The organism is Ochrobactrum sp. CGA5 (assembly GCF_006345815.1).
Classification (GTDB): domain Bacteria; phylum Pseudomonadota; class Alphaproteobacteria; order Rhizobiales; family Rhizobiaceae; genus Brucella.
The window spans coordinates 112,746-169,130 of the sequence record NZ_VCIG01000043.1 but is presented as its reverse complement, the minus strand read 5'-3'; the positions used below and the strand labels follow the sequence as shown (position 1 = coordinate 169,130).

The window sequence follows — 56,385 nt, the reverse complement described above, 5'->3', positions numbered from 1 at the left end:
AGGCAGATCGCCGGGTCTATGTGTTCGGCACCGGCCACTCGCATATAATGGCGGAAGAATTGCACTACCGCGCAGGCGGACTGGCGATTACCGTGCCAATCCTTTGCGGAGCAATCATGCTGCAGGATGGCGCGGTGGCAAGCTCGCATTTTGAGCGCATCGAAGGGGCCGTTCTGCCGATACTCGAGCGGTATGGCATTCGTGAAGGCGATGTACTGATTGTTGTTTCAAATTCCGGCGTCAATGCGGCTCCCATTGAAGCGGCACGCTTTGCGCGGGAGAAGGGGGCTGCCGTTATCGCTGTCACCTCCGTCACCTATTCCAACGCAATCGCCAAAGGCCGTACGCAACTGCTTTCCCTGGCTGATGTCGTGCTGGATAATGATGCGCCTGCGGGTGATGCGGTGCTGGAAGTGGAAGGTAGTACGTTGAAGGTCGGACCGGTTTCGACTGCGCTTGGTGTCACGATTCTCAATGCTATTTTTGCCGATGTGGCTGCAAGGTTGGTGGGCGAAGGCGATGCGCCGATCTATCTCAGTGCCAACATGCCGGGCTCCGGCGATGTGAACCGTTCACTGGTTGACCGCTACCGTAGCCGCAACCCACATCTTTAAACTGAGCCGCACCTCGGAGCAGGGGGGGCGTTCAGAACAGAATTGGACAATCTTTCTTCTAAAGTTGCTTGATAGCGCAATCCCGTCAGTGCATTACGCATTCTGGCATGGCTGCGACCGCTTCGTGGATTAGGTTCGCGATGTGGTCGCCTGGCTTGCGCCTTCAAAAATTTGAGGAAGTCCGATGCATAATTTTGTCCTGACCGTCACCTGCAAGTCCACACGCGGTATCGTTGCCGCGATTTCGGGTTATCTTGCCAGCAAGGGTTGCAACATCATCGACAGCGCCCAGTTTGACGATCTGGACACGGGGCGCTTCTTCATGCGCGTCAGCTTTATTTCCGAAGAAGGCGTCGCCCTCGATGTTTTGCGGGAAGGTTTTGTGTCTGTTGCGGCGCCCTTTGATATGAATTTCGATTTTCACGATAATGCGCATCGCACCAAGACGCTGCTTATGGTGTCGCGTTTTGGCCATTGCCTCAATGATCTTCTCTATCGCTGGAAGATCGGCGCGCTGCCCATCGATATCGTTGGTGTGGTGTCAAACCATTTCGATTATCAGAAGGTTGTCGTCAATCACGACATTCCCTTCCATCATATCGCTGTCACTAAGGCCAACAAGCCGGAAGCAGAAACGCGCCTTATGGGTATCGTTGAGGATACAGGCGCTGAGCTGGTGGTTCTTGCGCGTTACATGCAGGTTCTGTCCGATCAGCTTTGCCAGAAGATGTCGGGCAAGATCATCAACATTCACCATTCCTTCCTGCCGTCGTTTAAGGGCGCGAACCCATATAAGCAGGCTTATGAGCGCGGTGTGAAGCTGATTGGTGCGACCGCGCATTACGTGACTGCTGATCTTGATGAAGGTCCGATCATTGAACAGGATGTGGCGCGTGTGACCCATGCGCAAAGTGCTGCGGATTATGTGTCTATCGGGCGTGATGTCGAAGCGCAGGTTCTGGCGCGCGCCGTTCACGCGCATATCCATCACCGCTCATTCCTCAACGGCAATCGCACCGTCGTATTCCCTGCGTCTCCAGGTTCATTCGCTTCTGAACGCATGGGCTGATCGACCGCCGATATTTACGCATTGACGGTCTGCAAATGGCGCTTTTCTGCGCTTCCGGTGCTCATGTATCTCAAAGTACACTCCGCTCCGGTTCTCGAGAAAGCACCATTTTCGCCGCGTCACTGCAAAAATCTCAACCGGTCGATGCGTTGCGGCTCATTGGAGCGCCGATCTGATTGGATCAGATCGGCGCTCTAACTATTTTTTTAACGCGTACCCTTCCCGAAAACCGTTTCACAGTTTTCGGGATGCGCTCTAAAAAAAACCCGCTACAAGCGGGTTTTTCTTTTGATCTCAGATGAGACCGATTAGTCGATGTCGAAGGAAACGCCCTGTGCGAGCGGCAGAGCCTTCGAGTAGTTGATGGTGTTGGTTGCGCGGCGCATGTAGCCCTTCCACGCATCCGAACCCGATTCACGACCGCCACCGGTTTCCTTTTCACCGCCGAATGCGCCGCCGATTTCGGCACCCGAAGTGCCGATATTGACGTTTGCAATGCCGCAATCCGAGCCTTCAACCGAAAGGAAGCGTTCTGCCTCCTGAAGGTTGAGTGTGAAGATCGACGAGGACAGACCTGCGCCAACTGCATTGTGCTGGGCCAGAACGTCGTCGAAGTCAGAATACTTCATGACGTAAAGGATCGGCGCGAAGGTTTCTTCGAGAACCGGACCTTCCTGCTTTGGCATTTCGACAATGGCCGGACGCACATAGTAAGCGTTTTCATGACCAGTATCGACGCGGTCGCCGCCCTGTACCTTGCCACCGTGAGCGGCTGCATCTTTCAGCGCTTTCTGCATGTTGTCGAAAGCAACCTTGTCGATCAACGGGCCGACCAGAGCGCTGGTTTCGAGCGGTGAACCAACGGTGACGCTGGCATAGGCCTTCTGCAGGCGCGGTACGAGCGCATCGTAAACGCTTTCATGCACGAAGAGGCGACGCAGCGTGGTGCAGCGCTGACCAGCGGTGCCCATTGCGCCGAATGCGATGGCGCGCAGTGCCATGTCGAGATCGGCCGATGGGCAGACGATACCGGCATTGTTGCCGCCGAGTTCGAGAATTGCGCGCGCAAAACGCTTTGCAAGGCGCGGACCAACTTCGCGGCCCATGCGGGTCGAGCCGGTTGCCGAAACAACTGGAACCTTCGGGCTGTCAACGAGAACTTCACCGACTTCACGATCGCCGAGCAGAAGCAGCGCAATGCCTTCCGGTGCTTCGCCGAAACGCTTGAGCGCGCGCTGGAAGATTGCGTCGCAGGCAAGAGCGGTGAGCAGGGTCTTTTCCGAAGGCTTCCAGACAACCGAGTTGCCGCAAACGATTGCAAGAGCAGCATTCCACGACCAGACAGCTACGGGGAAGTTGAAAGCGGAGATAACGCCGACAACGCCGAGCGGATGCCAGGTTTCCATCATGCGATGGCCAGCGCGTTCCGTTGCGATGGTGAGGCCGTAAAGCTGACGTGACAGACCGACTGCGAAATCGCAGATGTCGATCATTTCCTGAACTTCACCGAGGCCTTCCGAAGGAATCTTGCCTGCTTCGAGCGAAACGAGACGGCCGAGATCTTCTTTGGAAGCACGCAGTTCTTCACCAAGCAGACGGATCAGTTCGCCACGCTTAGGGGCTGGAACCGTACGCCAGGCGCGGAAAGCTTCGTCAGCCTTGTCGATGATCTTGACTGCGTCTTCCTTGCTGTGGGTCTTGACTGAAGCAATCTGCTCGCCGGAAACCGGGCTGAAGCCAGCGAGGTCGCCCGATGTGTAAAGGGATGAGTCAACGCCAAGCTTGGAAAGCAGCTCTGCGGCTTCCTTTTTCACGTCGAGTTTTTTTACAGCGGTATTCATGTTTTTCCTCTTAGCCTGTCAAATTATTATTCTGCTGCTTCAAGACCGCTCAAGCGGGCTTGTACAGCTTCGATGGATTCGCGTTCAATGCGGGCATAATGCTCGAATTCATTGAGAACCTTGGCACCAAGGTCTTGCTCGAAACGCTTCTGGTTGGGGCTTTCCACAAAATCCTGCGCGTCGTCGTCGCCCAGATTGGACTGGAAGATACCAGCGGCACTGACCGGCAGGAAGTCTTCATAGGTGATTGGGTCGAACTGGATTGCGCCGCCTTCGATCAGGGTCTCGATATCGGTATTTGCAGGGAAGGCTGCAAGACGTGCAGCATCCTTGACCGAATAGGCGAAATAGCCAAGACCTTCTTCGCGAATGCCTGCCCATGTGTCCGGGAAGGCCGCGAAAGTGTCGTTCAGCGCCTTAACATATTCAGCCGCATTCGAGCCATCGGGCGCAGGGCGGGCAATTGCGCGTGTGTCGTTGAGCAGCTTGTCGTAAAGCGCGCGCCCCTTTGGTGTGAGGGCTATGCCGCGCTGTTCGATTTCGCCGAAACGGGCAGTGTGGGAGCCTGGGGTCCATGTGCCATCGCTGCTGACGAATGAAACTTCTTCTTCCAGCGCCTTGAACGAGGTCTGGCGCAGAAGGATCGGGCATTTGCGGGTTGGTGGGCCTTCGACAACTGCCTTCGGGTTGATACCGCGATCGGGCATCTGAATCTGCACAGCGTCGATGTCGAGCGTGCGCGGCGTCAGGTGATTGATGTGTGGCCCCTTGAAGGAAACGACGTCGGCAATCAGCCGGTGTGCATCGTGGAGGCGATGATAAAGCTCGGCGCTGACATTGGCATGATCATGCCAGCGGAATGTTTCGAGCACTTCTGCAACGAATGTTTTCGCATCTGCTGCATCAAGGCCGCCATTGGCTTCCGCCTTCTCGACAAGCGAAATGGCGCCAGGCGTGAAGATATTGCGCTTGGAGAGAACCTCTTCTGATTCTTTGCGCAGCTTTTCATCGGCAATCAGATCGAGGCGCAGCAACGAGGTGAAAACACGGAACGGATTGTGCTTGAGGGCGCTATCGTCGATTGGGCGGAAGGCGGTGGAGTGCACTGGTACACCGGCAGCACTCAGGTCGTAATAACCAACGGGGAACATGCCCATGACTGCGAAAACGCGGCGCATCATGGAAAGCTCGGCTGCGGTGCCCAAGCGGATTGCACCATGACGCTCTTCGGAAATGCGTTCGAGAGAGTCTGTTTCCGTCAATCGCTCATGCAGATGGGTATCGTCTGCCAGAACCTTGGCGTTCACGTCCGCGACAAGCTCCATCAATGTGCCATAAGCAGGTACTTCCTGCTTATACATGGCAGACATTGCTGCCGAGAAAGCGGAGCGAATAGCGTCTGGCGAAATGATTTTATGCTCGTTCATTGCGAAAGCTTCCGTAGAACTTGGGTCATCTTGGGGGCGGACATGTTTTTTGCGGTAGGAACATGCCTGGATTATGATGAAAATGTATCATATCAGTGGTTTTGCCGTTATGATCGCGACGAACGCAACTATGTTAATGCGAGATTGGAATGAAGCTTAGCAGGAGACTGATCCCCGATATTGCCACGCTGCAGGCATTTGAATGTGCGGCCCGGCATGGCAGTTTCACGCAAGCTGCCAATGAGCTCAACCTGACGCAGAGCGCTGTCAGTCGCCAGATCAAGGACCTCGAAAGCCAGCTTGGTGTGTTGCTGTTTGAGCGTATCCGCCAGCGTATTCTGCTTTCTGATGCGGGACGCAAGTTCCTGCCGGAAGTGCGTCGGCTGCTCAATCAAACTGAGGATACGATGTTGCGCGCCATGGCATCGGCGCAATCCACATCCTCATTCAGTGTGGCAACTTTGCCAACTTTTGGCACGCGCTGGTTGATGCCACGTATTCCGGATTTTGTTCAGAAACATCCGGGTATAGCACTGAACGTAGCGTCACGTTCGGGTGTTTTCGACTTTGAAGAACAGCCTTTCGATCTCGCTATTCATTATGGCCAGCCGGTCTGGGCACATGCCACCTGTACTTTCCTGTGCTCGGAAGTCATTGTGCCGGTCGCCAGCCCCAGCCTCTTGAAAGCGCGTCATCCCGCGGCACCGGAAGAACTTGAAACTGAACCGCTTCTGCATCTGGCAACACGCCCCAAGATGTGGGCACAATGGTTTGAAAGCTGCGGTATTGAGGGTCAGTCTGCTTATCGTGGGCACAGGTTTGATCAATTTTCCATGGTGATCGGCGCAGCACTTGCCGGGTTGGGGTTTGCATTGCTGCCGCTTTATCTGATCGAACAGGAACTGCGGAATGGCGAATTGATCAAGCTTTTCGAGCAACAGATGCGGACCGAGAATGACTATTATCTCGTTGTCCCGGAAGGCAAACTTGAAAATCCGCTGACGCAGGTTTTCTGTCAGTGGATTGCGGGGCAGGTGGGAAATACTGATTATTCGATGCTCGTTCATTCCAAACCGGAATGAATTGTTGCACAAATAACGCTGTCCAACCGGCTTCCGCGGCGTGAAATAGAAACAGTCGGGCAGGGTGCCCGCATTCCACTATTTGAAATGGTTGCTCTCTATGTTGAACGATCCGCGCTCCCATGGTCTTTGGGAAAAGACCGCCCCTGCCGCTCCCAAGACAACTGTGCTGCAAGGTGATCTGACAGCGGATGTGGTGATCGTAGGCGGCGGCTTCACCGGTCTGTCGACGGCTCTGCATCTGGCTGAGAAAGGCACGCGAGCGATCGTTCTCGAAGGTGTCGAGATCGGCTATGGCGGTTCGGGTCGTAATGTCGGTCTGGTAAATGCCGGCATGTGGGTTATGCCGGATGACTTGCCCGGCGTGCTGGGCCAGAAATATGGCGACCGTTTGCTGGAAGTGCTTGGCAATGCGCCCAAGCTGGTTTTTGAAATCATCGAAAAGCATAAGATTGCCTGCGAAGTCGAAAAGCAGGGCACGCTCCATTGTGCTGTTGGCAAGAAGGGGCTCAGGGAACTTGAGGACCGCTACGAACAGTGGGCACGCCGTGGCGCTAATGTGAAGCTGCTGGACGCCAAGGAAACCGAAGCCAAGGTTGGAACCAAGGCTTATGCCGGTTCGCTGCTTGATCTGCGCGCCGGTACGATCCAGCCGCTCGCTTATGTGCGCGGACTTGCCCATGCTGCGGTTGCAGCGGGCGCGACTGTGTTCACAGGAAGTCCGGTGATCGGCGCTGAGGAAAAAAACGGTAAATGGGTAGTCAGGACCGCCAAGGGCTCAGTGACGGCGAACTGGGTGGTTGTGGCAACAAACGCCTATACCAATGCACCATGGCCAGCCGTGCGTGCCGAATTGGTGCACCTGCCTTATTTCAATATGGCCACGAAGCCGCTTTCCGACAATTTGAAGAAAAGCATCCTGCCTGAACGCCAAGGCGTATGGGATACGAAGGAGGTTCTTTCATCCTTCCGTTTCGACCAACAGGGTCGCCTTGTTTTCGGAAGCGTCGGTGCGTTGCGTAATACGGGCGCTGCGGTGCACAAGGCATGGGCAAAGAAGTCATTAAAGCGTCTTTTCCCGCAGATCGGCGAGGTAGAGTTTGAGGCTGAGTGGTATGGCAAGATCGGCATGACCGATGACAGCCTGCCGAAGTTCCACCGTCTTGGCCGTAACGTGGTGGGCTTCTCCGGCTACAATGGCCGTGGTATCGCACCGGGCACGGTATTCGGCAAACTGATTTCGCAACTTGTATCAGGTGAGATTTCGGAGGCGGACCTGCCACTGCCTGTCAGCGATCCGAAAGAACAGAATTTCCGCGGTCTGCGTGAGGCCTATTACGAGGTCGGCGCACAGGTTGCGCATGTAGCCGAAATGGTTATTTAAGTTTTCACAACCTGTCATAAAACTGCAGCGCGTTTCCTCTATTGCCATCCGCGTCTTCCCTTGTTTGGGGAAGTGCGGGCGGCGTGAGGCACAGGCAATCGATGTGACAAAAGCTCTCCGCAGAGGAAAATTCTGCCGGAGAGCTTTTTGCTTGTACGGCACCCAGATGCAGGATGTTTGACAGGTGCACCATGAACGGAAATGATCGTGCCTATCGCCATGGCCGTATCTGCACGCTATCACTTCGCACGCGTCAGGATTGTACCGGCATTGCCGGTCCTGCTGGCGAACACTATACAGAAATTCGAGGAGCGAATCCCATGAACAAGATGCTGAAGCGGGCTGCTGTCGTACCAGCGCTTCTTGCTCTTTCCATCGCCGTGGCACAGGCCGACACGCTGACGCTTTACACATCACAGCCCGAAGCGGATGCGACCAAGACAGTTGAAGCTTTTCGCAAGGCCAACCCGGATACGGATGTGCAGATTTTCCGTTCCGGTACGAGCGAACTCCTCACCAAGCTGGCCGCCGAGTTTTCGGCCGGCGCACCGCAGCCGGATGTTTTGCTCATCGCTGATGCTGTGACGATGGAAAGCCTCAAGAAGGACAAGCGGCTGTTGGCTTATCCGGAAGCCAAGGTTGATGGTTTTGCTGCCGATGCCTATGACGCCGACAAGACCTATTTCGGTTCGAAGCTGATCACCACCGGCATTGCCTATAATACCGCTGTGGCCCAGAAGCCGGAACATTGGGCTGACCTGACCAAGGCGGATTACAAGGGGCAGGTGGTCATGCCGAGTCCGCTTTATTCGGGCGCTGCCGCCTATCTATTGAGTGGTTTTGCGCTCAATAAGGAGCTCGGCTGGGACTATTTCAAGAACCTGAAGGCCAACGATCTGGCAAGCGTTAAAGGCAATGGCGCTGTGCTGAAGTCGGTTGCGAGCGGCGAAAAGCCATACGGTATTCTCGTTGACTTCATGGCGCTCAACGCCAAGGCCAAGGGTTCGCCGGTCGAGTTCGTCTTCCCGTCGGAAGGCGTGCCTGCCGTGACCGAACCGGTTGCGATCATGGCAACCGCCAAGAACGTTGACGGTGCCAAGAAGTTTGTTGATTTCATCCTGTCGGATGATGGTCAGAAGCTGGCACTTGAACAGGGTTATCTGCCTGCCAAGGAAGGTGTTGGCCGCCCTGCTTGGCTACCGGAAGGCACCAAGATCAACATCATGTCTATCGACACCCAGAAGGTTCTCGATCAGACTGATGCCGACAAGAAGCAGTTCTCCGAATTGTTTGGCGGATAAGGCATTTCGATGCGGATCATGAAAGACCTTCAGGGCCGTGATGCGGCCCTGATTATTGGCGTAACCCTCATTGTCGCGGTTCTTTCGCTTCTGCCGATGGTGCGCCTGTTCGTTGAGCTTGTTGCGCCGCAAGGACAGTTTTCGACATCTGTCCTTTCTGAAACACTCAGCAGTCGCTCTACATGGATTGCCACATGTCATTCCCTGCAAATCGGTGTTGGCGGCACGCTGCTGGCGCTGGTCTTTGGCATTGTGGCGGCGTTGCTCGTCGGTCTCACGGATATGCGTGGGCGCAATGTCTTTGTGCTTTTCTATGTGACTCCGTTGCTGATAGCGCCGCAGGTGACGGCACTGGCCTGGCTACAGCTTTTCGGGCCTTCGAGCCAATTCCTCAAGATCATCGGTATGGCGCCGCCGTTGGGAAGCCGCAATCCACTCTATTCCGTCTGGGGCATTGTTTTGCTGCTTGGCGTACAATATGGACCGCTGGTCTTTTTGATCGTACGGGCTGGGCTTCGCAAGCTTCCACGTGAGCTTGTTGAAGCAGGCTTAAGTGCCGGGGCCAGCAAATGGACTGTTCTACGTACCATCATCCTGCCGCTGATGACGCCATCGATTATCGGTGCCGCGGCTCTGGCCTTTGTTTCCTGCGTCGGCAATTTTGGCATTCCGGCGTTTTTGGGAATTCCATCAAATTATCTCGTTCTGCCGACACTGATTTATCAGCGTCTTGCCGGTGGTGGGCCAGCCGTGCTGTCCAGCGTTGCCGTGCTTTCGGTGCTGATCGGTGTGATCGCCATGGCGGGCATTGCTGCACAGGATTATGCCTCGCGTCGCCGCGATTTCCGTATTGTTTCGACTTCGCTGCCAGCCGCACCTTTTGCGCTTGGTGCATGGCGTGTGTGGGCGGAGTTGGCTGCATGGTTGTTAATTGTGATCGTGCTGTTTCTGCCGCTGCTTGGTCTCACGCTTTCAGCACTGGTTCCGGCCTATGGCGTGCCGCTGACATTTGCGACGGCAACGCTGGAAAATTTCCGCTTTGTCATGCTTGAACACAGCGGTTCAGCCCGCGCCTTTGGCAACAGTATTCTGTTGTCGGTGGTGACGGCGATCTTTGCGGTGCTGATTGCGGTTCCGCTCGCCTATATGTTGGCATGGCGCAAACGGCGCTGGACGCCGATCCTCAGTTTTGCAGCCGAGATGCCCTATGCTCTGCCGGGCGTTGTTCTGGCAATCGCTTGCCTGTTGATGTTCTTAAAGCCACTGCCGGTGATCGGCGTCAGCCTTTATAATACGCTCTGGATCATCCTCTTTGCGTATTTGGCACGCTTCTTCGTGCTGGCGCTGCGGCCAACAGTTGCGGGGCTGCACCAGATCGACCGCGCGATGGAAGAAGCAGCGCGCGTTGCAGGCGCAGGGCTTTTCTATCGCCTGCGTACGATTATATTTCCTCTTGTCGCCCCGGCGACGCTTGCAGGCGGTGTGCTCATTTTCATGACTGCATTCTGTGAGCTGACGGTTTCGGCGCTTCTTTGGGCGTCGGGATCTGAAACGCTGGGCGTGGTGATGTTTTCTTTCGAACAGGCGGGTGATTCCGCCTATGCGGCAGCCATATCCATGCTGGCTGTTGCGGTGACATTCATGCTGATGCTTGCAACAAATCTGTTTGCGCGGCGTCTTCCAAACGGAGTGCTGCCATGGCGCGACTGAAAATCGGCTCTGTTTCCAAGACCTTCAATGAGTTTCAGGCTCTCTCTGAAGTGTCTCTCGATGTGAAGGATGGTGAATTCGTTGCCATTCTCGGACCTTCCGGCTGCGGCAAGACCACGCTTTTGCGGATGATTGCAGGTTTTGAGGATGTTGATGGCGGTGAAATCCACATTGGTGACAGTCGCGTTTCGTATGTTGGAGGTAGTGTGCCACCTGAAAAGCGCCAGGTGGGTATTGTCTTCCAGAATTATGCGCTTTGGCCACATATGAGCGTGGCTGAGAATGTTGGCTATAGTCTGCGGGTGGCAAAAGTTGCCAAAGCCGAGCGCGAACGCCGCGTGAAGGAAGCTTTGGCGCTGGTTGATCTTGACGGTTTTGGTGATCGCCGTCCGGCTAATCTTTCGGGCGGACAGCGGCAGCGTGTGGCATTGGCCCGTTGTCTGGTGGCGGCTCCTTCGCTGGTGCTGTTTGACGAACCGCTTGCCAATCTCGACGTACACTTACGTGCTTCCATGGAAGATGAGTTTGCTGCTTTTCACAAGCGCACCGGCACCACGATCATTTACATCACGCATGACCAGGCGGAAGCTATGGCGCTTGCTGACCGTATTGCGGTGCTCGATCACGGCAAGCTCCAGCAATTCGATACGCCGCGCAAGCTCTATGAGGAACCGGCCAGTGAAATGGTTGCGTCCTTCATCGCGCATGGCATGGTTCTGCCGGCGGAGGTTGTGTCGTTTGCGCAAGGGGGGCATTGCGAAGCGCTGGTACTGGGAAGTCGAGCGCAGGTGCGTTGTTCGGGCATTGAAATGCCGCGCGCCAATGCGCAGCTCTGCGTTCGTGCAGAAGACCTGGCTTTGACCGAAACTGGCGGCATCGCTGTTCGGGTCAAGCGCTCGGTCTATCGGGGTGGCGGTTCCCGCATTGAGGCATCACCGTTTTCAAAGCCGGATGTTCATCTGCATTTTGAAGTGCGCGATCCGGTGCGGTTGGAAGAAGGCGATGAGGTTCGCGTCGCCATTCGCAATGGCTGGATCATTCCCACTGATGACATGCCGGTGAGAAAAGTCTCAACTGGCTTTCCGATCGGCAACAAGATCTGAATGTGAAAAGGGCGGCTTGTGAGGCCGCCCTTTTGCTTATTTCTTCTTCATCGCTTCCAGCAATGCAGCGCCGAAACCGCCGGTTGACGGCTGCTCCTGTTTGCGCGGAGCAAAGTTCTGCTTGGTTGCGGGGCCCGTATTGCGTTGGGTATCGCGTTGTGCATTGTTGCGTGGGGCAGGGGCTTCGCCACCGTCTTTCCTCATCGTGAGGCCGATGCGTTTGCGTGGTACATCCACTTCCGTGACACGCACCTTCACCACATCACCGGCCTTGACCACTTCATGCGGGTCTTTGACGAAACGGTCGGCAAGCTGGGAAACGTGGACGAGGCCGTCCTGATGCACGCCAATATCCACAAATGCGCCGAACGCAGCGACATTCGTGACAGTGCCTTCCAGCATCATGCCGGGTTTCAGATCCTTGATATCATCAATGCCGTCGGCAAAGGTCGCGGTCTTGAATTCAGGACGCGGATCGCGGCCCGGTTTGTCGAGTTCAGCGATGATGTCACGCACGGTCGGCAGACCAAAACGTTCATCGACGAAGACGCGCGGGTCGAGAGCCTTGAGCGCCGCACTGTCGCCCATGAGGCTGCGTACGTCGCGACCGCAAGCGGCGACGATCTTCTTGGCAACGCCGTAGGCTTCCGGGTGAACGGCAGATGCATCGAGCGGTTCAGTGCCATTGGGAATGCGCAGAAAGCCCGCACATTGTTCAAAGGTGCGGTTGCCGAGGCGAGCAACTTTCAGCAGTTCCTTGCGGCTTTTGAAAGCGCCTGTTGCGTCGCGATGTGCAACGATTGCCTCTGCCAGTGACGTTCCAAGGCCAGATACGCGCGCAAGTAAGGAGGCGGAAGCCGTGTTGAGATCGACGCCGACAGCGTTCACAGCGTCTTCGACCACGGCATCGAGCGAACGAGCCAGACGGGATTGGTCCACATCATGCTGATATTGGCCGACGCCGATGGATTTCGGTTCGATCTTGACCAGTTCCGCCAGTGGATCTTGCAGGCGGCGGGCGATGGAAACGGCACCGCGCAGCGATACGTCGAGCTGCGGAAATTCGGCTGCTGCGGCTTCCGAAGCGGAATAGACCGATGCGCCTGCTTCTGACACAATAACTTTGAGCGGCTTCGGCGCGGGCATATCCGAAAGCATGTCCACGACGAGCCTTTCGGTCTCACGGCTTCCCGTGCCGTTGCCGATAGCAATCAGCTCGATCTTATGTTTGCGAACAAGGCTGGCCAACTCGGCCTGTGTACCGCGCACATCGTTTTTGGGCGGAAACGGATAAACCGTCGTTGTATCGAGCAATTTGCCGGTTCCATCGACGATTGCGACCTTCACGCCGGTGCGGATACCCGGATCAAGACCCATGGTGGCGCGCGAGCCGGCAGGTGCTGCCAGCAGCAAATCTTTCAGATTGCGGGCAAAGACGTTGATGGCTTCTTCTTCGGCGCGCTCACGCAGGTCGCGCATCAGGTCAAGCGAGAGTGAAAGCGAGAGTTTCACGCGCCAGGCCCAGCCTGCAACTTCCATCAGCCAGCGGTCGCCGGGAAGCGTTGCGCCGATGTTATATGCGGCTGCGATCTTGCGTTCGACCGGCTTTACAGGCGATGTGTCGTCAGCGTCGATTTCAATGTCCAGCGATAGGAAATCTTCGTTGCGTCCGCGCAGCATGGCTAATGCACGGTGTCCGGCAACTGTGGCCCAGCGTTCGGAATGATCGAAATAATCCGAGAATTTCGCGCCTGCGTCCTGTTTGCCATCGACAACGCGCGAGCGTAAAATGGCACGGTCCTTCATATAGTTGCGCAGATTACCGATCAGTTCGGCATTTTCCGAAAAGCCTTCTGCGATGATGTCACGCGCACCATCAAGGGCCGCCTTCACATCAGCGACATCACCAGTGACATATTGCGCAGCAATGTCTGTGGGGACCAGCCTGCGGTCGGTCAGAATGGCTTCGGCCAGTGGGCCAAGACCGCGTTCGCGGGCAATTTCCGCTTTGGTGCGGCGCTTCGGCTTATAGGGAAGATAAAGATCTTCAAGCTCGGCCTTCGTCTGAACGCCTGCGATTTTCAGTTCAAGTTCTGGTGTGAGTTTTTCCTGACCGCGGATTGATTCCAAAATAGAAGAGCGGCGTGCTTCGAGTTCACGCAGATAGGCTAGGCGCTCTGAAAGCTGACGCAATTGCGTGTCATCAAGCCCGCCGGTGACTTCCTTGCGGTAGCGTGCGACGAAAGGCACGGTCGAGCCTTCGTCCAGCAGGCCAATGGCGGCGATTGCCTGCTCAGGCCTTGCATTGATTTCCGCCGCTATAATCCCGGCAATGCGCTTGGTAATGTCCGCCATGTAGTTTCCAATTCTAGAGCAACTTTCGATTCGATGGGGTCAAATCGGAGCTCTAATGTCTTTTTTAACGCGCATCTTGTCCGAAAGCCGTTTCCCACTTTTCAGTATGCGCTCCAATTCCCACGACCATAGTCGGATACCGGTTCGGCGCAATCAAGGCAGTAACAATGTTCCACAGGAAAGGCACCGCCTTTTCCTTTCACGGCGATGTGAACCGGTTCCCTCTTTATAAATCGGATTTAATCAATACTTATATCGTGAAATAACGATATTCATCAGGAGATCAGCGAGGTGACTGCGATGTTGGATGTTCAGCCTTTGCCTCTGGACGAGATACTCAAGGCGCTCGCCAATCCGGTGCGTCTCGATATTTTGAGCTGGCTCAAGGAACCGGAGAGCCATTTCTCCGGTCAGCACATGCCTTTGGAGATGGGCGTGTGCGCGGGCCAGTTCGAACGGTGCGGTCTCTCCCAGTCGTCCGTCTCTGCCCATTTGTCCGTGCTGACGAAAGCGGGTTTGATTACGCCCCAACGCGTTGGCCAATGGACTTTCTACAAGCGCGACGAAGAGGCGATATCCGCCTTGCTCAAAGCCCTGTCCAATCTTTAATTCATCCTGAAACGATCTTTCCAACTTGAAGGAAATGTATCCATGGCCACATTGTTTGATCCCGTCACAATAGGCGATCTCAAGCTTGCCAATCGTATTGTTATGGCACCGTTGACGCGCAATCGCTCGCCTCGTGCTGTGCCAAACGACCTCAATGTTACCTATTATGAACAGCGTGCGACTGCGGGATTGATCATTACGGAGGCAACGCCGATCAGCCATCAGGGGCAGGGCTACGCCGATGTGCCGGGGCTTTATTCAGACGAGCAGCTTGCCGGCTGGAAGCGCGTGACGGACGCAGTGCACAGCGCAGGCGGCAAGATCGTCGTGCAGATGTGGCATGTGGGCCGTATTTCGCACAACAGTTTGCAGCCTGATGGCGGCAAGCCGGTTGCGCCTTCCGCGATCACGGCAAAGTCGAAGACTTATCTGGTGCATGAAGATGGTACGGGCGAATTTGTGCCGACCTCTGAACCGCGTGCGCTGGACAAGAGCGAGTTGCCGGCAATTGTCGCCGCCTATGGAAAAGCCGCTAAGGATGCGGTTGATGTGGCGGGTTTTGATGGCGTGGAAATCCACGCGGCAAACGGGTATCTAATCGACCAGTTCCTGCGCTCTGGCAGCAATCACCGCACCGATGAATATGGTGGCTCGATTGAAAATCGCGCCCGCTTCCTGTTCGAAGTCGTGGACGCCGTGACAAAGGCTGTCAGTGCCGGAAAGGTCGGTATTCGCCTTTCGCCTGTGACCCCCGCCAATGACGCATCGGATTCCGATCCGCAGCCGTTGTTCGACTATGTGGTCGAAAAGCTTGGCTCTTACGGTCTTGCTTATGTCCATATCATAGAAGGTGCGACGGGCGGTCCGCGTGACTTCCAGCAGGGGCCGCAGCCATTCGATTATGCCCGTCTCAAGCAGGTCTATCGTGATGCGGGTGGCAAGGCTGCCTGGATGGTCAACAATGGTTATGATCGTACGCTTGCCGAAGAGGAAGTCGAAAGCGGCCGCGCTGATGTGGTTGCCTTTGGCAAGCCGTTCATCGCCAACCCGGACCTTGTTCGCCGCTTGAAGGACAACTTACCGATGAATGAGCTGGATCAGCAGCATATGTATGGCGGCGGTGCCAAGGGATACACGGATTACCCGGTCCTTGCCTGATTGGATAGAACGAAAGAGCCGGGATTCGATCCCGGCTTTTTTACAGACGCGCATTTCGTTGAATGCCATGTCATAGGCGAGCCCGCGTCGAGCGCGGTGTCGCCAGCAGAAGATTGGTTTCACTGGCTTTGATGCCGGGCACCAGCCGGATGCGCCGCAGGACCGCATCAAAATCAGTGAGCGTGGCAGCGCCCAGTTCCACCACAAGGTCGAAACGGCCATTGGTGGTGTGGACGGCGGAAACTTCCGAGAAGCCGCCAAGCGCCTTGACCACACGGTCGGCAACATGCCCTTCGATTTCAATCATCATGATGCCGCGCACCGGCAGATCAACGGCATCTGAACGCAGGATCACAGTGTAGCCAAGGATATCGCCGGATCGTTCAAGGCGCTCCATCCGCGCGCGCACAGTGGCCCGTGAAACACCAAGATCGATTGCAATATCCGAAATGCTGCGTCGTCCATTGTGGCGCAAAAGCGTAATCAGCTTTTCATCCAAATCGTCCATGCTTTCTCCATTTTGAAAAGCCAATCCGACATTCTGATAAACCAAACCGTTAAAATTGCCAATCCGGCTGCTTCACATCGCCAAGCGTAAATGGTCAATCTAAAGCATGTCGCAGCCAAATGGATTCATTTAGCATTCGTGAACATGCGACAATGAAAAAAATCTAGAGCGAGCGCTATGGTAGGATTAAGCGCAACACGCTCTAGGACAATAATTTCTCTGGAGTAGCGCTTTATGCATTGCAAGATATTGGGATTGCCTGTTCAGGAAGGTACAGGGCGTCTGGGCTGCAATATGGGTCCAGACGGTTATCGTGCCGCTGGCATTGCGGAAGCTATTCGTGAACTTGGTCACGAGTTTACCGATCTTGGCAATCTGGCCCCGGCTCAATTGCGTCCGGTGTTTCATCCCAATCCAGTGATCAAGGCTTTGCCACAAGCTGTGGCCTGGATCGAAGCAATCAGCGAAGCCGCTTATCGTGAGAGTGAAGAAGGGTTTCCGATTTTCCTCGGTGGCGATCATCTGCTCGCTGCGGGCACCGTTCCGGGCATCGCGCGCCGTGCCGCTGAAAAGGGGCGCAAGCAATTTGTGCTTTGGCTCGATGCACATACGGACTTCCATACTCTGGAAACGACGGGCAGTGGTAATCTGCATGGCACGCCTGTTGCCTATTACACGGGACAGAAGGGCTTTGAGGGCTATTTTCCGGCCTTGGCGGCGCCAATTGATCCCGCCAATGTTTGTATGATGGGTATTCGCAGTGTTGATCCGGCAGAACGCACTGCGATCAAGCAGACCGAAGTTGCCGTCTATGACATGCGCCTTATCGATGAGCACGGTGTGGCGGCCTTATTGCGCCGCTTTCTCCAGCGGGTGAAGGATGAAAACGGTCTTCTGCATGTTAGTCTCGATGTTGATTTCCTTGAACCGTCTATTGCGCCCGCTGTCGGCACCACGGTTCCGGGCGGTGCAACCTTCCGCGAAGCGCATCTCATTATGGAAATGCTGCATGACAGTGAACTGGTGACAAGCCTCGATCTCGTTGAACTTAATCCGTTTCTCGATGAACGCGGGCGTACCGCAACCGTGATGGTCGATCTGATGGCGAGCCTGCTGGGCCGCAGTGTCATGGACCGTCCAACCATCAATTACTGAGTTCAGGAGGCCGCATTCGTGACGCGCCGGATGGGTTCATTCGGTGGTGGAATGCTCAAGCTAATTGTATTACGCGCATCTTGTTCCGAAAATCGCTTCGCACTTTTCGGGATGCGCTCAAGGAGCAATAATGACCCAACCAAACCTCAATATCGTCCCCTTCGTCAGCGTTGATCATATGATGAAGCTGGTGCTTTCCGTCGGCGTAGAAACCTTCCTTAAAGAACTCGCCGACTATGTGGAAGAGGATTTCCGCCGCTGGGAAAGCTTTGACAAGACGCCGCGCGTGGCCTCACATTCCGATGAGGGCGTGATTGAACTGATGCCGACGAGCGACGGTACGCTGTACGGTTTCAAATATGTGAATGGACATCCCAAGAATACGCGTGACGGTCTCCAGACAGTCACGGCATTTGGTGTGCTTTCGGATGTAGGCAACGGCTATCCAATGCTGTTGACCGAAATGACGATCCTGACCGCATTGCGCACCGCTGCAACATCGGCGGTCGCAGCGAAGCATCTTGCCCCGAAAAATGCCCGCACGATGGCGATTATCGGGAATGGCGCGCAGAGCGAATTTCAGGCGCTGGCTTTTAAGGCGATCGTTGGTATAGACAAGCTGCGTCTTTACGATATCGACCGTACAGCTTCGGAAAAATGCGCGCGCAATCTTCAGGGCACTGGTATTGAGGTTGTGATCTGCAAAAATGTTGAGGAGGTTGTTGAGGGGGCGGAAATCATCACAACCGTTACCGCCGATAAATTGAATGCAACGATTTTGACCGACAATATGGTTGGTGCTGGCGTTCACATCAATGCGGTTGGCGGCGATTGCCCCGGCAAGACGGAACTGCACGGTGATATTCTGCGTCGCTCGGATATCTTCGTCGAATATCCGCCGCAGACCCGCATTGAAGGCGAAATCCAGCAACTGCCGGACGATTATCCGGTCAATGAGCTTTGGGAAGTTATTACTGGCAAAACGGTGGGCCGCAAGGACGCACGTCAGATTACTTTGTTTGACTCGGTAGGCTTTGCAACGGAAGATTTCTCTGCGCTGCGTTATGTACGTGACAAGCTGAAAGATACGGGCTTCTACGAGCAGCTTGATTTGCTGGCTGATCCAGATGAGCCGCGCGACCTCTACGGTATGCTTCTGCGTCATGAAAAACTGCTGGAAGGCGAAAAGACTAAGCCAGCGGCTTAATTCCTATCTCCTGAGCTGCTTTGCTTTATGGAAGATTCGCTCTCTACCTGTTGCAACCCTGCTGCGCTTGATGCCCGGCGGGGGCAAGCTTTCGCAATCAATGCGATAAATCCTTGGTGCCGTGCTTGATTTCCATTATTGCAAGATGTGGTTTCTGTGATGGGATGTATCAGGCATGGGCGACAGGATGGAGAACGAGACATCAACATCCTTCAGGCAATCGGGAAATGCTGTGCGGTCTGCCGCCAGCCCTGTCGTCTTTTGCGACACGCTGGGCCTTTATCAAGCGCCTGTCGGCCAATCTCTTGATACTGTTGTCGTGTTTGCAAGCCCTTGGGGGCTGGAAGAGCTTTGTACGACACGCAAATTCTGGCGCATCATCGCCGACCGGCTTTCGGTGCGGGGAATAGGTTCCTTCCGTTTCGATTGGCCCGGTACGGGAGATGGGCGCGACGACATCGATTTTTCCAAAGGACTTGAACTCTGGCGCAATGCACTTTGTGAAGCTGCCCGTAAGGCGCGTGAGCTGTCGGGGGCAAGCCGCGTCATCGTCATTGGACAGAGCCTTGGCGCAGCGGTTGCTGCCGAAACGGCATCACGGATCCAAGACATCGTGGCCCTGGCACTTTTGGCACCGGTCATTTCCGGACGCTTCTATACCCGCGAACTGGCTGTCTGGTCGAGCATGGTCGATGCTGATCTAGGACTGACGCAGGAGCAAAGGATCAAGAACAGCGTTTCCATCGCGTCGCTGACAATGCAGCCGGAAGTGGCCGCCGATGTGAAGAAGATCAATCTTCTGTCGCTGGCAACGAAGCCTGCACCCCAATGCCTTTTGCTGGCGCGGACGGATCGCCCGAACGATGCCGAACTGGCAACGCATCTGGAAGCGCTCGGCGCGGATGTAACGGTCGAGGCATTTGCCGATTACGACAAGCTGATTTCGAACCCGGTCATTTCGCGTCTGCCTGTGGAACTTGCAGGTCGGCTTGTCGACTGGGTGGCAGGTCTGGCGGGGTCGCAGATCGTGGGGAACAAGCCGGATGAAAGTGCTCTCGGCGGCACTTTGACTGGTGACGGTTTTGTCGAAACGGCGATATCTTTCGGCCTAGGCAATCGCCTTTCAGGCGTTCTCTGCGCACCTGAGGGAGAACGGCGCGGCAGGACGGTTCTATTTCTCTCCGCCGCTTACGATCGACGTGTCGGATGGGGGCGCACGACCGTCAGCATGGCACGCAAGCTTGCGCGAGAAGGGATAGCGTCACTGCGCTTTGATATTGCGAATGCGGGCGACAGCCCGCCTAATCCGGGGATGCCGGATCAGGTGCTTTATACCAACGGACCAGAGGCGGACGTTGCCGAAGCTCTCGACCATCTCGACGCTATTGGCTGGGGCCGCCCCATTGTGGCTGGGCGGTGCAGCGGCGCACTTCTGGGGTTCAGTAGCGCGGTCAAGGACGAGCGTATTTCAGGTGCGGTTCTCGTCAATCCGGTGGCTTTCTACTGGTCACCCGGACGCTCGGTGGAAGATGCCGTCCGCGAAGGTAATCGTACGCTGGAAGACTATGGCAGTCGCGCGCTGCGTGCCGAAACATTCCAGCGCCTGTTTCGCGGGGAACTGGATTTCCGTGCGATTTTGCGCAATCTCACGCGCGGGGTTGCAGGGCGTGTCCGCAGGCTGGCGCGTAAGCTACTGCGTAGCCGTACAGTGGAGGGGCGGACGGTCTATTCGGCTTTTGACGAATTGAAGCAACGTAGGGTTCCGCTGGCGCTCGTCTACGCTGAGAAGGACGTCGGTCGCGAGCATTTTAATTTCTATTTCGATCAGGCGGGCACTGGCGTTCAAGGATTTGACAATGTTTCGGTTGCCATCATTCCGAATGCCGATCATAACTTGACACCTGATCACTCACGCGAAATCTATATCGACCAGATACGCTCTCTGGCTCTGAAGTAATCAGAACCAGACGATCCGCGACGATCCGGCGATGCGAATTTCTCCAGACGGTTTTCCCGGCGCTGCATGACGCGGAATAAGGGCGATGCGTTTCGTCACGTTGGGAGCAAGATGAAACCAGTTCTCCGCCGCCCGCCAGTTACCTGCATCAATGCTGACCGACTGGGCCAGAACCGGTGTTTTGAGCTCGAGGAACCAGTTCCCGTTTTCTTCGACAGGTATGACTTCGATAGCGGCGTCGTGAAAGGCCGTCTTTCGTCCGAGTGGGAAATGAAATGCCTCGGCAATCGTCGTATCATTACGCTTCAGTCGCGCAATGGTCACGTCATGCGCGGGAGGACCGAAACGATAGGCGTAAGTGACATCGAAGAAGGCACCAAACAGATCCGTTGCAGCAATCGTAATTGCCGAGCGGCCAGCCATAAAAAGGTCGCGACGACCGGAAACCACCGGCTGCGAACCGGCGCGCAAGCATGCCAGTTCAAGTGAAAGATCGATGGGTTCGTCGCATTCGTTCAAAACATGGATCGCAAGGCCGTTGACGCCCTCATCGGTCAAGGCGACCTGTTGTGGACGGAAGGCACGCTTGAGGCCGTGCCATGAGGGCTTGGGCTCGCCGGTGGCATCGATCACGCCCCAACCGGCGCCGGGCAACAGGTCCTGAAACATCCAGAGAAGTCCGCCGAAACAGGTGCTTCCCGGGCGTCTCCATTCGGCGAACGTCGTTTCCATTACTTCCGCCGTAACAGCGCGGGAAAGGTGGAGATATTGTTCCACATCTTCACGTCGCAGCCGCGTTGGATCATAGCCGTACAGCATCTCCAGATAGGCGTCCCGCACATCCTCGAAATCCCAGGACACACCACGGTCGCGGGGTACGCGCGCTTTCCAACGCGGATCATGAACCGGTGGCACATCGAGTTGGGCTTTCAGCGTGCGCGCTTCGGGCACGTTAGAGAAGGCCAGACATTCGGTTGCAAAGCGGACTTCTGCGCGCCGCGCATCTTCTAGCGGACGGCAATAAGCGCTGACGCCGTAATAATGACTGACGCCTTTGTTGCTGATGAAGGGGAGGGCGCCATCGCAGGGCGAGTTTGGCACATAGGGAATCTCCGGGCATAGCTTGCCTGCAATTCCTGGCAGGATTTCTTCGGTAAGCGGGCCTTTCCAAGTTGCCTCCGGCAGGCCCATCATTGCACCCTGCTGGTAGATTTCACTGCCGCCGCAGAGGATAGTCAGCGACGGTGCATATCCGACAGCGGCCAGAAGCTGAGATGCCTCAGCCTGCACTTTTGCGACAAATGCTTCGTCCTTCACCGGATAATCGAAATTGGCGAACATAAAGTCCTGCCACACCATGATACCCAGCTCGTCGCAAATCGCATAGAAATCGGAGGTTTCATAGGCAGTGATACCACTCAGCCGCAGCATGTTCATGCCGGCTTCCTGCGCGAGCTTCAGCCATGGTTCGTAGTCGGCGCGTGCGCCGGGAAGCCTAACGATATCCGCAGAACTCCAAACCGCACCACGGCTGAAGACTTTCTCGCCATTGATCCTTAGTGCAAAGCTTTTCCCATCTGGTCCGCGATCAACTGCGATGTTGCGAAAGCCGGTGCGCCCGAGCAGGCGTCGTTCACCGTCGATTGAAAGCTCGACATTGTATAGCGTGGGATTGCCATGCGTATGCGGCCACCACGGTTCGACATTGGTAAGCGTCAGCTTTGTTATCCACTGATCGCCGGTATGACGCATGCAGGCAGCTTTCTGTCCCGCGCAAAGCAGTGAGAGCGTTTCGGCTTTGCCGTTATAGATAAAACTCACCTGAAGTTCGCCATTGCCGGCTTCGGTCAGTCTCGCCTGAATGGCCACGTCGGATATGGTTTCGGCATCCGGGCGGCTGATGGTAATCGGACGCCATGGACCGACGGCGTGCACTTCAGGGCACCAACCCGGCATATAGCCAAGGGCGGTCGTGCGGATAAGACGTAGACCCTGCGTATTCATCAGTTGTGTGCGCCAGCGAGCACGAGGGCCTTTTTGGCTGAGGCGGGGTGCAAGCGCACGAAAACAGAGCGCAAGCTCGTCCCTGCCGGTCAGAATGACGGGCAGGTCATGGCCAAGAAACATGTTCTCGGTTTGCAGCAGCAATTCGCCATTGAAAAAGACGTCGCATATCGTGGCAAGCCCGCCAAAATGGAGCGTGGCGGGGCCGGGCATCTCCTCAAGATCGAGAAAATACCAGGCGTCCTGATTGTCGAGCTGTACGGGATTGTTGCGGTGGAAGCGTCCCGAGTTTTCCAAGGCTTCCGCCACTGTTCCGGGCACGGGAGCATCATCGATGCTGTCAGCGGACCTGGCGTCATGCGGTGTTTGCGCCGCATCCGCACCGGTGATGATAAGCTGCCAACCAGTCGAGAGCGGGCGGCGGGTCGGATTCAGCTCAAGCTGCATCGCGACCCATTTCCGTTGCAAGCGCCACCATCAGCCGATCCCATGCATCCGCTGCCGGTTGAAGCGTCCCGGCCAATGCATCGAACCGCTTGCGCATCACGGCCCGGGCAAGCTGGAACTGAACAGCCTTTGCCGTCTCCGCGATCTGCAAGGCATCTGCCGAGGCTGTTGCAAAGCGCGTGCCTTGCCCGAGCCAGTCGAGATGACTTGCCGCAAGTTCGAAATTTGCGCCGAGCTGGCGCAGCGTGTTGAATGCATATTTATGGAAGAAGCCGAACGGGCGTTCCGCAATTGCTTCGACCTGAGCAGGAAAGACGCTGGCAAAGGCGCGGATCGGGTTTTCCTTCGGCCTGCGGGCAAAATGGCGTGGCAGAAGAATTTCGGCGACACGCCGCTGATGCGCTTCATCCGGCACAATCTTCGGAAATTTGGCGAACTCCGTATAGGGCAGGAAGGGCAGGTCGGCTTCCGTCAGATGACGCTGGAAGACGCCGTCGAAATCTTCACCTTCGAGATGATAGAAACCGCCATTGTGAAAATAATCCAGCGAGCGGTTTTCAATATCCATGCGATTGATGGCAATGGTGGTCTTGCCGTGCTCGGTGCGGTAGCTGACGCCATGCGTATCCGGCATGAAGTAACTGTCCATTTCGATCATGCAGAGACGTCCACGCGCGATCTGCGCGGCGACATGGCTTTCCACATGATCGAAAATCGCAAGCTCCGTCGCCCGCACGCCGTAAAGGGCTTCGAGGTCTTCCAGCGGAACCTTGAAGAAGGTGAACTGGTCGCCCTCGAAATCCTGTGTGAGCGTGAAGCCGAGCATGGCTTCGGGGGCGACGCCCAACGTTGCCAACACTTCGATCCAAAGATCGACGTAGCAGTTGGTTTCCGGCCAGACGCGTGTCTGGGCATGCAAGGCGTGCGGCGTGTAACGGTCGGGCGCGATGTTCGGAAAAACAGCCTGCATAGCCGCGATCAGCCCCACAATTCCTTGCGTACATTTTCAGGCCAGATTTCAACATCCAGACCGTGATGATGGAAAAGCGCCAGCGCGATGCGCTCCAGCCCAAAGCCGACGCAAGCCGTGTGTGCCACGGCACCGTCATCAAGTGTGAGGCCCCATTTCACGCCGAACTGGTCCTGATGATAGTTGAAGCTCATGCAGGCGGTCGGCTTTTCGACGCTGGTGATCGGGATCAGAAGTTCGAATTTCAGGTTCTGATCGCGCTGGTTGTTGACCAGCAACTTGCCAGCACGCCCGAAGAAAGGATCGTTGGCAACATCGATTTCCACCGGCAGCCCGACCTTCTTCATCATTTCAGTGCCGCGGTCGATCCAGAGCTGGCGGAATGACATGACATCCGATTCCGTACCCATGCGCACATATTCACGCATGCGGAAGAGCTGCTGGCGGGCAGGGTCAACTGACGGTTCATGACGGAAGCAATAGGATTGCAGATCGTAAAGCCCACCGCCTTGTGGCAACGGTCCGCGTTTCGCAATCGTCGGATATAGCGGATAACAGGCCGCAGGCGTCAGCACGATGTCTGTCGCCTTCTGCTCCAGCGTCCAGTCCTTGCCTTCATCCATGCACTTGATGAGGTTGACGTGGTCAAGCTCGCAACCGCAGAAACTGTGCACGGTGCCGGCCAACTGCGGGAAACTTTTCATATAGCCGCTTTTCTCAAAAAAAGCGCGGTTCATACCGGGCGGGAAACGAATGGCTTCGGCGCCATCATTGCCTCCGGTGCGATCGATCAGGCGTTCAAATGCCTGAATGACATCTTCAAACTGGCCGGAGCGCCCGTAAAGACCTTCTACGCCGGTGTCGATCAGGAGACCGGAATCAAAAAGCCGGTCTAGAAATGATCTCTGAGCATCCATGGCAACTATCCCAAAAGACTGGTGTTCTGTTTGTGAATGAGCAGCATGGTGGCAGTGTTGCCAAGGATGCGCTCGTTTGAAATCATCAGCTGTGCGGAATGCGCGTCACGCAAATGGCGTCCGAGGCTGAAAGGCGTGCCGTTTTTATAGCCCATGATGCCGCAAACAAGCATGGCGTGATTGATGATCTGAAGGATCGACTGTGACGCGGCAATCTTGAGATTGTTCATTGCAATCGCAAAGCCCATCGAGGCGAGCTTGTCCCGATCGTGCTTTGCTTCGCGATACGTCTTGAGGCAGGCGACGATTTCGGACTTCAGCATCTGAAGCATGTTGGACGCTTCGGCTACGCGCAAGGCACCAGGCTGTGGTGCTCCTGGATTGCGCTTCGCGGCGGCGCGCACGAATGCCTGTGCCCGGTTGACCGCATCGACCGCGATGCCATACCAGAGCGAGCTCCACAGTGTATGCGACTGGGCCAGCATGGATTGTGCTGCGATTTCGGCAAATGGATGGGGCAGGATCTGCACTTTGTCGGCTTCGCCACGGAACACAAATCCCTCCGAGCAGGTGCCCCGCATCCCAAGCGTGTCCCAATCATGCGTCTTTTCAAGCGTGTACTGGTCTTTCAGGAACACGGTCATCACCTGATCCGACGATGCTGCATCCTTGTGGGAGCGTGATGTGATCAGAATGGCATCTGCGTGAGAGCCATAGGAGATAACGGTGGCGTTCTTCTCCAGACGGCAAATATCGCCTTCTATCTCGATAGCGCAGATCGAGTTGCGGAGATCACCGCCAATGCCGCCTTCGGTCGTAGCTGAGGCAAGCAGAAGCTGGTCCTTTGCAACTTGGCGCATGAAGTCCCGATGCCATTCGACTGTCTGGCCGTGCTCCACCAGGCTCGAAAGCTTGATGTGGTGCATGGCGAAAATCATTGCGCTCGACGCACAAGACTGGCCCAGAATGCAGCATAGTTCCGCAATCTGATCGATTTCTGCGCTTTCGCCGCCGAGATCGGTCGGCACCTGAATGCCAAGCAGACCTTCGGCCTTCATCGCATCGATAGCTTCACGCGGGAAGCGGCTTTCCTTATCGACGCTATCGGAAAATTTACCCGCTATGGCTGCAACGCGGCCCACGCGCTCTGAAAGACTGTTCCCCGCCCCGGCATTCATTATGCGGCCTCTTTGTCCTTGAGAATCTGGGTAATCGTCTGTTCGATGGCCTTGATGCTCGCGAAAGACTTGCGATTAAGGTATTGCTCCGGAAACTCGATATCGAACTTGTCTTCCAGACCAAGCATGAGCTGCACCGAGGCAAAGGACGACAGACCTGCACTGTAGAGATCGGCGTCATCGGCAATGTCCGCCACTGGACCCGGTAGTCCGCCGACCTTGGTCAAAAGCTCGCGAATGGATTCATTCATAGTCTAACTCCCTGCATATCCGCTCAAGTCGAAGCTTCACGTTCTGGTTGCCACGATACGCGATCTATCTCGCGTTCAAAAAAGCTGCGGCAACTGTTCGAAATTCTGCCCCTCTATGCAAGTGCTATGTCGCGAATTTTAGTGACATCGCAAACATACCAGCGTGCGTTTGGCTTTTTGTGCTCCCACAAGCCTTTATTTTCTGTTGACGTGACTGAACTGTAGCCCGCCTATTCTGTGGACGTGCTTATATAGTTAAATATTAGATGACAAGATATGTCGCATTGCGCGCAAGAGTTGCGCTCTGTTTTGGTTAAAGCTGTCGGCGTGAATGCCGTGGCGCGGAAATCTGGCCCGTATTGGTGGCGATTGCCATTTCAAAACTGTCGGCAATGCGTCGAGCCCGATCAATGAAAATGATCGCTGCTTCCGCAGGGAATATTTCGCGGGCTGTGTTCTCGAAAAGGTCGAGCCAACGGTCGAAATGTTCGTTCTTTAGCTCTAGCTTGAGATGTGGCGCCATGGGGCGCCCTTCATAGCTGCCGGTCTTGAGGATAACTGAAGACCAAAATGCAGCGATTTGCGCGATGTGATGGTCCCAATCATGAACCGCATTGGCAAAGATCGGCCCGATTACTTCATCTTCGCGTGCGCGTCCGTAGAAAGTGGCCACCAGCTTCTCAATGGAGGCTGGATCAATGGACGGATGAGGCTGATTGATGAGAATGGGCATGATCGCTGTCTGATGTCTCCGGGTCGGAAAGCGGACTTAGGGTGGATATAGTCGGTGCGCCGATTACAATCCAGTGAAGTGTTGCCGCACGAACATCAGCTTCCCGTTGGCGAAGCCGCGGCCGCGATTTAATATTCTAATTTTCTAACATATTTGAGGGAGAGTTGAATGCGGGTATTCTTGGTTGCGGGTCTCTTGACCCTGATGACAGTCGGGTCAGGCTTTGCTGCTTCGTGCGAACAGAATTTCAAGTCCGAGGGTGTTCCACTTGTAACAGCAGTGAGCTATCGCTCGACGCAAAACTTCGCTGGTGTGAAATCGTCGACCGCCTTGCAGCGCCTGGCGCAAGCTGTCGCAGCCGAAGGTTTCTCTGGCATCAAGGTAAACAAGCAGCTGGCTTCCATAGATGCTTTCCAGGAGACGAGCGGATCGGGCCGTGTCCAGACCTTGCGCGTCACCGCACGGGCACAGGGTAAGGGCACCCGCGTCGATGCAATCTTCAGTATTCAGGCGGGGCAGGCGACCAGCAAGCCGGTGGTGCGCGAAGGACTTTGTCGTATTATCGCTGCTGCAGCAAATTAAAACTTATAGCCTGATGGCTATTGCCGTCAGGCTATCGTCTGCATCAATTCGATACGATTGCCGAATGGGTCGTGGATGTAGCAACGATCATAATCTTGCAGCGGCTCGTCCACGATTGTTTCGATGCCTGCTCGCGTCAGATGTGCAATCATTTCGTGCAGGTCATCGACCAGAAATGCAGGATGCGCCTTGCGTGCGGGCGAGAAAGGGCGCTCGACACCCAGATGAAGCCTGATTGCTCCCTTTTCAAACCAGCAACCGCCACGAGCCGCGAGATTCTCAGGCTTTGGAACGTCCGCAAAGCCGAGGATCGAGCCATAAAAATCGCGCGCTTTCTGCTCCTGACCTTCAGGCATTGCCAGTTGAACATGATCGAGAGCGATAATTTGCATGAACGTGCCGACGTTAAACAATGACGTGCACAACATAAAGCGCACCAATAGCCGGTCAAGCTATGTGAATATGGTACAAATGTCTGGAGAGCGAGGGCGATGGTAGCGGAGGAGGGATTCGAACCCCCGACACAAGGATTATGATTCCTCTGCTCTAACCTACTGAGCTACTCCGCCATGCGTCGCTTTACAGAGACAATTTAATGATCGCCGTTTCCGGCGAGGCAGATCATTGTTCCTGCAAGGAATGGCGGCGGTATATGTGCGGAATGAAAAGCTGTCAAGCACTCTTCGCATAGCTTTCGTCTTGTTTTCTATCATTTGCACCGATAAGGAACTTTGCATCAGCAAAGGCATAGTTTTATGGCACCTCGTATTGCGGTTTTGGGTTGCGGCTATTGGGGCGGCAATCACATTCGTACCCTGAAGAGCCTCGGTGCCCTTCAGGCAGTCTCCGACTCAAAGGCCGAACAGGCGGAACGCTTCGCGACCGAGTTCGGTGTTCCCAGTGTTCCCGTGGATCAATTGTTCACGCGTCCAGACATTGACGGCATTGTCCTAGCGCTGCCAGCGCAGTTTCATTCACAATATGCCATACAGGCAGTGAAGAACGGCAAAGACGTTCTCGTCGAGAAGCCGATCGCTCTCGACATTCCGGCTGCGGAAGCCGAAGTGGAAGCCGCCCGCGAAAACGGTCGCGTGTTCATGGTTGGCCACGTGCTGCGTTTCCATCCGGCCTTTGAAAAGCTTCTCGACATGGCTAAGAGCGGCGAACTCGGTGACATTCGCTATGTGCACTCGCATCGCGTCGGCTTCGGCAAGTTCCATAGCGAGTTTGATGCCCTGTGGGATCTTGCGCCGCACGATCTTTCGATGATTCTGGCCATCACCGGAGAGGAGCCCAGCGCGGTTCGTGGAGAGGGCGTCGCGACGCTCGATCATCTTACCGACATCGCCCATCTTCATCTCGATTTTCCGAATGGCATCCGCGGACACCTGTTTGCGTCGCGCCTGAACGCCTACCGTGAGCGCCGCCTGACAGTCACCGGCACAAAGGGTATGGCTGTGTTTGATGACGGCGAGCCATGGGATCGCAAGCTTGCGCTCTACAATCACGAAGTCTGGAGAGAAAACGACCACTGGTCTTTTAAATCCGTAGAGCCGGTCTATATCCCGGTCGAGGAAGGCATGCCGCTGACACGTGAATTGCAGCATTTCCTGCATTGCATCGAGACGCGCGAAAAGCCGCGTACGGATGGTAAGGAAGCGATCAGTGTGCTGCGTATCCTCACGGAAGGCACCATCCGGCACCCACGCTAAAGGGAAGCCGCGCGGTTCGTGTGAACTGTGTCAAGCGGTGTTACAGGAATCGCAAAACTTTGAACGCTCTGGCCATAGCGGGGCTGGTCGCAAGCGAATAAATAGGTTGCCGAGGATTCGCATATCCGTTTGTGCGGGCCAGATATATTGGAGCCAACATGCAGTTTATTGATCTTGGAGCGCAGCGCGCGCGTATCGAAGACCGTCTCAATGCCGCCATTTCCAAGGTTGTTGCGGAAGGCCGTTATATTCTTGGACCGGAAGTGGCCGAATTTGAAAAGAAGCTCGGCGAATATCTGGGTGTGGAGCATGTCATCGCCTGCGCTAACGGCACCGATGCATTGCAGATGCCTCTGATGGCACGCGGTATCGGTCCGGGAGATGCAGTATTCGTTCCGTCCTTCACCTTTGCTGCCACGGCGGAAGTTGTTGCGCTGGTCGGCGCAGAGCCGGTGTTCGTTGACGTAGATGCGAACACGTACAACCTGAACGTCGAGCAGCTTGAAGTTGCGATCGCCGCTATCCGCAAGGAAGGCCGCCTGCAGCCGAAGGCGATCATCCCGGTCGATCTGTTCGGTCTGGCTGCCGACTACAACCGCATCAGCGCCGTTGCCGACCGCGAAGGCCTGTTCGTGATCGAAGACGCCGCTCAGTCCATCGGCGGCAAGCGTGACAATGTCATGTGCGGAGCATTCGGCCATGTCGGTGCGACGAGCTTCTATCCGGCAAAGCCTCTAGGCTGCTATGGCGACGGCGGTGCCATGTTCACCAACGATGCCGAATTGGCAGACACGCTGCGTTCGGTTCTGTTCCACGGCAAGGGCGAAACCCAGTACGACAACGTTCGCATTGGTATCAACTCGCGTCTGGACACGATCCAGGCTGCTATTCTTCTGGAAAAGCTTGCGATCCTGGAAGACGAAATGGAAGCGCGTGACCGCATCGCCAAGCGATACAATGAAGCGTTGAAAGATGTCGTCAAGGTTCCCGCCCTTCCGGCCGGCAACCGTTCGGCATGGGCTCAATATTCTATCGAGAGCGAAAACCGCGATGGCCTGAAGGCGCATCTTCAGGCGGAAGGCATTCCTTCGGTCATCTATTATGTTAAGCCGCTACACCAACAGACGGCATACAAGCATTATCCGGTTGCGCCGGGTGGACTGCCGGTTTCGGAAAGCCTGCCGAACCGCATTCTGAGCCTGCCGATGCACCCCTATCTATCGGAAGCAGATCACGACAAGATCATCGGCGCTATCCGTGGTTTCCATGGCAAGAAGGGCTGATCAGCTTTTCAATCTGCTTGACGAAAACCCGGCGAAAGCCGGGTTTTTTATTTGTCAGGCTTGCAAGTTCAACTGCCAGGAAACGCCGTATCTGTCCTTGATCCAGGCGAAAAGCTTGCTGAAACCGTAATTGTCGAGTGGCATCAGTGTTTCGCCACCGTCTGAAAGCTTTTCAAAGGCACTGGTCAGGCTTTCCTCATCATGGAAGTCGATGAAAAGCGATACGGATGGGTTGAAGTCGAACTGATGCGAAATGGGGCTGTCGATCACGATCAACCGGTGCTCGGCGAAGGTCACGCGTGCGATCTGCACCTTACCGGGACTGCCGCTTGCTTCGTCATAGATTTTGATCGACTCGATCAGGAAGTCGGGAAAGATCGAACGATATGTTTCCAGAGCTGCGCCTGCACTGCCCTGAAACATGAGATGGGTGCAAACCTGTGTCATGCCGAAAACCTAACACGGTCCCGCCAGCTCCGGCAATTGGGCTGTTAGAGGTTCTTTTTCATGGTCCGCTTATCAATGCGCGCAGCAACAAAGCGGGCGATGGCAGGGCCTGCCAGAAGCACGATGAAGAAGCGGCTGGTCTGCATGGCAATGATAAAGGGCAAATCGACATTGCTCGAGGCTGCGATAATCGCAACAGTATCGGCGCCGCCAGGACTGGTGGCAAGATAGGCGGTTAACGGATCAAGGCCCAGCACGTGACCGAGCGCCATGCCAAACAACCCACAAACGGCAATGAGCAGCAATGTTGATGCCAGCACCGCCGGAAAGGCACGTGCGGCATGAGCGATGATGGCACGCGAGAAGCCGAGGCCGATGCGCCAGCCGATGAGCAGATAGCTGACTGCGAGCAACCATGGCGGCAGGTCTATGGTGAGGAAGCTGGTGTCCTGAAGCAACGCACCCAGTATGAGCGGCACGAGCATGCCGCCCGTCGGAATGCGGAGGATTTCTCCAAGGAACGAGCCGCCGATGATCAAAAATAATGTCGGTCCAAGGGTGGACCAATCGATGGGAGGAAACCAAACGATTTCGGCGGGCGCAACGGTTTCAACGCCAGTGCAGAGGCGTAGGACAAGAGAAGCGGCTGTGGCAACCAACACCACACGCAGATACTGCATAAAGGCAACGAGACGAGCGTCCGCTCCGTGGGCTTCGGCCATCAGCGTCATTGCGGTAGCCGCACCGGGAGAAGATCCCCACACGGCGGTTGTGCCCGGTAAAATGCGAAATCGCGCGAGCAGGTAGCCAATAAAAGTACTGGTAAACAGCACAAAGCCGACGGATAGCAGGATGACAGGCAGGTGCTGTCCCATGCTGGCAAAAAACTCAGCAGTGATCGAGCGGGCGATAAGGCAGCCGACGACACCCTGTGCCCCAAGCGACAGCCAGCGGTGAACCCGCAGCGTGCTTTCGCCTGCGGCCATAAGAATTGCACCGAGCATCGCGCCCAGAAGCATGGCGGCAGGTAACCGCAACTCTTCCCCTGCGAAAATCAGAATAGCGGAGAACCCAGCCAGAAAGACCCATTGGACCGGTCTGGCTGTGTTCTTGAAGCTGAGTCTGCTTGGGGGCGGGGTCGGCCCGGAGGGGGAGGTCTTGTGCATCGCTTCCTCACTACATCTGGCGAGAGAGCTATGCAAACCCGATTTCATTCGAGAAACATTGATATCTAAATATCAATATGTTGAGGGAAACGAGGTATTTACAGACAACGGCAAGACGCCGCTTTTTACAAAAGCAGCGTCGAGTATACTTTATGGTCGCGTCGATCAGCCAATCATGGCGCGACGCTGGTTTACGGGACGCTCAATCATTTCCCGTGGGGCCTTGCCCCCGTCGCGTTCTTCGAGCGCTTCGGCTTTCGTCAGTTCGGTTTCTGCGACTGACAATTCGGCTTCGGCCGCTTCCTTCTGGGACATCAGGTCGCGAATCGATACGAAGAGATTGTCGCGCCGCTGGCGTGCAGCCTTGGCAAAGGTCGGATAAGCGAAATGATTGATGTCAGTGATGCCAGCTTTTTTCTCTTCTGATAGAATCTGGGCGTCGAGTTCTCCGGCCATCCGTTCGAACTCGCCGATCATGAGGTCAAGCTGGCCCAGTTGACGGCGCTTTTCCTTCACTTGGAACAGTTTCAGCCTGACCAGGCTTTCACGTGGCTTCATACGCAATACTCCTTGAACACCAACCAGCTTTCATGTGTTGGGGCGTTCCCCCCGACTTTTATTAACAGGTGTAAACGGACACAACGCAACCGGCCCACACCCGAATCTTCTTGCGAATTCAAGACCCTAAAGGGAAAATCATCGCAACCGTTCTTCCGAAACGGCTCAGCAAGCGAAACAAAAAGTTAAGAATTCGCTTGTTTGGTAACCATTCCTTTACCGGCGAAGTTAATCATACGTGTTAGGACTTAAGGCTCGGTAAACCTCATGTTGTTTTTCGGCAACAGGTGAAAGCTAGAGTCAGATGAATCGCTTAGAGGAGATTCTTAATGCGATACTTTAGAATCTTAAAAGAAAGAATGTCTTTATGATTCAGTCGCGTAAGAGAATTTTCTAAATAGGGCAGAAATATGCTTGCCAAGCAGAATCATATTTTGTTAACCATTTGCTGGCACCTTCATGCAAAGGCAACGATAGTTCCGTGTGCTGCCGTGAGGGACATCGGGTCGGCTGCGGAAAGGGGATAAGAGATGCGCGTCCTTTTGATTGAAGACGACAGTGCTATCGCACAGAGCATCGAGTTGATGCTGAAGTCCGAGAGTTTTAATGTCTATACGACCGATCTGGGCGAAGAAGGCATCGATCTCGGCAAGCTATATGATTACGACATCATCCTGCTGGACTTGAACCTGCCGGACATGTCTGGTTATGAAGTTCTTCGCACCTTGCGTCTGTCCAAGGTGAAGACGCCGATCCTTATCCTTTCCGGTATGGCCGGTATTGAGGACAAGGTTCGTGGTCTGGGCTTCGGCGCCGACGATTACATGACCAAACCGTTCCACAAGGATGAGCTGATCGCACGTATTCACGCGATTGTGCGTCGTTCGAAGGGGCACGCTCAGTCGGTTATCACGACGGGCGAGCTGGTGGTCAATCTGGATGCGAAGACGGTTGAAGTCTCCGGCCAGCGTGTCCACCTGACCGGCAAGGAATACCAGATGCTGGAGCTGCTTTCGCTCCGCAAGGGTACGACGCTCACCAAGGAAATGTTCCTCAACCATCTCTATGGTGGCATGGACGAGCCGGAACTGAAGATCATCGACGTCTTCATTTGCAAGCTGCGCAAGAAGCTTGATGCTGTCTCAGGTAGCCAGAGCTATATCGAGACGGTCTGGGGGCGTGGCTATGTGCTGCGTGAGCCAGATGCGGAAATGCGCGAAAGCGCCTGATCGGCTCAATGATCCGAAATGTAAAAAGCTCCGCTTTGGCGGAGCTTTTGCTTTTTTGAGAGTGATTGTGCCCGAAGCATTACGCTGTAAAGCACGGCTCCATCGGACTTCGTTCCAATCAGCTTATGCTCTAAGCGGACAGAATGCCCGCAAATTGTTCCGTTAGGTAGGTGCGATCAAACGGTTTCAGGATATAGCCATTGGCGCCTGCGCGTTTCGCCCGCATGATACGAGTCACATCGAGTTCATAAAGGCACAGAATAATACGCGGTTGATCACCACCGGGCATGGCACGTAATTCTGTCACGACTTCCAATGCCGTCATGTCAGGAAGATCGTAGTCGAGCAGAACAATATCGGGCATGTGCGAAAAACAGGCTTCAAGTGCTTCCCGACCGGTTGAAGCCTCAGCAAACTCCGCAATGGTTTCGGAAAGGATGCGGCGCGCGACTTTGCGAATGACGGAGGAGTCGTCAACCAGCAGACAATGGCCCGCAATCGGTTCATTCGCCATGCAGTCTCCTCCACAAATGTGCGCTGGCCGCAACGCTTTCGACGAATATCTTATGATGCATATCCTGACCGGAATTGCATTGCCTGACTGATAGAGAGGTTTATTGCGGTTTGCCAATATGAGCGCGGGTTAGACCCGCGCTCCGGCGCGCTCACTCAGCCGAAAACACGATATCTTCCGCAGTAGCGTGAATGGAAATCTTCATGCCTGCTTCTTCGGCCAGCAGCAGCGTATAGTAGGGCTGGACGGAATGGGCGTCGATCGGTTCTTCTGGAGCGGCACCCGAATGAAGCTCAAGGAACTTCGGTGGAACGCGCAGCATGCGGCCCTTCACAGTGATGATAAAACGCGGTTCGGCCTCTCCACCTTCGAGGCGCACGGCCAGAGAACCGCCACGCGGTATCGCTGCATTGCCGATCAGAAGCATGTTGAGAAGCAGCTTGACCTTGTTCTTCGGCAGAAGGACGCGAGTGCCTTCCCAGCTAAATTCCGGCTTTTCGTTTTTGAAATATTCAGTCGCAACGTTCTGTGCGTCGCCTGTATCGATCTGCACGCCGGCCGAGCCCGCTGCACCGAACGCGATGCGGGCAAACTGAAGGCGGGCGGAGGCGTTGCGGGCGCTCGATTTGATGAGCGCCATTGCGTCCTCGTCGGCTCCGCCTTCTTCCAACAGTTCCAGACCATTATTGATCGCGCCAACCGGCGAAATAATGTCATGACAGATCCTGCTGCACAGAAGCGCACCGAGGTCGAGCGCAGAAAGGGTAACGGGCATTGGCATGGCGTTTTCTCCGGAACGCGGATCGATCCCGCTCGTTCCGGTTTGCCGGAACAGCGGACCGTTATCGGTTGACGAAACAGCTCGCAAAGCCAGAGTTTGCACGCTGCATGAAGGGTGGGCGAATCGCCCGGAATATCGGTTTAACTGGATACACGCGCCATCGAACCGTCGCAACAAAGCTCTCTTTTCCACCGGTACCGTCCTGGTATTCTCTCACATCAGTGTGGGAAAAGCGCCGATATCGCATGCCTTCGTAAAGCCAATTTCGAGGCTTAAAGGTTTGAACAATAAATTTGGGTCTAGAATAGGCGCGATTCGACCGAAATGTCCGGAAGAGACATGGTCAGGCTTTTAACAGGGCCGTCAGACAGAGGAGCGGAGAGCCAAAAGGAATTTTACATGGCCATACAATCCCTGTCGCAAATCAAGTTCCGCAATGCAGCGTGCTTCGTTGCGTTTTTTGCGGCGCTGTTTGTTTCTTTCATCGCTCTGCCAAATCAGGCGAGAGCGCAGAACACATACACTGCCGATGAAATCGTTGCATCTGGTCACAGGTTCTTCGGGTCGACTTCGGGCGGTATAGCAAGCGCGGTCGAGAGGGCGTTCCAGAGTTTTGGTTTGCCCAATGGCTATATTCTTGGTGAAGAAGGTTCCGGCGCTTTCATCGGCGGCCTGACCTATGGAGAAGGTACGCTCTATACGAAGAACGCGGGCGATCATAAAACGTTCTGGCAAGGGCCCTCGCTAGGCTGGGATTTCGGCGGGCAGGGCTCTCGTGTGATGATGCTTGTCTACAATCTAGATGACATCCAGAATCTTTACGGTCGTTATGCCGGCGTTGCAGGTTCTGCCTATGTAGTTGCGGGTGTCGGCTTCAATGTCCTGAAGCGTGAGAACATCATGCTGGTGCCGATCCGCACCGGTGTGGGTGCACGGCTGGGCGTGAATATCGGTTATCTGAAGCTTTCCGCCGCGCCGACTTGGAATCCGTTCTAGGAATTAGTTGCGCAAAGCCATCTTTTCAGTCGGAGATTGATTTCGCTGACTGGAAAGACGGTCGACAGCGCACTATGAATAGTAACTGCTTGTCTGAAACCGCTCGGGCCCATTTGAAACCGTGATCCAGTCCGCTCTCTTTTTCATGTTTGGCGTTCTTGTGGCGGTTTTCGTTGTGGTTTTGCTCGGCCCATCAGTCTGGCGACGGGCCTTTTTTCTGGCGCGCCGACAGGTTCAGGCGGAATTGCCGATAACGCTAGCCGAAATACGTGCTGACCGGGACGGGCTGCGGGCGGAACACGCTGTTGTGGTCAGCCGCCAGGAACAATTGCTAAAGCTTGAACGCCAGAAGAATGCGGAGCAGAAGGTTTTGCTCGCGCGGCAATATGAAGAGCTGAAACGCATTCCGCTCCTGGAACGAAGCCAGACGGAGATAGAGAAACAACTGGCGGAGCATGAGCGGGTAACGAAAGAGGCTGAGACGATGCGCGACACGGCCGCTGAAAAAGCCGAAATCCTACAGGCTGAACTGGAACGGATGCAGAGCCACTATAGCGCGCTCGAGGGATTGGCCGATACATTGCGTATCGAGATAAGTGGAAGCGAGACGGAATACAGCCGTCTGACAAACGAGATGACTGAAATGCGTCGAGATCGCAAGGAAGCCGCAGCGCGTTACAATGAAGTTTCGACCCAGCTGACCTCGGCGCAGACGGCACTGAAGAGTGAAAAGCGGCGCAACGAGGAACTGCAGCAGAAGCTTGAGAAACTGATGTCCGAGCTTTCCGATGCTCAGGAGAAAATCGAACGTTATAGCCGCAGCAATGCTGGCGCTAACGAACACCCGGAATTGGCGGAAATCCGACGCGAGAATGCGGCGCTTCGTGAAGAAATGGCCGTACTTGCCGCTCATATGGTAGCGGCGACCGCCAAAAAAGAAGGACCGGAATCCCCGATCCATTCAATTATCGAGGCTGCAGAAAAATCTGACGCAGAGAATGAAAAGACGTCCGGCTCCAAAAGTCTGGCGCACCGCATTCGCGACCTGCAATAAGCCCCGTTTTAGCAACAACGCCTAGCTGAAAACATCCGACCAGTCGGGATGACGCATAGCCTGTGCATGCATGAAACTGCAGCGCGAGATGATTTTCCATCCGCTGCGGCGCGCGTCAAGAACGGCATTCTTGGCAAGCGCCTGCGCGACGCCTTTTCCGCGCATCGCATCCGGCACGAAAGTATGGTCAATGGAGATGAGGGATGGACCGAGCTTCGTGTAGGTCATTTCGGCTTCGCTTCCGTCAAGAACAGCTGCATAACGCCCACCGTCGGAGCTGTCTTCCTTGCGAATCTCGATAGTCCCGCTCATGCCATCCTCCTGAACAAATAGGTGCCCCGATCAACGCATCAAGTTCACAATATAGGAACAGAATCTGCAAATAAAAACCGGCCACGTGGGCCGGTTTTCGTTTTGTTGATCCATGTCGGTTCGCGGAAGGTTTTGTTCCGCTCAGTCCATGATCCTCGTCTTCCAAGGGCCGTCTCGGCTATTGAGAAACGGCCTTAGTGACGATATTGCTGTATTCTGGTGGTCCTGAGGCCGGCGAGACCATGCTCATCGATTGAGGATTGCCAGGAAAGGAATTCCTCCACCGTCAATGTATAACGCTGGCATGCCTCCTCAAGGCTCAGAAGCCCGCCACGTACTGCGGCGACGACTTCAGCCTTGCGGCGGATGACCCAGCGCCGTGTATTGGCGGGGGGGAGGTCCGCGATGGTCAGCGGGCTGCCATCAGGACCGATAACATATTTCATACGTGGTCTTACCAGATCGGTCATTGTACTCTCTACACAACACTCAAGGACCTAATCGAGTAGGAGACTAACCTGACAGCTTTAAAAATTACCTAAGCAGCTGGTAACTCTCTGGTAAGACTTGAAAAAATATTCGCTTTCGCCCCGCTGTCGGCTTTTTTGGTGCATATGATCGGAAAATCTCGCGGGGAAGTGTGCGTTGCCTGTCGCAATCTGGACGATGATTGTTCCCGAACCCTTGGCAAATTGCCGCAGTTTAGCCTATATAGGCCCAGAAACCTAAATTTTGAGAAGCAGGGCACTTGCCCGGAAGCTGGAATCAATCATGAGCCTGAACAGCCTCGATCTACCGGGAAAGCCGGAAGACACGCGTGTTGTCGTCGCCATGTCGGGCGGCGTCGATTCATCTGTTGTGGCCGGGATTCTCAAACGTGAAGGTTACGATGTCGTCGGCGTGACGCTGCAGCTTTATGATCATGGTGCAGCCGTTCATCGCGCCGGTTCCTGCTGCGCGGGACAGGACATCGAAGATGCCCGCCGCGTTTCGGAAAGTCTCGGTATCCCGCACTATGTCCTTGACTACGAAGCGCGCTTCCGCGAAGCCGTGATCGACCCGTTCGCGAATTCCTACGTCAGCGGTGAAACGCCAATTCCATGCGTTTCATGTAATCAGACCGTGAAGTTCGCCGATCTTCTACAGACCGCACGCGATCTTGGCGCCGATGCTCTGGCAACGGGTCATTATATCCGCAGTCGTGTCAATGGTGCGCACCGTGCGCTTTATCGTCCTGTCGATACGGACCGCGACCAGAGCTATTTTCTGTTTGCAACAACGCAGGAGCAGATCGATTATCTGCGCTTCCCGCTTGGCCACCTACCGAAGGCTCAGGTGCGTGAAATTGCAGAGGAAATGGGGCTTACTGTTGCCAAAAAGCAGGACAGCCAGGATATCTGCTTCGTGCCGCAGGGCAAATATTCCGACATCATCTCCAAGCTGAAGCCGGAAGCGGCCAATCCGGGCGATATTGTCCATATCGACGGGCGTACACTTGGCCGCCACGATGGCATCGTGCACTACACCGTCGGTCAGCGCCGTGGTATTGGTGTCGCTACGGGTGAACCACTTTATGTCGTGCATCTCGATGCCGCCAATGCTCGGGTTATCGTTGGTCCGCGCGAAGCGCTTGAAACACACAAGGTCTTCCTGCGGGACATCAATTGGTTGGGCGATGCGCCTATCAAGGATTTACCTGAGAGCGGAATGGAAGTGTTCGCCAAGGTTCGTTCGACCCGACCGCCACGCCCCGCTGTGCTGCGCCATGCCGATGGCCAGACCTGGGTTGAGCTGGTTGATGGTGAAAGCGGAATCGCTCCAGGACAGGCTTGTGTGCTTTATTCCGATGAGAGCAACACTGCCCGTGTCTTTGGCGGTGGCTTTATTGGTCGGTCAGAACGCGAGCCGCAGGCAGAAGAAATGTTGCGCCGCCTTGTTGCTAACACAACAAGCGCCTCGGCAGCCTGATAGATTTGGAGCATCTCCTATTTTCATGCATGGAAATGCTCGATTGTGCTGAAACAAGAAACCTCCGGTTAGCAGCCGGAGGTTTCTTGTTTCAGAGGTGACATTTTCTCAAGAGAACTTGCTGAAGCGCGACAAGGCGATGCCTGATGCAGTCGCGACATTCAGACTGTCGAACGCGGTGGACATGGGAATTCGTGCTGTTTGCAGCTTCGTGAGCAGTCGCGGCGGCAATCCTTCCCCTTCCGTCCCGAGCAGGAGTGCCTGTCGGTTATGCTTGGTGGCATCATAGATACTGAGAAAAGAAGAGGGGCTGAGTGCGAGCAGATTAAAGTCGGCATCGCCAAGTGCCAAGATGATCTCGTCGATATTCCCTCCGTGGAAATATGGAACCTTCAGCGTGGCGCCGACCGACACGCGAATGGCCTTGCGATACAGCGGATCGCAACAGGTTTCATCCATCAGTACACAATCGGCTTCAAAGGCTGCAGCATTGCGAAAGATAGAGCCGACATTGTCGTGATTGGAAATGCCACACAAAACGACAATGAGTGATTTGGCGGGTAGCGTATCCAGAATTGTCCGAAGGCTCGGCTGTGTCTTGCGACGGCCCACTGCAAGAATACCACGATGAACATGAAATCCTGCGACCGCATCCATAGTAGTCTGCGGGACGGAATAGACAGGAACGTCCGGCGGTAATTGGCTGAGTTGTTCACTAAGACCCGCAAGCCGGTTCTCCAGAACAAGCAAAGATTCCGTCTCGAAGCGTGCCGAAGACGAAAACAGGACGTTCAGAACCACTTTGCCCTCAGCGATAAAACGCTGCTGGCGTCCCACGAGATCTTTTTCGCGAATGCTGCGATAGGGGAAGAGGCGGGCGTCGTCTGGATCGTCAACGTGCTGGACACAGCCGTGCGAATGAGAGTTTTCGTTCATCGCACGGCTGTGACCTCATGATGTTATGCGTGAGCGACTGCCGCCAGATTGTGTCTGCGCGGTGTTGGACTCATATACAGACTCGATAGTGTCGACAACATCAACTCGATATGCGGCGAAGAGACCATATAGTAAATAGTCTGTGCGTCGCGACGGGTTGAAACGAGATCAAGAGCTCGTAGTTTTGCTAGGTGCTGAGACAGGGCAGATTGGCTAAGATCAATCGCCTTGGCAAGCGTACCTACCGACATTTCATTATGAAGCAACTTACACAAAATTAGTAATCGCTTATTGTTTGCAAGCGCCGATAAGAAGTCGGCAGCCTGATCTACGTTTTCAATTAAATCAAAAAAAGTATTTTCATTGCTCATTTGCCGTCATACCCCCGTAAGACTCGACAAAGTTAAAAATATACATGCGAATTTAAATAAGCATGCATATACAAAATAAGGCGATATACCGAATTTGGAAAGCCCTTGCTTATATTCATTTCAGTGTAAAGACGTGCAATTTCGTCCCAAAAAAAATGCGGTTTTGTTTCAGGGGAGGGATTTTACCGTTTGGTCAGGGCTCTAGCGGCTTCTCGCACGGAATCAGGGCTCGTTGGCAGCACGTGGCGTAAAATGATATCGCCGCTGGCGATGTCGATGCCATCAGGGTCTAACCCTATCACTTTCCATTGCCCCTTAAAAGTACTGCTTTTCACAAGCTGTCGAGCAATTTGTGCAATCTCGAGTGCATGGTGTTCGTTGAGTTCGTCAAGGGCGCTTTGTTCGCTCTCGGCAAAGTCTACACTGATGGAGGCTGCGCACAACATGTCATCCCGCGTCAGGTTGAACGCCTTGCCAAAGCCGCCGTTGAGGCTGGCGCTTTCCAGTTCTAGCCTGAAGAAGACAAAGTCTCCTAGATCCACGTAAAGCGATCCTTTGGGATTGTGATTAAGATAGCGTCGCCGAATACGAGGATAGTCAGCGGAATCCTTCTCAACTTTCAGGGCCTGACAATGCAATGTGACGCGCGCATGCGCGAGGGGGTCTCCCTTGCCGATCTCGCCTAGAAGGAGTGAGCAAGCCGGATTTGCCAACAGCCCCGGCGTGTGTGCTGCCAATCCGGAAACAAGAATGAGGGGGGTTCCGTCAATGTCTGACGCTATAGAGACGCGACTTGCCAATGGTCTGCCGGTTGTTGCGTCGAAAACGGCAATAGCACCGTAACGCGATGTTCGCAGCAAGGTTTTGGCAAGTTGGATGGCCTCGGGTGTGGTCGGACGAATTGGATTGGCTTCGGGCATGACTATCGGATGAAAATATGACTAATGCTATCCACTTAATAATACGTCTCTACCGAGAAGGCCAGCGATTTCGGCGGAAAAACGTGTCGAACGGGCAAATTGCAAACAAGTTAAGACCAATCCGGTGCATCTGCATCGCGTCTAAGTGAATGATGCATAAGTTGCATTAGCTCATGCAAAATAGGTGCGAATAATATTATAAATCACGGAGGTTTAGCGCAATATTCCGAAATGACGCCTATTGTTGGAATAAAAATCTAATGAATAGAGTCGAAATCGGTTGAGAATGCGAACTGGTTCTAAAAATTGCGCTTGCAAAGTGAGGGGGTACACGTTTCGATAAGCGCAAGCTGCGAGCAATGGGGTGCGCGCGGCATGGTTTTTCCGTGGAGGCGGACAATAATGAAATTCTACCAAAAACTCCTGGCAGCGACCGCGCTGGTGGCTCTGATGAGCGGTGCTGCATCGGCAAAGACCTTTGTGTATTGCTCACCGGCTTCTCCTGAAGGTTTCGATCCCGCTGCCTATACTGGCGGTGATACGTTCGATGCCTCGGCTCATCCAGTGTACAACCGCCTTGCCGAATTTGAAAACGGAACGACGAAAGTTGTACCGGGTCTAGCAGAAAGCTGGGATGTTAGTGACGATGGTCTGGAATACACGTTCCATCTGCGCAAGGGCGTGAAGTTCCATTCGAACGATTATTTTACGCCAACCCGCGATTTCAACGCAGACGACGTGATCTTCTCGTTTGATCGCATGCGCAACAAGGACAACCCTTGGCACCAGTACACCGCTGGCATCACCTACGAATATTTCGACAGCATGGAAATGGGTGCGCTGATCAAGGAGATCACCAAGGTTGACGATTATACCGTCAAGTTTGTGCTGAACCGTCCGGAAGCGCCTTTCCTAGCAAATATCTCGATGCCTTTCGCGTCGATCCTTTCGAAGGAATATACGGACAAGCTCGCCGCCGATGGCAAGAAGGACGATCTAAACCAGGTTCCGATCGGCACCGGCCCGTTCCAGTTCGTCGCTTACCAGAAGGACGCTGTTGTCCGCTTCAAGGCAAACGACAACTATTGGGGTGGCCGTCCGAAGATCGATGATCTCGTCTTCGCGATCACGACCGATCCTGCTGTTCGCGCGCAGAAGCTCAAGGCTGGCGAATGCCACCTGATGTCCTATCCGGCTCCGGCTGACATCAAGGGCCTTCAGGCCGATTCCAACCTCAAGGTTGACGAACAGGCTGGCCTCAATGTGGCTTACTTCGCTTATAACACGCTGAAAGCGCCTTACGATAAGCCGGAAGTCCGCAAGGCGCTGAACCAGGCCATCAACAAGCAGGCCATCGTTGATGCCGTGTTCCAAGGGCAGGGCCAGGTTGCCAAGAACCCGATCCCGCCAACAATGTGGGGCTATAACGACAAGGTCGAGGATGACAAGTACGATCCGGAAGCAGCCAAGAAGGCTCTCGAAGCCGCTGGCGTCAAGGATCTCAAGATGAAGCTGTGGGCGATGCCTGTCAGCCGTCCTTACATGCCGAATGCACGTCGTACCGCTGAACTCATGCAGGCGGATCTGGCCAAGGTTGGCGTCAGCGCCGAAATCGTTTCGATGGAATGGGGTGAATACCTCAAGAAGTCATCCGACAAGGACCGTGATGGTTCAGTTATCCTCGGCTGGACCGGCGACAATGGCGATCCGGACAACTTCATGGGTACGCTTCTCGGCTGCGCTGGCGTCGGTTCCAACAACCGTGCCCAGTGGTGCTACAAGCCGTTCGAAGACTTGATCCAGAAAGCCAAGGTTTCGACCAGCCAGGAAGAGCGCACCAAGCTTTACGAAGAAGCGCAGGTGATCTTCAAGGAGCAGGCTCCTTGGAATACGCTTGCCCACTCGACGGTCTTTGTGCCGATGTCGGCCAAGGTTACGGGCTTCAAGCAGAGCCCGCTTGGCGACTATCGCTTCGAAGATGTCGATATCTCCGAGTAAAGTCTGACAACACCAGCGGCCGGGTGTGGAGGGTTCCTCCGCACCCGGTCGGAGTTTTTGTATGTTTCGTTTTATATTGAACAAACTCATCTATCTGGTGCCGACCTTCATTGGCATCACGATCGTTGCTTTCGCTTTCGTCCGGGTACTGCCCGGCGATCCCGTCCTGCTGATGGCAGGCGAGCGCGGCGTCAGCCCGGAACGCCATGCTGAACTGATGGCGCAGCTCGGCTTTGACCGCCCCATCTGGCAGCAATATCTGGATTATGTCTGGAACCTGCTGCACGGCGATTTTGGCCAGTCTCTGGTGACCAAGAAGCCTGTTCTCGTTGAATTTTTCACGCTGTTTCCAGCCACGGTAGAGCTGTCGATCTGCGCGATCATTGTGGCGATCTGCCTTGGCATTCCGGCAGGCGTCATCGCCGCCGTCAAGCGCGGTTCCTGGTTCGATCAGGGGCTCATGGGCATTTCGCTGGTTGGCTACTCAATGCCGATTTTCTGGTGGGCGCTTTTGCTCATCATCTTCTTCTCGGGCATTTTGCAGTGGACGCCGGTTTCAGGCCGCATTTCGCTCCTGTATTACTTTCCGTCGGTGACGGGTTTCATGCTGATCGACAGCCTGATGTCGGACCAGAAGGGCGCGTTCCTTTCGGCGGTCTCGCATCTCATCCTGCCGACCATCGTGCTGGCGACCATTCCGCTCGCGGTCATTGCGCGCCAGACGCGCTCGGCGATGCTGGAAGTGCTGGGTGAGGACTATGTGCGCACCGCCCGCGCCAAGGGTCTGCCGACGCGTCGCGTCGTGGGCATTCACGCGCTGCGCAACGCCATGATCCCAGTCATCACGACCATCGGCTTGCAGGTCGGTGTACTGATGGCCGGTGCGATCCTGACGGAGAGCATCTTCTCCTGGCCTGGCATCGGAAAATGGATGCTCGATTCCATTTTCCGCCGCGACTATCCGGTCGTGCAGAGCGGTCTGCTGCTGATTGCCGCCATTATCATGGTGGTCAATCTGGTGGTCGATCTGCTGTACGGTCTGATCAATCCGCGTATCCGGCATAAGTGAGGGTATCATGACACACTCAGCTATTCAGCCGGAAGCCGCGAACGACATTGGCAAGATGCGCGCGCTGAAGGATTTCTGGTTTTATTTCAGCGTCAATCGCGGCGCTGTAATCGGTCTTTTTGTATTCCTCGCGATCATTCTGGTTGCAATCTTTGCTCCGCTCATTGCGCCGCATGATCCCACGGAACAGTTCCGTGAATTCGTGAAGGTCCCGCCATTCTGGGAAAACGGCGGCTCGACGCAGTTCCTCCTGGGAACGGATGCGGTCGGACGTGATATCCTGTCCCGCCTGATTTACGGTTCGCAATATTCGCTGCTTGTCGGCTTCGTCATCGTCATCATTTCGATGTGCCTCGGCATCACCATCGGCCTTATCACCGGCTATTTCGGTGGCGGCGTCGATACGGTGTTCATGCGCATCATGGACGTTATCCTGGCATTCCCGTCGCTGCTGCTGGCGCTGGTTCTGGTGGCGATCCTTGGGCCGGGCCTGATCAATGCCGTTCTGGCGATCACGCTGGTCCTGCTGCCGCACTTCTCGCGTCTCACCCGCGCTGCCGTGATGGCGGAAAAGGAACGCGAATATGTGACCGCGGCCAAGCTTGCCGGCGCAAGCAAGTTGCGCCTCATGTTCAAGACCATCCTGCCGAACTGTCTCGCGCCCCTCGTGGTGCAGGCGACGATGTCGTTTTCCAACGCCATTCTCGACGTGGCAGCGCTGGGCTTCCTCGGCATGGGCGCACAGCCGCCAACGCCAGAATGGGGTACGATGCTTGCCGAAGCGCGTGAGTTCATCCTGAGCGCCTGGTGGATCGTTACGTTCCCCGGCCTTGCGATCCTGATCACTGTTCTCGCCATCAATCTGATCGGCGACGGCCTGCGCGATGCGCTTGACCCGAAACTGAAGAGGAGCTGATCAATGGCTCTGCTTGAAATCAGGAACCTTTCGGTTTCTTTCGATACCTCGACAGGACCCTTCAAGGCGGTGGACGGCATCGACATCACCGTCGACAAGGGCGAAGTGCTTGCGATTGTCGGCGAGTCTGGTTCGGGCAAGTCGGTCGGTATGCTCGCTGTCATGGGTCTTCTGCCCAAGACAGCAACTGTTACCGCAGACACCATGACCTTTGATGGCAAGGACTTGCAGGCGATGTCCGACAAGGATCGCCGCAAGATCATCGGACGCGACATTTCGATGATCTTTCAGGAGCCGGTTGCGAGCCTCAATCCGTGCTTCACAGTGGGTTATCAGCTTGAGGAAGTGCTGAAGCAGCACATTGGCATGAACGGCTCGGCCAGCCGTGCCCGTGCTATTGAGCTTCTGGAACTGGTCGGCATCCGTGATGCAGCGGAACGCCTGAAAAGCTTCCCGCATCAAATGTCGGGTGGCCAGTGCCAGCGCGTCATGATCGCAATCGCGATTGCATGCAACCCCAAGCTCCTCATTGCCGATGAGCCGACGACAGCTCTCGACGTGACAATCCAGAAGCAGATTCTCGATCTGCTGATGCGGCTTCAGGTGGAACACGGCATGGGGCTCATCATGATTACCCATGATATGGGCGTTGTGGCTGAAACGGCGGATCGTGTGATCGTGCAGTACAAGGGCCACAAAATGGAGGACGCTGACGTGCTGTCGCTGTTTTCCGCGCCCAAGCATCCTTACACCCGTGCGCTGCTCTCGGCTCTACCGGAGAATGCGACCGGCGACCGTCTTCCAACGGTGTCCGATTTCGTCTTTGAAAATAATGGTGCGGGAGAAGCGTGATGAGCGAGATTGTTCTCGAGGCGCGCGATATCAAGCGCGATTATCATGTCGGCGGTGGCCTGTTCGGCAAGCCAAAAGTGGTTCATGCCGTCAAGGGCGTGAGCTTCAAGGTGGAGAAGGGCAAGACGCTGGCGATTGTCGGTGAATCGGGTTGCGGCAAGTCAACGCTAGCCCGCATTCTAACCATGATCGATCCGCAGACTTCCGGTGAACTGACTATCGGTGGCACGGATGTGAACATCGCTCGCGATGGCCTGACGCCTGAGATGCGTCAGAAGGTGCAGATCGTGTTCCAGAATCCTTATGGCTCGCTCAATCCGCGCCAGAAGATCGGTGACGTTCTCGCGGAACCGCTCCTGCTCAACACCAACATGTCGGCGGAAGAGCGGCGCGCCAAGGCGATGCAGATGCTGTTGAAGGTTGGTCTTGGTCGCGAGCACTTCAACCGCTATCCGCACATGTTCTCGGGCGGCCAGCGCCAGCGTATCGCCATTGCGCGCGCGCTGATGCTCAATCCGAAGCTGCTGATTCTCGACGAGCCGGTTTCTGCGCTCGATCTGTCGGTGCAGGCGCAGGTGCTTAATCTGCTATCTGACCTGCAGGAAGAGTTCGGCCTCACCTATGTCTTCATCAGCCACGACCTTTCGGTGGTGCGCTACATCGCCGACGAGGTGATGGTGATGTACTTCGGCGAGGTGGTTGAATACGGTTCGCGGGACGATGTTTTCACCAATCCGCAGCACGATTATACGAAGAAGCTCTTTGCTGCGACGCCGCGTGCCGATGTCAATGCAATCAAGGCTCGTGTGGAAGCCCGTGCCGCTGCCAGGCAAGCCGCGGATAGCTGACCGCTATCTGGACTCGGCTTAGAAACATAAAACCGCACATGGAAATGTGCGGTTTTTGTTTGTGCGTTTTCTTTGCATAAGCCTATCGTATCGAAACGAAAGGCCGGCAAATGCGGCTCGCGGGCTTTGTTTTAGACTTGTGTTCCGCGTTGCTGGTGCCAGGCGAGCGCGCGCACAATGTCATCTGCTGCGATCTTGCCGATGATGGCGCCGTTTTCAATAATGCCGACATCCCCGCTGCTATCTGCCACGGCATTCATCAGCTCTCGCACCAGCGTTTCGCGCCGGGCGGTTGCTGCAAAAGGACGTGGCGCAGCATTGCGGTCAAAGGGTACCATGATGTCGCCTGCCCGAAGCACGCCGAGAGGGTTCATATGCGCAACGAAGTCTGTGACATAGTCGTCGGCGGGATGGAGAAGAATTTCCTGTGGTGTGCCGCACTGAACGATACGCCCGCCTTCCATAATGGCGATGCGATTGCCAATTTTCATAGCTTCATCAAGATCGTGGCTGACAAAGACGATGGTTTTCTTCAGGCGCGACTGGAAGGCCAGCAATTCGTCCTGCAGCCGGGTGCGGATCAACGGATCAAGCGCTGAAAACGGCTCGTCCATCAGCAGGATCGGCGCACCGGTTGCAAAAGCACGGGCAAGTCCGACGCGTTGCTGCATGCCGCCGGAAAGTTCTCCGACCTTGCGCCCAGCCCAATCCTGCAAACCCACAAGTTCAAGCTGGTCGCGGGCCTTGGTAAGACGCTCTTCCCTACCCATGCCGGAAATTTCCAGGCCGAAAGCGACATTTTCTTCGACTGTGCGCCACGGCAGCAGGCCGAACTGCTGAAACACCATGGAGACGAGTTCGGTGCGCAGATGGCGAAGGGTTCCGCGATCGGCCTTGCCGACGTCGATAGCGCGCTCGCCGTCCCGTACGAGAACACGGCCGCGCGAAATCGGATTAAGCCGGTTGATTGCGCGAAGAAGTGTTGATTTTCCAGAGCCAGAGAGCCCCATCAGAACGAGTATCTCGCCTTCTTCGATGTTGAGCGTACAGTTGTGGACGCCTAGAACGAGATCGGTTTCCGCCTGAATCTGGGAGCGGCTGTCGCCGCGATCCGCAAGAGCAAGTGCGTCATCAACATTCTTGCCGAAGATGATGCAGACGTCTTCGAGTGCGATAATGGTCATCCGCCTGCTCCTATTTCTCGCGTCCGGCGCGGAAGATACGGTCGAGCACGATGGCGACCACGACGATGACAAGTCCCGCCTCGAAGCCAAGGGCGGTATTGACTGAGTTCAGCGCCCGGACAACTGGCACACCGAGTCCATCAGCTCCGACAAGTGCTGCGATGACCACCATCGAAAGCGAAAGCATGATCGTCTGGGTCAGCCCGGCGAGGATTTGCGGCATGGCATAGGGTAGTTCGATTTTCCACAAGAGCTGTGATCGCGACGCCCCGAACGCTTCACCCGCCTCGATCAGCGATGACGGTGTCGACGATATGCCGAGATGCGTCAGGCGTACAGGCGCGGGTAGAACAAAGATTGCCGTTGCAAGCAGGCCAGGCACCATCCCGATGCCGAAGAAGACGATGGCCGGGATGAGGTATACAAATGTTGGCAGGGTCTGCATCAGGTCGAGGACCGGACGCATCGCGGCGTAGAGCGTTGGACGATGGGCTGCGGCAATACCGATCGGTACACCGATTGCCATACAGAGAAAGCAGGCCGACAGAACAAGGGTCAGGGTTTCAAGTGTGCGATCCCAGTAGCCCTGATTGATAATGAACAGGAAGCCGATCACAGTCAGAACGACCACAGAGATACGACGCTGGATGAACCACGCGATGACAGCGAAAATGGCGATCAGAAGTAGTGGATGCGGAAATTTGAGAATAAAAAGCAGCCCGTCAATGAGGCTTTGCATGACGGCGGCCAAGGTATCGAAAAAACCGCCCATATTGTCCGTCAGCCAGTCCACCACAGATTTGGCGGTCGGTCCGACAGGAATCTTATAATCCGTCAGCCAGTTCAACGATCAAGTCTCCTGCTGCGTGCTAGTGCATTTCCAGCAAAGGTGCGATGCGGTTTTGCGTTGGATAATGCGTAAAAAAAGAAAAAGATGCGGGCATCCCTGAAGTTACCGGGCCGTGTTCGTCGCAGTCCGGTAACGTGTCGGGATTAAAGGCCAAGCGCGGCCTTGACGGCTGGCAGGCCTTCCTTGCCGTCGACGGTCGTTACACCGGCGAGCCATTGGTCTAGTGCTCCCGGATTGGCTTTCAGCCAGTCGGTTGCAGCCTTTGACGGTTCTTCGCCATCATCGAGAATCTTGCCCATGATGTCGTTTTCGATATCGAGCTTGAATTCAAGATTGGTTAGGAACTTGCCGACATTCGGGCATTCCTGTGCGTAGCCGGAGCGGACATTGGTTTCGACCTTGGCGCCGCCGAGATTGGGGCCGAAGAAATCATCGCCGCCGGTTAGGTAAGCGATTTCGAAACGCTTGTTCATGGGGTGCGGCTCCCATGCCAGGAACACGACCGGCTCTTTGCTCTTGATGCTGCGCGCCACCTGCGCCAGCATGCCCTGTTCGGACGATTCCGCGAGTTCGAACGACTTGAGACCGAATGCATCCTTGTTAATCATGTCGAGAATCAGACGATTGCCGTCATTGCCCGGCTCAATGCCGTAGATTTTGCCGCCAAGCTTGTCCTTGAACTTGGCGATGTCCTTGAAATCCTTCAGGCCTTCGTCATAGGCGTATTTAGGCACTGCAAGCGTATATTTCGCTCCGGTCAGATTGGTGCGCAGCGTTTCGACGGTCTTGTTGTCCAGATAGGGCTGGAGATCGGCGGTCATCGACGGGTTCCAGTAGCCGAGGAACACGTCGATGTCCTTTTTGCTCAGCGACGCATAGGTTACCGGCACGGAGAGAACCTTGATATCTGTCTTGTAGCCGAGACCTTTCAGGATTTCGGTCGCCACCGCTGTCGTGGAGGTGATATCGGTCCAGCCGACATCCGAGAAGCGGACTGTCGAGCAGCTTTCCGGTTCAGCGGCGAAACTGGGTGTAGATGCGCCCAGCATTGCCGTTCCCGTGGCTAGCCCACCCAAGGCAAGCGTAAGCATATAGGTCGATACGGACTTCATTGTTCTCTCCATTTACCGGGCCGTTTTGACGGATTGATTATTTTTCCGGTTCCAGCTTTAGCAAACACCAAAGATTGCGCCATTCAAGTACCATAGCGGCGAAAATGTTCTCGATTGCGACGTTGGCCGCAGTTTCTGGCGGAAAACCGTTTCACACCAGACTTGAAACTGCCTTGAAGCTGTTCGTCGCTCATCATTTTCCGGAACCGACGGCCAAGGGGAAACGGGCAGGATTGCCACGCATTTGGCCGAAGCGAGTTGGCGCCATGTTACGGATCGGCCCTCGGGATTCAACCCTATCCGCGGAAAATGACGGATAAAATCAGTTGGATGGGGCTTCGAGGTTGTCGAAAAGATGAGCACACTCTATTTGAGAGCTGGAAGCTTTTTGAGATATGGCTGGTTGCGGATAGGACTTGCGATGCATAGGTCCGTAGGCGACGCATAAGCGGTGGAAAACCCGGAATTTCGGGTAAAAGGAAGGATTATTTACAGTGTGGAATGCAGTAAAGGGCGCTTTTTCCTTCCTGGGCCGTTTCATCGCGGCACTCGCTCGCCTGATTGCCATTCCGCTCGGCGGATTGTGGCGGCTTTTCCTGCGGCTCGGAATTTTGTGGAAAGTTGCGGTTGGGGTCGTCGTGATCGGTCTTGGCGGCCTTTACGTCTATTTCATCTGGCAGACTCAGGTATGGACAAATTTCGATCCTGACTATCCGGCCAAGTACAGCTATCAGGATGCGACCACGCCTGGTGAAGAGGTGAAAGCGGATACCGCCCCTGTTGAAGCACCGTCCACCGCAGCACCCGTGGAACAGCCTGCCGCCACATCCGAAACCAGTCAGACTGGCAATGAAGCATCTGCGAATCAGCCGGTTCAGGCCGCGCAATTGTCGTCTTCGGCGCGCAAATGTTCCCGTTCGGCCATCGCCGAAGTCGCCGCCGATCTCACCGACTTCAATGTCAACCAGAATGCGTGGATTTCCTCCATGCTTCTCTACAAGCTCGGTCTTTTCGGGCTGGACTGGGATCGCACGCCATTCCTCGACAACAAGGCGTCGTTCCAGCGCGGCATCAATGCTGCGGTACGCCGTACTGCGATTGAACTCGTCGACAATATTGGCCGTCTGCGCGGCACGTCGCAGATCGACGGCGATCTGCAAAAGGCGCGCGGCAATCTGCAATTTGCCGAAGATTCCTGGTATTTCGGCCTGAGCCCGTTCGGTCCGAAGACGCCGACGCCGAGCTATTACCGTTCGGCGATCAAGGATCTGCGTGCCTTCAACGGGCGGCTTGAAAATTGTCAGGCGACCTTCGATGCCCGCGCCGACAATCTGATCCAGTTTGTCGACCGTATCGCAAGTGACCTCGGTTCGACTTCGGCCATCCTCAAAGACCGCGCCGAGAATTACCACGCTGGCTGGTTCGACACACGTGCTGACGACCGCTTCTGGTTCGCCTATGGTCAGCTCTATGCCTATTACGGCCTGTTGCGCGCCGCTCATTCAGATTTCCGCGGTGTTCTGGCTGAAAAGCACCTCGACGGTGTTTGGGACGAGATGGAAAAGCAGATGCGCGCGGCACTCGACATGCAGCCCTTCATCGTTTCCAATGGCAGCCCCGATGCCTGGTTCACGCCATCGCACCTGACCACAATGGGCTTCTACATTCTTCGTGTCCGCTCCAATCTGGTCGATGTGAAGCAGGTTCTGGAGCGCTGACCGGTAATGGAACTGCCAGCTTCCTTGCGGCAGGCGGTGGATGCTGCGCTAGAGGGCGTGGCATTGGCCGACCTGAAGCGCGCATCTGAAATGCTTTCGCGCCGTTACCGCGCTGAAACGCGGGACGGACGCATGCACATTTCCGATGATCTTGCAGCAAAAGCCTATCTGGCGGCTCGCCTGCCTGCAACCTATGCGGCGGTTCGTGCCAGTCTGGACAGCGCTGCCGAGGTCTGTCCCGATTTCGCGCCGCAATCTCTGCTCGACGTTGGGGCCGGGCCGGGAACCGCGCTTTGGGCGGCGAAGCAGTGCTGGCCGACGCTTCAATCCGCAACCATGGTCGAGGCAAGTCCCGCAATCAGAGCCGTGGGCAGCGATCTTTCGCAAAGGAGCGGTCTGTCTCACCTCAACTGGCGGGCAGGAGATGTGGTTCGGGAGAAACTCGATTTTCCGTACGCAGATCTCGTGACCATTGCCTACGTGCTTGACGAACTTGCGCCTGAGAAGCGGCAGGCACTGATCGCGCGCTTGTGGGCGTCGGCGAGGCAAATGTTGGTGATCGTGGAACCTGGCACCCCGGCAGGCTGGCAGCGCATCCTCGATGTGCGGCGCGCGCTTGTTGCAGAAGGTGCAGTCATTGCGGCTCCCTGTCCGCACCAGTTCGATTGTCCGCTTGTCGAGCCCGACTGGTGCCATTTTTCGCGTCGCGTTGCACGTTCGCGCATTCATCGTTTGACCAAGGAAGCCGAAGTGCCGTGGGAGGATGAGAAGTTCATCTATCTCGCTGCGGTGCGCGAGGCGATCGAGGGTGTGGAAGCGCGTGTCATTGCCCCGACGCGGGTTGGCGGCGGCAAAGTTTCGGTTAAACTCTGCAAGGACGATGGTAGGGCAGAAGAACGTCTCCTGACCAAGCGTGATGGGGATCTGTTCCGTTGGGCGCGTCGCGCCGACTGGGGCGATGCGCTGATGAAAGATTGAGCCGGAAAGAAAACCCGGAACCAAAGCGATGAAGATCAGTCTGGTCCAGTTACGTCTGCTTGAAGCTGTCGCTGAAACCGGGAGTGTCGGTGCTGCCGCGCGGCGCTTGCGGCTTACGCAATCGGGAGCCAGTCAGTCGATTGCTACGCTGGAAAAAATCCTCGGGGTTGATGTGCTGGCGCGAAAGCGCGATGGCGCCGTCCTGACGGCGTTCGGGCAATCGATCCTTGCCGATGCCAGGACCGCCCTTGCAGCCATCGAGCGGATCGAGCTACAGGCACGATGCAGCGCTTCCGGCGTGCCCGAGCGGCTGCGCGTGGCGGCAATTCCAAGCCAGCTTGAATATGTTTTGCCTGATTTGCGCAAGAGGTTTCAGCGGCTCTATCCCGGCATCGATCTTAGCGGGTTTGAGGGCGGACACGACGAGGTTAGCCTTTGGGTGCGTGATGGTATTGCCGATCTTGGCATTACATCGTTGCCAACGCCCGAGCTTGAAGTACGGGAAGTTGTTCGCGAAGAACTTGTCGTGGTCGGACGACGCGACGATCCCTTTATGCGCAATGACACGATCGCCGCCAGGGACCTGCGGAACCACCAGTTGATCGCGGCGGCTGGCTGCGAAATGATTATCGACCGGATTATTCATGGCGATGGCGAAATGCGCAGCGAGCAGGTGCGCACCCGCGATGTGGCCACGGTGCTGGAAATGGTGCGGCATGGCATCGGCACGACGCTTTTGTCAGAAATCAGCCTGCCGGGTGCCGATCTGCATGGATTGCGGGCCCGCCGCCTCGATCCGCCGACGTTCCGCACGGTCTATATTGTTTTCCGGGCCGACAGCCCGGTCAGGCATCTGGTCGAAAGGTTCTGCGATATAGCAGTGGCGGCCAGAAGTCGCGCGGCATAAGAAACTCTAATATCTCATATCTTGCTTATCCGTGGCGCTCGCCCATGCCAGGGGTGCAATAGTCTGCGCTCTTTCTTTATCCTGCAGTGAGTGACCATGACAGCAATTACCGAAACCACCCCGACGAGCTCGATTTCCGACACCATACGCGGTCTAGCTTGGGGGCTGTCCGGGGTGCTGGTCTGGTCTGGTTCGTTTGTCCTGACCCGTTTCGGGTTCAAGACCGCATTGACGCCTTTCGACATCATTGCCCTGCGCTTTGGCGTGGCAGGGTTCGTGCTGCTGCCGGTTGTTCTTATGAAAGGGTTTGGCTTTCGCAAGCTTGGTCCCCTCGGCTTCGTGCTTCTGGCTTCCGGTGCCGGCGTTCCCTATGCGCTTGTGACCACCTGGGGCCTGCAATATGCTCCGGCGTCACACGCGGCAGCGCTGATTCCGGGACTGATGACCGTGATTGTTGCTATTCTCGGTACGGCGCTTCTCAACGAGCGTCTGGCGCCGTCGCGATGGTGCGGGGTCGTGCTGATCCTGATCGGTGCCCTGCTGATCGCGGGGCTGTCGCAACTGGGCGGATCGGAAATGCTCGGGCACCTTTTCTTTTTCGTCGCAGCACTGGTGTGGGCGGTCTATGTCATGGTGTTTCGCAGGAAGGGAATGGACGGGCTGCATGCGACTGCCGTCGCAGCTGTCACCTCGGCAATCGTCTATTTGCCGATCTATATGATCTTTCTGCCCAAGGGACTTGGCGCGACATCTTGGGGGGATATTGCCCTGCAAGGTTTCTATCAGGGCGTACTTACCTCGGCCTTTGGCGTCTTTGCCTTCAACCGTGCTGTCGTCTTGCTGGGAACGGCGGCAGGGGCAGCACTATCGGCGCTGATCCCTGTCATCACTCTGGTTCTGGCGCTTGTCTTGCTTGGCGAAGTGCCGGGCTGGACCGACACGCTCGCCGCCTTCCTGATCAGCCTCGGCGTGCTGGCGCTGAACAGGAAGGGCAAAAAACCTGCCGCCTCATGATGCCTGCAAGGCAGGTCTTGCGGCAGGGCGGTTGATGATGAAGACCATGGCGGCGGCGGCAAAGCACATTGCGCCCGCAAGGATCAGGGCCGGGGTGTAGCTGTCATAGTCGGTGCGCACGAGCCCCGCGAAGGCGGCTGCGGCCGCTGCGCCGATCTGATGGCCGGTGAAGACCCAGCCAAAGACAAGGCCAGCTTTCTCCGGGCCAAAACGCTCGGCGGCAAGCTTGACGGTCGGCGGCACGGTCGCCACCCAGTCCAGACCGTAAAAGACGGCGAACAGTGCCAGTTCGTAAACGGTGAAGTCGGTAAAAGTCAGATAGACCAAGGATAGGCCGCGCAGTGCATAGAACCAGAACAGGAGCCAGCGATTGTCGAATCGGTCGGACAGCCAGCCGGACATGATGGTGCCGATCAGGTCGAATGCGCCAATCACGGCGAGAATGCCCGCCGCACCGACTGGCGCAATGCCGAAATCACCGCAAAGCGTGATCCAGTGCGTTTGAATCAGGCCGTTCGTGGAGAAGCCGCAGACGAAGAAGGTCAGGAAAAGGACCCAGAAAGTTGCGGTTGAAGACACTTCGCGCAAGGTGACGAGCGGCGAAGCCAGCATGGCGCCAAGGCTCTTCCGGGGCTCAGGAGCCGGAAGCGGTGCGGTGCGACCGTAAGGCTTCAGCCCGATATCCGCCGGGTGATCGCGCATCAAAGCGAGAACCAGCACAAGGGCTGCAACAAGGAAACAGATGACGATGGTGAGCGATGTGCGCCAGCCGATCGTCTGGCTGACGCTGGCGAGGATCGGCATGAAGACCAGCTGGCCGGTGGCGTTGCTGGCCGTCATCAGACCAACGACAAGGCCGCGCCGCTTTTCAAACCAGCGTGCTGCGACCGTCGCACCGAGGACCAGCGCCGTCATACCGGTGCCAAGACCGATCACGACACCCCAAAGCGCAACCATTTGCCATTCCTCGGTCATGAAAATGGAACCGACGAGGCCAGTCGAAATCATGATGAGGGCGGCTGCAACCACCCGGCGCAGGCCGAACTGGTTCATGAACGCTGCCGCAAACGGTCCCATCAGGCCGAAAAGCACGAGGCGAAGCGCCATTGCGAAGGAGATGTTCGCATTCG

53 protein-coding genes and 1 tRNA gene (2 of these 54 running past the window's edge) are annotated in these 56,385 nt (G+C 55.6%); 28 read left to right on the top strand and 26 right to left on the bottom strand.

Annotation, left to right across the window (positions count from 1 at the left end):
• A protein-coding gene (locus tag FJQ48_RS21370) for a sugar isomerase domain-containing protein (protein ID WP_139976928.1) crosses the window boundary here: on the top strand, window positions 1-614 show its 3' portion. The gene continues 115 nt to the left of window position 1, outside the view; 614 of the gene's 729 nt are visible here — the last part of the coding sequence; the start codon falls outside the window, past its left edge; its stop codon occupies window positions 612-614.
• 184 nt (window positions 615-798) lie between these two features.
• The gene (purU, locus tag FJQ48_RS21365) at window positions 799-1,683 is read left to right on the top strand and encodes a formyltetrahydrofolate deformylase (RefSeq protein WP_139976927.1); all 885 of its coding nucleotides are present in this window, start codon (window positions 799-801) and stop codon (window positions 1,681-1,683) included.
• Window positions 1,684-1,991: 308 nt separating this feature from the next.
• Here purU and FJQ48_RS21360 read toward each other — a convergent pair whose 3' ends face one another.
• Complete coding sequence (locus FJQ48_RS21360) at window positions 1,992-3,524, bottom strand: aldehyde dehydrogenase family protein (protein WP_139976926.1); 1,533 nt, start codon at window positions 3,522-3,524, stop codon at window positions 1,992-1,994.
• A gap of 26 nt (window positions 3,525-3,550) precedes the next feature.
• Complete coding sequence (locus FJQ48_RS21355; RefSeq protein WP_139976925.1) at window positions 3,551-4,951, bottom strand: VOC family protein; 1,401 nt, start codon at window positions 4,949-4,951, stop codon at window positions 3,551-3,553.
• Between the two features lie 149 nt (window positions 4,952-5,100).
• Here FJQ48_RS21355 and FJQ48_RS21350 point away from each other — a divergent pair, with 149 nt between their 5' ends.
• From FJQ48_RS21350 to FJQ48_RS21330, 5 genes are all read left to right on the top strand, one after another.
• Complete coding sequence (locus FJQ48_RS21350; protein WP_139976924.1) at window positions 5,101-6,033, top strand: LysR family transcriptional regulator; 933 nt, start codon at window positions 5,101-5,103, stop codon at window positions 6,031-6,033.
• Window positions 6,034-6,133: 100 nt separating this feature from the next.
• Window positions 6,134-7,417 (top strand): FAD-binding oxidoreductase, encoded by a 1,284-nt coding sequence (locus FJQ48_RS21345; RefSeq protein ID WP_139976923.1) that lies wholly within the window; start codon window positions 6,134-6,136, stop codon window positions 7,415-7,417.
• A gap of 320 nt (window positions 7,418-7,737) precedes the next feature.
• On the top strand, window positions 7,738-8,718 hold the full coding sequence (locus FJQ48_RS21340; RefSeq protein ID WP_139977083.1) for an ABC transporter substrate-binding protein: 981 nt from the start codon (window positions 7,738-7,740) through the stop codon (window positions 8,716-8,718).
• Between the two features lie 9 nt (window positions 8,719-8,727).
• Window positions 8,728-10,428: an iron ABC transporter permease gene (locus FJQ48_RS21335; RefSeq protein ID WP_139976922.1), complete on the top strand. Its 1,701-nt coding sequence runs from the start codon at window positions 8,728-8,730 to the stop codon at window positions 10,426-10,428.
• A complete protein-coding gene (locus FJQ48_RS21330) occupies window positions 10,416-11,531 on the top strand; it encodes an ABC transporter ATP-binding protein (RefSeq protein WP_139976921.1) in 1,116 nt (371 codons plus the stop codon). The genes FJQ48_RS21335 and FJQ48_RS21330 overlap by 13 nt, the downstream gene beginning before the upstream one ends.
• 36 nt (window positions 11,532-11,567) lie before the next feature.
• On the opposite strand, the gene FJQ48_RS21325 is transcribed toward FJQ48_RS21330, so the two are convergent.
• Window positions 11,568-13,886 (bottom strand): Tex family protein, encoded by a 2,319-nt coding sequence (locus FJQ48_RS21325; protein ID WP_139976920.1) that lies wholly within the window; start codon window positions 13,884-13,886, stop codon window positions 11,568-11,570.
• Between the two features lie 300 nt (window positions 13,887-14,186).
• On the opposite strand from FJQ48_RS21325, the gene FJQ48_RS21320 reads away from it, so the two are divergent.
• Together FJQ48_RS21320 and FJQ48_RS21315 are read left to right on the top strand one after the other, a co-directional pair.
• Window positions 14,187-14,495: a helix-turn-helix transcriptional regulator gene (locus tag FJQ48_RS21320; protein WP_139977082.1), complete on the top strand. Its 309-nt coding sequence runs from the start codon at window positions 14,187-14,189 to the stop codon at window positions 14,493-14,495.
• 42 nt (window positions 14,496-14,537) lie between these two features.
• Window positions 14,538-15,653 carry an alkene reductase gene (locus FJQ48_RS21315; RefSeq protein WP_139976919.1) on the top strand — a complete coding sequence of 372 codons (1,116 nt, stop codon included), beginning with the start codon at window positions 14,538-14,540 and terminating at the stop codon, window positions 15,651-15,653.
• Between the two features lie 70 nt (window positions 15,654-15,723).
• Here the strand turns inward: FJQ48_RS21315 and FJQ48_RS21310 are convergent, their stop codons facing one another.
• A complete protein-coding gene (locus FJQ48_RS21310) occupies window positions 15,724-16,161 on the bottom strand; it encodes an Lrp/AsnC family transcriptional regulator (protein WP_139976918.1) in 438 nt (145 codons plus the stop codon).
• 234 nt (window positions 16,162-16,395) lie between these two features.
• On the opposite strand from FJQ48_RS21310, the gene rocF reads away from it, so the two are divergent.
• From rocF to FJQ48_RS21295, 3 genes are all read left to right on the top strand, one after another.
• On the top strand, window positions 16,396-17,316 hold the full coding sequence (rocF, locus tag FJQ48_RS21305; protein ID WP_139976917.1) for an arginase: 921 nt from the start codon (window positions 16,396-16,398) through the stop codon (window positions 17,314-17,316).
• 130 nt (window positions 17,317-17,446) lie between these two features.
• On the top strand, window positions 17,447-18,523 hold the full coding sequence (locus FJQ48_RS21300; RefSeq protein WP_139976916.1) for an ornithine cyclodeaminase: 1,077 nt from the start codon (window positions 17,447-17,449) through the stop codon (window positions 18,521-18,523).
• Window positions 18,524-18,755: 232 nt separating this feature from the next.
• On the top strand, window positions 18,756-20,480 hold the full coding sequence (locus tag FJQ48_RS21295) for an alpha/beta fold hydrolase (RefSeq protein ID WP_247870436.1): 1,725 nt from the start codon (window positions 18,756-18,758) through the stop codon (window positions 20,478-20,480).
• On the opposite strand, the gene FJQ48_RS21290 is transcribed toward FJQ48_RS21295, so the two are convergent.
• From FJQ48_RS21290 to FJQ48_RS21265, 6 genes are all read right to left on the bottom strand, one after another.
• Window positions 20,481-22,931, bottom strand: a complete 2,451-nt coding sequence (locus FJQ48_RS21290; protein WP_139976914.1) for a glycoside hydrolase family 2 protein — start codon at window positions 22,929-22,931, stop codon at window positions 20,481-20,483.
• The gene (locus tag FJQ48_RS21285) at window positions 22,921-23,901 is read right to left on the bottom strand and encodes a DUF1839 family protein (RefSeq protein WP_139977081.1); all 981 of its coding nucleotides are present in this window, start codon (window positions 23,899-23,901) and stop codon (window positions 22,921-22,923) included. The genes FJQ48_RS21290 and FJQ48_RS21285 overlap by 11 nt, the downstream gene beginning before the upstream one ends.
• 8 nt (window positions 23,902-23,909) lie before the next feature.
• Entirely contained in the window at window positions 23,910-24,818 is a 909-nt protein-coding gene (locus FJQ48_RS21280; protein ID WP_139976913.1) for an amino acid--[acyl-carrier-protein] ligase, read from the bottom strand.
• Window positions 24,819-24,823: 5 nt separating this feature from the next.
• A complete protein-coding gene (locus tag FJQ48_RS21275) occupies window positions 24,824-25,996 on the bottom strand; it encodes an acyl-CoA dehydrogenase family protein (protein ID WP_139976912.1) in 1,173 nt (390 codons plus the stop codon).
• Window positions 25,996-26,247 (bottom strand): acyl carrier protein, encoded by a 252-nt coding sequence (locus FJQ48_RS21270; RefSeq protein ID WP_139976911.1) that lies wholly within the window; start codon window positions 26,245-26,247, stop codon window positions 25,996-25,998. The genes FJQ48_RS21275 and FJQ48_RS21270 overlap by 1 nt, the downstream gene beginning before the upstream one ends.
• 313 nt (window positions 26,248-26,560) lie before the next feature.
• Window positions 26,561-26,980, bottom strand: coding sequence for a group III truncated hemoglobin (locus FJQ48_RS21265; RefSeq protein WP_139976910.1), 420 nt, complete (start codon window positions 26,978-26,980; stop codon window positions 26,561-26,563).
• Window positions 26,981-27,148: 168 nt separating this feature from the next.
• Between FJQ48_RS21265 and FJQ48_RS21260 the strand changes: the two genes are divergently transcribed.
• Window positions 27,149-27,562 (top strand): hypothetical protein, encoded by a 414-nt coding sequence (locus FJQ48_RS21260; RefSeq protein ID WP_139976909.1) that lies wholly within the window; start codon window positions 27,149-27,151, stop codon window positions 27,560-27,562.
• Between the two features lie 26 nt (window positions 27,563-27,588).
• Here FJQ48_RS21260 and FJQ48_RS21255 read toward each other — a convergent pair whose 3' ends face one another.
• Both FJQ48_RS21255 and FJQ48_RS21250 read right to left on the bottom strand, forming a co-directional pair.
• Window positions 27,589-27,954, bottom strand: coding sequence for a VOC family protein (locus tag FJQ48_RS21255; protein WP_139976908.1), 366 nt, complete (start codon window positions 27,952-27,954; stop codon window positions 27,589-27,591).
• Between the two features lie 100 nt (window positions 27,955-28,054).
• A tRNA-Met gene (locus FJQ48_RS21250) sits at window positions 28,055-28,131 on the bottom strand.
• Window positions 28,132-28,317: 186 nt separating this feature from the next.
• Here FJQ48_RS21250 and FJQ48_RS21240 point away from each other — a divergent pair.
• Together FJQ48_RS21240 and FJQ48_RS21235 are read left to right on the top strand one after the other, a co-directional pair.
• Window positions 28,318-29,274 carry a Gfo/Idh/MocA family oxidoreductase gene (locus FJQ48_RS21240; RefSeq protein ID WP_139976907.1) on the top strand — a complete coding sequence of 319 codons (957 nt, stop codon included), beginning with the start codon at window positions 28,318-28,320 and terminating at the stop codon, window positions 29,272-29,274.
• 158 nt (window positions 29,275-29,432) lie between these two features.
• Window positions 29,433-30,557, top strand: a complete 1,125-nt coding sequence (locus tag FJQ48_RS21235) for a DegT/DnrJ/EryC1/StrS aminotransferase family protein (RefSeq protein WP_139976906.1) — start codon at window positions 29,433-29,435, stop codon at window positions 30,555-30,557.
• 54 nt (window positions 30,558-30,611) lie between these two features.
• Here FJQ48_RS21235 and FJQ48_RS21230 read toward each other — a convergent pair whose 3' ends face one another.
• From FJQ48_RS21230 to FJQ48_RS21220, 3 genes are all read right to left on the bottom strand, one after another.
• Complete coding sequence (locus FJQ48_RS21230) at window positions 30,612-31,004, bottom strand: VOC family protein (protein ID WP_139976905.1); 393 nt, start codon at window positions 31,002-31,004, stop codon at window positions 30,612-30,614.
• 44 nt (window positions 31,005-31,048) lie between these two features.
• Window positions 31,049-32,170 (bottom strand): AbrB family transcriptional regulator, encoded by a 1,122-nt coding sequence (locus tag FJQ48_RS21225; RefSeq protein WP_139976904.1) that lies wholly within the window; start codon window positions 32,168-32,170, stop codon window positions 31,049-31,051.
• 165 nt (window positions 32,171-32,335) lie between these two features.
• On the bottom strand, window positions 32,336-32,728 hold the full coding sequence (locus FJQ48_RS21220; protein ID WP_139976903.1) for a flagellar export protein FliJ: 393 nt from the start codon (window positions 32,726-32,728) through the stop codon (window positions 32,336-32,338).
• Window positions 32,729-33,258: 530 nt separating this feature from the next.
• Between FJQ48_RS21220 and ctrA the strand changes: the two genes are divergently transcribed.
• Entirely contained in the window at window positions 33,259-33,957 is a 699-nt protein-coding gene (gene ctrA, locus FJQ48_RS21215; protein ID WP_139976902.1) for a cell cycle two-component system response regulator CtrA, read from the top strand.
• A 130-nt stretch (window positions 33,958-34,087) separates the two neighbouring features.
• Here the strand turns inward: ctrA and FJQ48_RS21210 are convergent, their stop codons facing one another.
• The gene (locus tag FJQ48_RS21210) at window positions 34,088-34,471 is read right to left on the bottom strand and encodes a response regulator (protein WP_139976901.1); all 384 of its coding nucleotides are present in this window, start codon (window positions 34,469-34,471) and stop codon (window positions 34,088-34,090) included.
• A 151-nt stretch (window positions 34,472-34,622) separates the two neighbouring features.
• Window positions 34,623-35,252, bottom strand: a complete 630-nt coding sequence (locus FJQ48_RS21205) for a histidine phosphotransferase family protein (RefSeq protein WP_139976900.1) — start codon at window positions 35,250-35,252, stop codon at window positions 34,623-34,625.
• 399 nt (window positions 35,253-35,651) lie between these two features.
• Between FJQ48_RS21205 and FJQ48_RS21200 the strand changes: the two genes are divergently transcribed.
• A complete protein-coding gene (locus tag FJQ48_RS21200; protein WP_139976899.1) occupies window positions 35,652-36,248 on the top strand; it encodes an EipA family protein in 597 nt (198 codons plus the stop codon).
• Between the two features lie 145 nt (window positions 36,249-36,393).
• Complete coding sequence (locus FJQ48_RS21195) at window positions 36,394-37,302, top strand: hypothetical protein (RefSeq protein WP_180350280.1); 909 nt, start codon at window positions 36,394-36,396, stop codon at window positions 37,300-37,302.
• Window positions 37,303-37,323: 21 nt separating this feature from the next.
• On the opposite strand, the gene FJQ48_RS21190 is transcribed toward FJQ48_RS21195, so the two are convergent.
• Both FJQ48_RS21190 and FJQ48_RS21185 read right to left on the bottom strand, forming a co-directional pair.
• The gene (locus tag FJQ48_RS21190) at window positions 37,324-37,614 is read right to left on the bottom strand and encodes a GNAT family N-acetyltransferase (RefSeq protein ID WP_139976897.1); all 291 of its coding nucleotides are present in this window, start codon (window positions 37,612-37,614) and stop codon (window positions 37,324-37,326) included.
• Between the two features lie 194 nt (window positions 37,615-37,808).
• Complete coding sequence (locus FJQ48_RS21185) at window positions 37,809-38,084, bottom strand: DUF1153 domain-containing protein (protein WP_139976896.1); 276 nt, start codon at window positions 38,082-38,084, stop codon at window positions 37,809-37,811.
• 301 nt (window positions 38,085-38,385) lie between these two features.
• On the opposite strand from FJQ48_RS21185, the gene mnmA reads away from it, so the two are divergent.
• The gene (gene mnmA, locus FJQ48_RS21175) at window positions 38,386-39,582 is read left to right on the top strand and encodes a tRNA 2-thiouridine(34) synthase MnmA (protein WP_180350275.1); all 1,197 of its coding nucleotides are present in this window, start codon (window positions 38,386-38,388) and stop codon (window positions 39,580-39,582) included.
• Window positions 39,583-39,690: 108 nt separating this feature from the next.
• Here mnmA and FJQ48_RS21170 read toward each other — a convergent pair whose 3' ends face one another.
• The 3 genes from FJQ48_RS21170 to FJQ48_RS21160 form a co-directional block, all read right to left on the bottom strand.
• On the bottom strand, window positions 39,691-40,518 hold the full coding sequence (locus FJQ48_RS21170) for an RNA methyltransferase (protein ID WP_139976894.1): 828 nt from the start codon (window positions 40,516-40,518) through the stop codon (window positions 39,691-39,693).
• A 23-nt stretch (window positions 40,519-40,541) separates the two neighbouring features.
• Window positions 40,542-40,889 (bottom strand): metalloregulator ArsR/SmtB family transcription factor, encoded by a 348-nt coding sequence (locus tag FJQ48_RS21165; RefSeq protein ID WP_139976893.1) that lies wholly within the window; start codon window positions 40,887-40,889, stop codon window positions 40,542-40,544.
• A gap of 182 nt (window positions 40,890-41,071) precedes the next feature.
• Window positions 41,072-41,809, bottom strand: a complete 738-nt coding sequence (locus FJQ48_RS21160; RefSeq protein ID WP_139976892.1) for a pyridoxamine 5'-phosphate oxidase family protein — start codon at window positions 41,807-41,809, stop codon at window positions 41,072-41,074.
• A gap of 402 nt (window positions 41,810-42,211) precedes the next feature.
• Between FJQ48_RS21160 and FJQ48_RS21155 the strand changes: the two genes are divergently transcribed.
• From FJQ48_RS21155 to FJQ48_RS21135, 5 genes are all read left to right on the top strand, one after another.
• On the top strand, window positions 42,212-43,807 hold the full coding sequence (locus FJQ48_RS21155; protein ID WP_139976891.1) for an ABC transporter substrate-binding protein: 1,596 nt from the start codon (window positions 42,212-42,214) through the stop codon (window positions 43,805-43,807).
• Between the two features lie 61 nt (window positions 43,808-43,868).
• Entirely contained in the window at window positions 43,869-44,876 is a 1,008-nt protein-coding gene (locus FJQ48_RS21150; protein ID WP_139976890.1) for an ABC transporter permease subunit, read from the top strand.
• A gap of 7 nt (window positions 44,877-44,883) precedes the next feature.
• Window positions 44,884-45,792 (top strand): ABC transporter permease subunit, encoded by a 909-nt coding sequence (locus FJQ48_RS21145; RefSeq protein WP_139976889.1) that lies wholly within the window; start codon window positions 44,884-44,886, stop codon window positions 45,790-45,792.
• Between the two features lie 3 nt (window positions 45,793-45,795).
• Window positions 45,796-46,644 carry an ABC transporter ATP-binding protein gene (locus FJQ48_RS21140; protein ID WP_139976888.1) on the top strand — a complete coding sequence of 283 codons (849 nt, stop codon included), beginning with the start codon at window positions 45,796-45,798 and terminating at the stop codon, window positions 46,642-46,644.
• Window positions 46,644-47,492 (top strand): dipeptide ABC transporter ATP-binding protein, encoded by an 849-nt coding sequence (locus FJQ48_RS21135; RefSeq protein WP_139976887.1) that lies wholly within the window; start codon window positions 46,644-46,646, stop codon window positions 47,490-47,492. Before FJQ48_RS21140 ends, FJQ48_RS21135 begins: the two co-directional genes overlap by 1 nt.
• 131 nt (window positions 47,493-47,623) lie before the next feature.
• Here the strand turns inward: FJQ48_RS21135 and choV are convergent, their stop codons facing one another.
• The 3 genes from choV to FJQ48_RS21120 form a co-directional block, all read right to left on the bottom strand.
• Window positions 47,624-48,676, bottom strand: coding sequence for a choline ABC transporter ATP-binding protein (choV, locus tag FJQ48_RS21130; protein ID WP_139976886.1), 1,053 nt, complete (start codon window positions 48,674-48,676; stop codon window positions 47,624-47,626).
• Between the two features lie 10 nt (window positions 48,677-48,686).
• Window positions 48,687-49,523: a choline ABC transporter permease subunit gene (choW, locus tag FJQ48_RS21125; protein WP_139976885.1), complete on the bottom strand. Its 837-nt coding sequence runs from the start codon at window positions 49,521-49,523 to the stop codon at window positions 48,687-48,689.
• Between the two features lie 146 nt (window positions 49,524-49,669).
• Window positions 49,670-50,638 (bottom strand): choline ABC transporter substrate-binding protein, encoded by a 969-nt coding sequence (locus FJQ48_RS21120; protein ID WP_139976884.1) that lies wholly within the window; start codon window positions 50,636-50,638, stop codon window positions 49,670-49,672.
• A 494-nt stretch (window positions 50,639-51,132) separates the two neighbouring features.
• Here FJQ48_RS21120 and FJQ48_RS21115 point away from each other — a divergent pair, with 494 nt between their 5' ends.
• From FJQ48_RS21115 to FJQ48_RS21100, 4 genes are all read left to right on the top strand, one after another.
• Window positions 51,133-52,356: a DUF2333 family protein gene (locus FJQ48_RS21115; protein WP_139976883.1), complete on the top strand. Its 1,224-nt coding sequence runs from the start codon at window positions 51,133-51,135 to the stop codon at window positions 52,354-52,356.
• Window positions 52,357-52,362: 6 nt separating this feature from the next.
• On the top strand, window positions 52,363-53,334 hold the full coding sequence (locus FJQ48_RS21110) for a small ribosomal subunit Rsm22 family protein (protein WP_139976882.1): 972 nt from the start codon (window positions 52,363-52,365) through the stop codon (window positions 53,332-53,334).
• A 28-nt stretch (window positions 53,335-53,362) separates the two neighbouring features.
• Entirely contained in the window at window positions 53,363-54,241 is an 879-nt protein-coding gene (locus FJQ48_RS21105; protein WP_139976881.1) for a LysR family transcriptional regulator, read from the top strand.
• Window positions 54,242-54,337: 96 nt separating this feature from the next.
• Window positions 54,338-55,255 carry a DMT family transporter gene (locus tag FJQ48_RS21100; RefSeq protein WP_139976880.1) on the top strand — a complete coding sequence of 306 codons (918 nt, stop codon included), beginning with the start codon at window positions 54,338-54,340 and terminating at the stop codon, window positions 55,253-55,255.
• Here FJQ48_RS21100 and FJQ48_RS21095 read toward each other — a convergent pair.
• Window positions 55,250-56,385 carry the 3' portion of an MFS transporter gene (locus FJQ48_RS21095; RefSeq protein WP_139977079.1) on the bottom strand. The gene runs 157 nt beyond the window's last position, so the window shows 1,136 of its 1,293 coding nt (coding positions 158-1,293); the start codon falls outside the window, past its right edge; the stop codon is at window positions 55,250-55,252. The two genes, FJQ48_RS21100 and FJQ48_RS21095, sit on opposite strands and share 6 nt — an antisense overlap.

Coding starts and splice junctions, on each gene's coding strand:
- purU (WP_139976927.1), top strand. CDS start 799: ATGCATAATTTTGTCCTGACCGTCACCTGCAAGTCCACACGCGGTATC.
- FJQ48_RS21360 (WP_139976926.1), bottom strand. CDS start 3,524: ATGAATACCGCTGTAAAAAAACTCGACGTGAAAAAGGAAGCCGCAGAG.
- FJQ48_RS21355 (WP_139976925.1), bottom strand. CDS start 4,951: ATGAACGAGCATAAAATCATTTCGCCAGACGCTATTCGCTCCGCTTTC.
- FJQ48_RS21350 (WP_139976924.1), top strand. CDS start 5,101: ATGAAGCTTAGCAGGAGACTGATCCCCGATATTGCCACGCTGCAGGCA.
- FJQ48_RS21345 (WP_139976923.1), top strand. CDS start 6,134: ATGTTGAACGATCCGCGCTCCCATGGTCTTTGGGAAAAGACCGCCCCT.
- FJQ48_RS21340 (WP_139977083.1), top strand. CDS start 7,738: ATGAACAAGATGCTGAAGCGGGCTGCTGTCGTACCAGCGCTTCTTGCT.
- FJQ48_RS21335 (WP_139976922.1), top strand. CDS start 8,728: ATGCGGATCATGAAAGACCTTCAGGGCCGTGATGCGGCCCTGATTATT.
- FJQ48_RS21330 (WP_139976921.1), top strand. CDS start 10,416: ATGGCGCGACTGAAAATCGGCTCTGTTTCCAAGACCTTCAATGAGTTT.
- FJQ48_RS21325 (WP_139976920.1), bottom strand. CDS start 13,886: ATGGCGGACATTACCAAGCGCATTGCCGGGATTATAGCGGCGGAAATC.
- FJQ48_RS21320 (WP_139977082.1), top strand. CDS start 14,187: ATGTTGGATGTTCAGCCTTTGCCTCTGGACGAGATACTCAAGGCGCTC.
- FJQ48_RS21315 (WP_139976919.1), top strand. CDS start 14,538: ATGGCCACATTGTTTGATCCCGTCACAATAGGCGATCTCAAGCTTGCC.
- FJQ48_RS21310 (WP_139976918.1), bottom strand. CDS start 16,161: ATGGACGATTTGGATGAAAAGCTGATTACGCTTTTGCGCCACAATGGA.
- rocF (WP_139976917.1), top strand. CDS start 16,396: ATGCATTGCAAGATATTGGGATTGCCTGTTCAGGAAGGTACAGGGCGT.
- FJQ48_RS21300 (WP_139976916.1), top strand. CDS start 17,447: ATGACCCAACCAAACCTCAATATCGTCCCCTTCGTCAGCGTTGATCAT.
- FJQ48_RS21290 (WP_139976914.1), bottom strand. CDS start 22,931: ATGCAGCTTGAGCTGAATCCGACCCGCCGCCCGCTCTCGACTGGTTGG.
- FJQ48_RS21285 (WP_139977081.1), bottom strand. CDS start 23,901: ATGCAGGCTGTTTTTCCGAACATCGCGCCCGACCGTTACACGCCGCAC.
- FJQ48_RS21280 (WP_139976913.1), bottom strand. CDS start 24,818: ATGGATGCTCAGAGATCATTTCTAGACCGGCTTTTTGATTCCGGTCTC.
- FJQ48_RS21275 (WP_139976912.1), bottom strand. CDS start 25,996: ATGAATGCCGGGGCGGGGAACAGTCTTTCAGAGCGCGTGGGCCGCGTT.
- FJQ48_RS21270 (WP_139976911.1), bottom strand. CDS start 26,247: ATGAATGAATCCATTCGCGAGCTTTTGACCAAGGTCGGCGGACTACCG.
- FJQ48_RS21265 (WP_139976910.1), bottom strand. CDS start 26,980: ATGCCCATTCTCATCAATCAGCCTCATCCGTCCATTGATCCAGCCTCC.
- FJQ48_RS21260 (WP_139976909.1), top strand. CDS start 27,149: ATGCGGGTATTCTTGGTTGCGGGTCTCTTGACCCTGATGACAGTCGGG.
- FJQ48_RS21255 (WP_139976908.1), bottom strand. CDS start 27,954: ATGCAAATTATCGCTCTCGATCATGTTCAACTGGCAATGCCTGAAGGT.
- FJQ48_RS21240 (WP_139976907.1), top strand. CDS start 28,318: ATGGCACCTCGTATTGCGGTTTTGGGTTGCGGCTATTGGGGCGGCAAT.
- FJQ48_RS21235 (WP_139976906.1), top strand. CDS start 29,433: ATGCAGTTTATTGATCTTGGAGCGCAGCGCGCGCGTATCGAAGACCGT.
- FJQ48_RS21230 (WP_139976905.1), bottom strand. CDS start 31,004: ATGACACAGGTTTGCACCCATCTCATGTTTCAGGGCAGTGCAGGCGCA.
- FJQ48_RS21225 (WP_139976904.1), bottom strand. CDS start 32,170: ATGCACAAGACCTCCCCCTCCGGGCCGACCCCGCCCCCAAGCAGACTC.
- FJQ48_RS21220 (WP_139976903.1), bottom strand. CDS start 32,728: ATGAAGCCACGTGAAAGCCTGGTCAGGCTGAAACTGTTCCAAGTGAAG.
- ctrA (WP_139976902.1), top strand. CDS start 33,259: ATGCGCGTCCTTTTGATTGAAGACGACAGTGCTATCGCACAGAGCATC.
- FJQ48_RS21210 (WP_139976901.1), bottom strand. CDS start 34,471: ATGGCGAATGAACCGATTGCGGGCCATTGTCTGCTGGTTGACGACTCC.
- FJQ48_RS21205 (WP_139976900.1), bottom strand. CDS start 35,252: ATGCCAATGCCCGTTACCCTTTCTGCGCTCGACCTCGGTGCGCTTCTG.
- FJQ48_RS21200 (WP_139976899.1), top strand. CDS start 35,652: ATGGCCATACAATCCCTGTCGCAAATCAAGTTCCGCAATGCAGCGTGC.
- FJQ48_RS21195 (WP_180350280.1), top strand. CDS start 36,394: ATGTTTGGCGTTCTTGTGGCGGTTTTCGTTGTGGTTTTGCTCGGCCCA.
- FJQ48_RS21190 (WP_139976897.1), bottom strand. CDS start 37,614: ATGAGCGGGACTATCGAGATTCGCAAGGAAGACAGCTCCGACGGTGGG.
- FJQ48_RS21185 (WP_139976896.1), bottom strand. CDS start 38,084: ATGACCGATCTGGTAAGACCACGTATGAAATATGTTATCGGTCCTGAT.
- mnmA (WP_180350275.1), top strand. CDS start 38,386: ATGAGCCTGAACAGCCTCGATCTACCGGGAAAGCCGGAAGACACGCGT.
- FJQ48_RS21170 (WP_139976894.1), bottom strand. CDS start 40,518: ATGAACGAAAACTCTCATTCGCACGGCTGTGTCCAGCACGTTGACGAT.
- FJQ48_RS21165 (WP_139976893.1), bottom strand. CDS start 40,889: ATGAGCAATGAAAATACTTTTTTTGATTTAATTGAAAACGTAGATCAG.
- FJQ48_RS21160 (WP_139976892.1), bottom strand. CDS start 41,809: ATGCCCGAAGCCAATCCAATTCGTCCGACCACACCCGAGGCCATCCAA.
- FJQ48_RS21155 (WP_139976891.1), top strand. CDS start 42,212: ATGAAATTCTACCAAAAACTCCTGGCAGCGACCGCGCTGGTGGCTCTG.
- FJQ48_RS21150 (WP_139976890.1), top strand. CDS start 43,869: ATGTTTCGTTTTATATTGAACAAACTCATCTATCTGGTGCCGACCTTC.
- FJQ48_RS21145 (WP_139976889.1), top strand. CDS start 44,884: ATGACACACTCAGCTATTCAGCCGGAAGCCGCGAACGACATTGGCAAG.
- FJQ48_RS21140 (WP_139976888.1), top strand. CDS start 45,796: ATGGCTCTGCTTGAAATCAGGAACCTTTCGGTTTCTTTCGATACCTCG.
- FJQ48_RS21135 (WP_139976887.1), top strand. CDS start 46,644: ATGAGCGAGATTGTTCTCGAGGCGCGCGATATCAAGCGCGATTATCAT.
- choV (WP_139976886.1), bottom strand. CDS start 48,676: ATGACCATTATCGCACTCGAAGACGTCTGCATCATCTTCGGCAAGAAT.
- FJQ48_RS21120 (WP_139976884.1), bottom strand. CDS start 50,638: ATGAAGTCCGTATCGACCTATATGCTTACGCTTGCCTTGGGTGGGCTA.
- FJQ48_RS21110 (WP_139976882.1), top strand. CDS start 52,363: ATGGAACTGCCAGCTTCCTTGCGGCAGGCGGTGGATGCTGCGCTAGAG.
- FJQ48_RS21105 (WP_139976881.1), top strand. CDS start 53,363: ATGAAGATCAGTCTGGTCCAGTTACGTCTGCTTGAAGCTGTCGCTGAA.
- FJQ48_RS21100 (WP_139976880.1), top strand. CDS start 54,338: ATGACAGCAATTACCGAAACCACCCCGACGAGCTCGATTTCCGACACC.